51 protein-coding genes are annotated in these 55,762 nt (G+C 68.9%); 34 read left to right on the top strand and 17 right to left on the bottom strand.

The annotated features are described in order from the left end of the window. From AXA74_RS24405 to AXA74_RS18545, 7 genes are all read left to right on the top strand, one after another. On the top strand, nt 1-878 hold an 878-nt coding region (locus AXA74_RS24405; protein WP_248845116.1), incomplete at its 5' end, for a YDG domain-containing protein. A 71-nt stretch (nt 879-949) separates the two neighbouring features. After that, nucleotides 950-2,602, top strand: a complete 1,653-nt coding sequence (locus AXA74_RS18570) for a ShlB/FhaC/HecB family hemolysin secretion/activation protein (RefSeq protein ID WP_029581465.1) — start codon at nt 950-952, stop codon at nt 2,600-2,602. 153 nt (nt 2,603-2,755) lie between these two features. Then, nucleotides 2,756-3,859: an efflux RND transporter periplasmic adaptor subunit gene (locus tag AXA74_RS18565; protein WP_029581464.1), complete on the top strand. Its 1,104-nt coding sequence runs from the start codon at nt 2,756-2,758 to the stop codon at nt 3,857-3,859. A gap of 1 nt (nt 3,860) precedes the next feature. Continuing rightward, the gene (locus AXA74_RS18560) at nt 3,861-6,956 is read left to right on the top strand and encodes a MexW/MexI family multidrug efflux RND transporter permease subunit (protein ID WP_029581463.1); all 3,096 of its coding nucleotides are present in this window, start codon (nt 3,861-3,863) and stop codon (nt 6,954-6,956) included. A gap of 12 nt (nt 6,957-6,968) precedes the next feature. Continuing rightward, a complete protein-coding gene (locus tag AXA74_RS18555) occupies nt 6,969-8,372 on the top strand; it encodes an efflux transporter outer membrane subunit (RefSeq protein WP_029581462.1) in 1,404 nt (467 codons plus the stop codon). Nucleotides 8,373-8,387: 15 nt separating this feature from the next. Then, nucleotides 8,388-9,047, top strand: coding sequence for a helix-turn-helix transcriptional regulator (locus AXA74_RS18550; protein ID WP_029581461.1), 660 nt, complete (start codon nt 8,388-8,390; stop codon nt 9,045-9,047). Between the two features lie 114 nt (nt 9,048-9,161). Next, on the top strand, nt 9,162-10,451 hold the full coding sequence (locus AXA74_RS18545; protein ID WP_029581460.1) for an O-acetylhomoserine aminocarboxypropyltransferase/cysteine synthase family protein: 1,290 nt from the start codon (nt 9,162-9,164) through the stop codon (nt 10,449-10,451). Nucleotides 10,452-10,462: 11 nt separating this feature from the next. Here the strand turns inward: AXA74_RS18545 and AXA74_RS18540 are convergent, their stop codons facing one another. Genes AXA74_RS18540 through AXA74_RS18520 form a run of 5 tightly spaced genes read right to left on the bottom strand, consistent with a single transcriptional unit; the run spans nt 10,463 to nt 16,668 of the window. Continuing rightward, nucleotides 10,463-12,631 carry a heavy metal translocating P-type ATPase gene (locus tag AXA74_RS18540; protein WP_032979094.1) on the bottom strand — a complete coding sequence of 723 codons (2,169 nt, stop codon included), beginning with the start codon at nt 12,629-12,631 and terminating at the stop codon, nt 10,463-10,465. 8 nt (nt 12,632-12,639) lie between these two features. After that, nucleotides 12,640-13,710, bottom strand: a complete 1,071-nt coding sequence (locus AXA74_RS18535) for a c-type cytochrome (RefSeq protein WP_032979093.1) — start codon at nt 13,708-13,710, stop codon at nt 12,640-12,642. A gap of 17 nt (nt 13,711-13,727) precedes the next feature. Then, nucleotides 13,728-14,486, bottom strand: coding sequence for a c-type cytochrome (locus AXA74_RS18530; protein ID WP_029581457.1), 759 nt, complete (start codon nt 14,484-14,486; stop codon nt 13,728-13,730). After that, nucleotides 14,483-15,124 (bottom strand): cbb3-type cytochrome c oxidase subunit II, encoded by a 642-nt coding sequence (locus tag AXA74_RS18525; RefSeq protein WP_029581456.1) that lies wholly within the window; start codon nt 15,122-15,124, stop codon nt 14,483-14,485. Before AXA74_RS18525 ends, AXA74_RS18530 begins: the two co-directional genes overlap by 4 nt. Beyond that, nucleotides 15,121-16,668 carry a cbb3-type cytochrome c oxidase subunit I gene (locus AXA74_RS18520; RefSeq protein WP_029581455.1) on the bottom strand — a complete coding sequence of 516 codons (1,548 nt, stop codon included), beginning with the start codon at nt 16,666-16,668 and terminating at the stop codon, nt 15,121-15,123. The genes AXA74_RS18525 and AXA74_RS18520 overlap by 4 nt, the downstream gene beginning before the upstream one ends. 247 nt (nt 16,669-16,915) lie before the next feature. Here AXA74_RS18520 and AXA74_RS18515 point away from each other — a divergent pair, with 247 nt between their 5' ends. After that, nucleotides 16,916-17,575: a response regulator gene (locus AXA74_RS18515; RefSeq protein WP_029581454.1), complete on the top strand. Its 660-nt coding sequence runs from the start codon at nt 16,916-16,918 to the stop codon at nt 17,573-17,575. Then, the gene (locus AXA74_RS18510) at nt 17,572-18,888 is read left to right on the top strand and encodes a sensor histidine kinase (RefSeq protein WP_032979091.1); all 1,317 of its coding nucleotides are present in this window, start codon (nt 17,572-17,574) and stop codon (nt 18,886-18,888) included. The genes AXA74_RS18515 and AXA74_RS18510 overlap by 4 nt, the downstream gene beginning before the upstream one ends. A 236-nt stretch (nt 18,889-19,124) precedes the next feature. Here the strand turns inward: AXA74_RS18510 and AXA74_RS18505 are convergent, their stop codons facing one another. Further along, a complete protein-coding gene (locus AXA74_RS18505) occupies nt 19,125-19,592 on the bottom strand; it encodes a MarR family winged helix-turn-helix transcriptional regulator (protein ID WP_029581452.1) in 468 nt (155 codons plus the stop codon). Between the two features lie 90 nt (nt 19,593-19,682). On the opposite strand from AXA74_RS18505, the gene AXA74_RS18500 reads away from it, so the two are divergent. From AXA74_RS18500 to AXA74_RS18450, 10 genes are all read left to right on the top strand, one after another. Beyond that, complete coding sequence (locus AXA74_RS18500) at nt 19,683-20,660, top strand: Bug family tripartite tricarboxylate transporter substrate binding protein (protein WP_142028396.1); 978 nt, start codon at nt 19,683-19,685, stop codon at nt 20,658-20,660. Continuing rightward, nucleotides 20,660-21,904, top strand: a complete 1,245-nt coding sequence (locus AXA74_RS18495; RefSeq protein WP_032979089.1) for a CaiB/BaiF CoA transferase family protein — start codon at nt 20,660-20,662, stop codon at nt 21,902-21,904. Before AXA74_RS18500 ends, AXA74_RS18495 begins: the two co-directional genes overlap by 1 nt. Continuing rightward, a complete protein-coding gene (locus AXA74_RS18490) occupies nt 21,895-22,761 on the top strand; it encodes an HpcH/HpaI aldolase/citrate lyase family protein (protein WP_029581449.1) in 867 nt (288 codons plus the stop codon). Before AXA74_RS18495 ends, AXA74_RS18490 begins: the two co-directional genes overlap by 10 nt. A 63-nt stretch (nt 22,762-22,824) precedes the next feature. Next, complete coding sequence (locus AXA74_RS18485; RefSeq protein ID WP_029581448.1) at nt 22,825-23,781, top strand: LysR substrate-binding domain-containing protein; 957 nt, start codon at nt 22,825-22,827, stop codon at nt 23,779-23,781. A 130-nt stretch (nt 23,782-23,911) separates the two neighbouring features. Next, nucleotides 23,912-24,379: a 2,4'-dihydroxyacetophenone dioxygenase family protein gene (locus AXA74_RS18480; RefSeq protein ID WP_032979087.1), complete on the top strand. Its 468-nt coding sequence runs from the start codon at nt 23,912-23,914 to the stop codon at nt 24,377-24,379. Nucleotides 24,380-24,410: 31 nt separating this feature from the next. Then, on the top strand, nt 24,411-25,364 hold the full coding sequence (locus AXA74_RS23985; protein ID WP_029581446.1) for a Bug family tripartite tricarboxylate transporter substrate binding protein: 954 nt from the start codon (nt 24,411-24,413) through the stop codon (nt 25,362-25,364). A 56-nt stretch (nt 25,365-25,420) separates the two neighbouring features. Next, the gene (locus AXA74_RS18465) at nt 25,421-26,152 is read left to right on the top strand and encodes an SDR family NAD(P)-dependent oxidoreductase (RefSeq protein WP_032955319.1); all 732 of its coding nucleotides are present in this window, start codon (nt 25,421-25,423) and stop codon (nt 26,150-26,152) included. Between the two features lie 113 nt (nt 26,153-26,265). Next, a complete protein-coding gene (locus AXA74_RS18460) occupies nt 26,266-27,468 on the top strand; it encodes an MFS transporter (protein WP_223850555.1) in 1,203 nt (400 codons plus the stop codon). A gap of 162 nt (nt 27,469-27,630) precedes the next feature. Further along, entirely contained in the window at nt 27,631-28,248 is a 618-nt protein-coding gene (locus tag AXA74_RS18455) for a DUF4198 domain-containing protein (RefSeq protein WP_029581443.1), read from the top strand. Nucleotides 28,249-28,369: 121 nt separating this feature from the next. Further along, nucleotides 28,370-28,918, top strand: a complete 549-nt coding sequence (locus AXA74_RS18450) for a GNAT family N-acetyltransferase (protein ID WP_029581442.1) — start codon at nt 28,370-28,372, stop codon at nt 28,916-28,918. Nucleotides 28,919-28,934: 16 nt separating this feature from the next. Here the strand turns inward: AXA74_RS18450 and AXA74_RS18445 are convergent, their stop codons facing one another. From AXA74_RS18445 to AXA74_RS18430, 4 genes are all read right to left on the bottom strand, one after another. Further along, nucleotides 28,935-29,921: a Bug family tripartite tricarboxylate transporter substrate binding protein gene (locus AXA74_RS18445; RefSeq protein ID WP_032962925.1), complete on the bottom strand. Its 987-nt coding sequence runs from the start codon at nt 29,919-29,921 to the stop codon at nt 28,935-28,937. A gap of 55 nt (nt 29,922-29,976) precedes the next feature. Continuing rightward, a complete protein-coding gene (locus tag AXA74_RS18440) occupies nt 29,977-31,152 on the bottom strand; it encodes a mandelate racemase/muconate lactonizing enzyme family protein (RefSeq protein ID WP_080666645.1) in 1,176 nt (391 codons plus the stop codon). Nucleotides 31,153-31,241: 89 nt separating this feature from the next. Further along, nucleotides 31,242-32,150 carry a LysR family transcriptional regulator gene (locus AXA74_RS18435; RefSeq protein WP_029581439.1) on the bottom strand — a complete coding sequence of 303 codons (909 nt, stop codon included), beginning with the start codon at nt 32,148-32,150 and terminating at the stop codon, nt 31,242-31,244. Nucleotides 32,151-32,155: 5 nt separating this feature from the next. Next, nucleotides 32,156-33,073 carry a LysR family transcriptional regulator gene (locus tag AXA74_RS18430; RefSeq protein WP_032979085.1) on the bottom strand — a complete coding sequence of 306 codons (918 nt, stop codon included), beginning with the start codon at nt 33,071-33,073 and terminating at the stop codon, nt 32,156-32,158. A gap of 154 nt (nt 33,074-33,227) precedes the next feature. Between AXA74_RS18430 and AXA74_RS18425 the strand changes: the two genes are divergently transcribed. The 8 genes from AXA74_RS18425 (at nt 33,228) to AXA74_RS18390 (ending at nt 41,916) form a co-directional block, all read left to right on the top strand. Next, a complete protein-coding gene (locus tag AXA74_RS18425) occupies nt 33,228-35,360 on the top strand; it encodes a thiamine pyrophosphate-dependent enzyme (protein ID WP_032979083.1) in 2,133 nt (710 codons plus the stop codon). Next, entirely contained in the window at nt 35,357-36,895 is a 1,539-nt protein-coding gene (locus tag AXA74_RS18420; protein ID WP_060833241.1) for an indolepyruvate oxidoreductase subunit beta family protein, read from the top strand. Before AXA74_RS18425 ends, AXA74_RS18420 begins: the two co-directional genes overlap by 4 nt. 80 nt (nt 36,896-36,975) lie before the next feature. Beyond that, a complete protein-coding gene (locus AXA74_RS18415) occupies nt 36,976-38,130 on the top strand; it encodes an ABC transporter substrate-binding protein (RefSeq protein WP_032979079.1) in 1,155 nt (384 codons plus the stop codon). Between the two features lie 94 nt (nt 38,131-38,224). Continuing rightward, nucleotides 38,225-39,097, top strand: a complete 873-nt coding sequence (locus AXA74_RS18410) for a branched-chain amino acid ABC transporter permease (RefSeq protein WP_029581434.1) — start codon at nt 38,225-38,227, stop codon at nt 39,095-39,097. After that, nucleotides 39,094-40,029 (top strand): branched-chain amino acid ABC transporter permease, encoded by a 936-nt coding sequence (locus AXA74_RS18405; RefSeq protein WP_029581433.1) that lies wholly within the window; start codon nt 39,094-39,096, stop codon nt 40,027-40,029. The genes AXA74_RS18410 and AXA74_RS18405 overlap by 4 nt, the downstream gene beginning before the upstream one ends. Continuing rightward, nucleotides 40,029-40,787, top strand: a complete 759-nt coding sequence (locus tag AXA74_RS18400; RefSeq protein ID WP_032979077.1) for an ABC transporter ATP-binding protein — start codon at nt 40,029-40,031, stop codon at nt 40,785-40,787. Before AXA74_RS18405 ends, AXA74_RS18400 begins: the two co-directional genes overlap by 1 nt. Continuing rightward, on the top strand, nt 40,777-41,505 hold the full coding sequence (locus tag AXA74_RS18395; RefSeq protein WP_032979075.1) for an ABC transporter ATP-binding protein: 729 nt from the start codon (nt 40,777-40,779) through the stop codon (nt 41,503-41,505). Before AXA74_RS18400 ends, AXA74_RS18395 begins: the two co-directional genes overlap by 11 nt. Nucleotides 41,506-41,700: 195 nt before the next feature. Then, on the top strand, nt 41,701-41,916 hold the full coding sequence (locus tag AXA74_RS18390; protein WP_029581430.1) for a TOBE domain-containing protein: 216 nt from the start codon (nt 41,701-41,703) through the stop codon (nt 41,914-41,916). A gap of 8 nt (nt 41,917-41,924) precedes the next feature. Here the strand turns inward: AXA74_RS18390 and AXA74_RS18385 are convergent, their stop codons facing one another. The 7 genes from AXA74_RS18385 to AXA74_RS18355 form a co-directional block, all read right to left on the bottom strand. Next, on the bottom strand, nt 41,925-43,274 hold the full coding sequence (locus tag AXA74_RS18385) for an LLM class flavin-dependent oxidoreductase (RefSeq protein WP_029581429.1): 1,350 nt from the start codon (nt 43,272-43,274) through the stop codon (nt 41,925-41,927). 16 nt (nt 43,275-43,290) lie between these two features. Continuing rightward, nucleotides 43,291-44,139: an ABC transporter ATP-binding protein gene (locus tag AXA74_RS18380; protein ID WP_029581428.1), complete on the bottom strand. Its 849-nt coding sequence runs from the start codon at nt 44,137-44,139 to the stop codon at nt 43,291-43,293. Nucleotides 44,140-44,156: 17 nt separating this feature from the next. Beyond that, nucleotides 44,157-44,939: an ABC transporter permease gene (locus AXA74_RS18375; protein ID WP_032979073.1), complete on the bottom strand. Its 783-nt coding sequence runs from the start codon at nt 44,937-44,939 to the stop codon at nt 44,157-44,159. After that, on the bottom strand, nt 44,936-45,760 hold the full coding sequence (locus tag AXA74_RS18370) for an ABC transporter permease (RefSeq protein WP_032955323.1): 825 nt from the start codon (nt 45,758-45,760) through the stop codon (nt 44,936-44,938). The genes AXA74_RS18375 and AXA74_RS18370 overlap by 4 nt, the downstream gene beginning before the upstream one ends. A gap of 24 nt (nt 45,761-45,784) precedes the next feature. Next, nucleotides 45,785-46,867 carry an ABC transporter substrate-binding protein gene (locus AXA74_RS18365; protein ID WP_032955324.1) on the bottom strand — a complete coding sequence of 361 codons (1,083 nt, stop codon included), beginning with the start codon at nt 46,865-46,867 and terminating at the stop codon, nt 45,785-45,787. 16 nt (nt 46,868-46,883) lie between these two features. After that, on the bottom strand, nt 46,884-48,407 hold the full coding sequence (locus AXA74_RS18360) for an amidohydrolase family protein (protein WP_029581424.1): 1,524 nt from the start codon (nt 48,405-48,407) through the stop codon (nt 46,884-46,886). Nucleotides 48,408-48,584: 177 nt separating this feature from the next. Beyond that, a complete protein-coding gene (locus AXA74_RS18355; RefSeq protein WP_029581423.1) occupies nt 48,585-49,304 on the bottom strand; it encodes a FadR/GntR family transcriptional regulator in 720 nt (239 codons plus the stop codon). A 149-nt stretch (nt 49,305-49,453) separates the two neighbouring features. Between AXA74_RS18355 and AXA74_RS18350 the strand changes: the two genes are divergently transcribed. The 7 genes from AXA74_RS18350 to AXA74_RS18320 form a co-directional block, all read left to right on the top strand. Then, a complete protein-coding gene (locus tag AXA74_RS18350; RefSeq protein WP_029581422.1) occupies nt 49,454-50,335 on the top strand; it encodes a fumarylacetoacetate hydrolase family protein in 882 nt (293 codons plus the stop codon). Continuing rightward, nucleotides 50,332-51,111 (top strand): alpha/beta fold hydrolase, encoded by a 780-nt coding sequence (locus AXA74_RS18345; RefSeq protein ID WP_029581421.1) that lies wholly within the window; start codon nt 50,332-50,334, stop codon nt 51,109-51,111. Before AXA74_RS18350 ends, AXA74_RS18345 begins: the two co-directional genes overlap by 4 nt. Before the next feature lie 27 nt (nt 51,112-51,138). Further along, nucleotides 51,139-52,455: a metal-dependent hydrolase family protein gene (locus AXA74_RS18340; protein WP_029581420.1), complete on the top strand. Its 1,317-nt coding sequence runs from the start codon at nt 51,139-51,141 to the stop codon at nt 52,453-52,455. Nucleotides 52,456-52,685: 230 nt separating this feature from the next. Then, nucleotides 52,686-53,654: a thiamine pyrophosphate-dependent dehydrogenase E1 component subunit alpha gene (locus tag AXA74_RS18335; protein WP_032979071.1), complete on the top strand. Its 969-nt coding sequence runs from the start codon at nt 52,686-52,688 to the stop codon at nt 53,652-53,654. 10 nt (nt 53,655-53,664) lie between these two features. Further along, nucleotides 53,665-54,633 carry an alpha-ketoacid dehydrogenase subunit beta gene (locus AXA74_RS18330; protein ID WP_029581418.1) on the top strand — a complete coding sequence of 323 codons (969 nt, stop codon included), beginning with the start codon at nt 53,665-53,667 and terminating at the stop codon, nt 54,631-54,633. Between the two features lie 13 nt (nt 54,634-54,646). Further along, nucleotides 54,647-55,435, top strand: coding sequence for an enoyl-CoA hydratase/isomerase family protein (locus tag AXA74_RS18325; protein WP_032979069.1), 789 nt, complete (start codon nt 54,647-54,649; stop codon nt 55,433-55,435). Nucleotides 55,436-55,437: 2 nt separating this feature from the next. Then, nucleotides 55,438-55,762: lipoyl domain-containing protein (locus AXA74_RS18320; RefSeq protein ID WP_346193904.1), on the top strand; the 325-nt coding region annotated here is incomplete at its 3' end.

Raw genomic sequence — 55,762 nt, 5'->3', positions numbered from 1 at the left:
CCGGCGTGCTGGCGGGCGACAACGTGGCGATGGCCAGCTCGGGCGCGTTTGCCGACAAGAATGCCGGCGCCGGCAAGGTGGTCAATGTCGCCGGTCAGCTGACCGGCCTGGACGCGGGCAACTATCAGTTGAACGCCAATAGCGTGGCCTATGCCGACATCGCCAAGCTGGCGATCACGGGCGCCATCACGGCCTCGGGCAAGACCTATGACGGCAACACGTCGGCGTCGACCCGCGGCATCCTGTCCGGGGTGCTGGCGGGCGACCAGGTGGGCATCCTGACGCAGGGCCAGTTTGCCGATCGCAACGCGGGCCTGGGCAAGACCGTCAATGTGTCGGGCCGCCTGTCGGGCGCGGATGCCGACAACTATGCGCTGTCCACGAATAGCGTGGCGGTGGCCGACATCGCCCGGCGGGCGATCACGGTGACGGCGGACAACCAGCGCAAGAACGCGGGCGCGGCCGATCCGGCGCTGACCTGGAAGGTGACCGCGGGCAGCCTGGTTGAGGGCGACACGCTGCAAGGCGCGCTCGTGCGAGCGCCAGGCGAGACCCTCGGCGACTACCGCATCAGCGCCGCCGCGCTGGCCAACGGCAACTACCAGGTCTCGCCGGTCGATGGCCTGTTGACCATCAGCGGCGTGCCGCTGGATACGCGCCGCGACGCCGCCATCAGCGCCGCCCAGCAACAGGACGGCCCCTCCATCGTCATGACCGCGCCGCCGCTGCTGCCTGCCGGCGCGGGCCCGTTGCTTGTCTCGGCGCCCACGAAGGGAGGCTTGCCCCCGTCCGGCGCGGGACTCGGCCAATTGCCTGCGGGCCACGTATGGGTCATCGAAGGCGGCATTCGCCTGCCGCAAGGCCTGGGCGGTATCTGATCCTCATTCTCTTTCCGTCTTGACCGTGTTCATGGATGGCCATGAACACGGTCCACTTGATCGCACACATCATGAAGCTCGTTTCATCGCAATTCCGTCCGCGTCCCCTGTTGGCGGCGCTTGCCGCGCTGCTGCCCGTCATGGCGGCGGCGCAACAACTGCCCAACGCGGGGCGTATTCTGCAGGAGCAGCAACAGGCCGAGCCCCCGGTGCCGGCGGCCAGCCCGGATCTCAACATGAGCAGCCCGATCCCGGACACGGTCGCGCCGGGGGGCGCGAAGGCCAGGGTCGATGGCATCGAACTGAGCGGCAACCAGGTGTTCACGCAGGCGCAATTGCTTGCGCGGTTGGGCGGCTACCAGGGCCGGGAATACGATCTGGCGGGTCTGCAAGGGCTGGCCAACCAGTTGACGCGCTACTACCACGACGCGGGCTACCCGTTTGCGCGGGTCTACCTGCCGGCCCAGTCGCTGGACAAGGGCATTGTGCGCATGCAGGTGCTGGAGGGCCGCTATGGGCGAGTGACGGCCGAGGGCGACACGCGGGCGCAGGGCTATCTGTCGGGGCTCAAACCGGGCGAGGTGATCGAGAGCGCGCCCTTGGAGCGGGCGGCCCTGCTGCTGTCGGACTTGCCGGGCGTGAACATCTCGCCGATCATGCGTCCCGGCCAGGAGCTGGGCACGGGAGACCTGGCGGTGGATGTGCGGCGCGGCGAGCGGGTGACGGGCTCGGTGGGCCTGGACAACCAGGGCAACCGCTACACGGGCCAGTTCCGCGCCAATGCAAGCCTGGCGATCAACAGTCCCTTCATGCTGGGCGACCAGATCGCGCTGCGCGCGCAGCAGACCAGCGAGAACATGACGTTCGGCGACGTCGGCTACAGCCTGCCGCTGGGGACGTCGGGCCTGCGTGGACGGGTGGGCTATGGCTACACGAACTATGAGCTGGGCAAGGAATTCAACGACCTGGACGCGCATGGCACGGCCAAGGTGGCCAGCGCCGGGCTGAGCTACCCGTTGTTGCGCTCACAATCGCGCAATCTGACGCTGGGGGTGGACTTCCTGCACAAGCAGCTGCGCGACGAGTACCGCGCGGCAGAGCTGACGCTGGACAAGTTCACCAATAGCGTGCCCGTCTCGGCGCAATTCGACGTGCGCGACAGCCTGGGCGGCGGCGGCGTGACCTATGGAGCGCTGACGTGGACGCCGGGCACGCTCAAGCTCAAGGGCGGCCAGGCCGAGGCCGATGCGCTGACCGCGAAGTCCGATGGCCGCTACAACAAACTGAACCTGGACATCGCGCGGCTGCAGTCGCTGGCGCCGAAATGGACCTTGTATGGGCGCTTCAGCGGCCAGTGGACCGATGACAACCTCGATTCCTCGGAAGACTTCGGCCTGGGCGGCCCGGCCGGCGTGCGGGCTTATCCGGTGGGCGAAGGCTATGGCGACCGGGGCTGGCTGGCCCAGGTGGAAGTGCGCTACGCCGTCGGTCCGGTCTCGCCCTTTGTGTTCTACGACGCGGGCCGGGTGCAGATCAATGCCCATCCCTGGATGGCGGGCGAGAACTTCCGGCGGATCGCGGGCACCGGCGTGGGCGCGCGGCTGAACCTGGGCGGCTGGCGCGCCGAGGCGACGGTGGCCTGGCGTACCGATGGCGGCGCGCCGCAATCGGACAGCAAGGACCGCAAGCCGATGTTCTGGCTGACGGCCCAATATGCTTTCTGAGCATTGCGCGCGGTTCGTTGCCGGGAGGCCCGGCCGCGCTCAATTTGACCTTGCCGCAACAGAAATCCCCTTCGATCCCTGAGCCTATTTTTGACATGGCTAGGACTTTGCTTAATTATCCAAGTGTTTACTTGGATAATTAACGGGGTAAGTATGAAAGGCAGGGGGCTTTTGATCGCCGTGGTGGCGATCGCGGCCGCGGGCGTCTTCTGGCGTCTGGGCAAGGCCGGCGAGGGCGGGGCGGCCGGCTGGTCGGCGCCGCCGGTCAAGGTCGCCGTGGCCGCCACCGAGCAGGTCGACCTGCCGCGCGAGCTGGGCGGGATAGGCAGCCTGGAGGCGGCGCGGCAGGTGATGGTGCCGGCCGAGGTGGATGGCCGGGTGGTGCAGATTCTGTTCCAGGCCGGACAGGCGGTGAAGGCGGGCCAGGTGCTGGCCCAGCTCAATGACGCGCCCGAGCAGGGAGAGCTTGCGCGCCTGCAGGCGCAGGCGCGCAACGCCCGCGCCGTGCTGGAGCGCACGCGCCGGCTGATGCCGCAGCAGGCGGCCACCCGCGAGCAGTTCGACCAGGCGCAGGCCGAAGCGCAGCAGGTCGAGGGCGAGCTCAGGCGCGTGCAGGCGCTGATCGAACAGAAACGGATACGCGCGCCATTCGACGGTGTGCTGGGACTGCGGCGCGTGAATCTCGGACAGTTCGTGCGTGCCGGCGATCCCCTGGTGTCGCTGACCGACACGGCCGTCATCTATGCCAATCTCGATTTGCCCGAGCAGGCGCTGGCCGGGCTGCGGGTGGGCCAGTCCATGACCGTGGCCGTCGACGCCCATGGTCCGCGGCGTTTCGAGGGCCGGGTCTCGAGCATAGAGCCCCAGGTGGACGCGGGCACGCGCAGCGTGCGGGTGCAGGCCACGCTGGCCAATGCCGACGGCGCGCTGGCCGCCGGCATGTACGCCCAGGGCCGGGTCCAGCTGGATGGGCGCCTGCGCGCGCTGATGGTGCCCGAGACCGCCGTGAGCTATAGCGCCTATGGCGATTCGGTCTATGTGCTGGCGCCCGCGGCGGCCGGGGGCGCCGCGCCCACGGTGCGCCAGGCTTATGTGAAGACGGGCGAGCGGCGGGACGGGCGCATCGTGGTCAGCGAGGGCCTGGCGCCGGGCGACCGCGTGGTCGTCTCCGGCCAGGTCCGGCTGCACAACGGCGCGGCGGTCGAAGTGACCGCATCGGACACGCTGGCGCAGGCCGCGGCGGCAAGCGGAGGCTGATGTGAGATTCACCGATCTGTTCGTGCGCCGGCCGGTGCTGGCGCTGGTGGTCAGCACGCTGGTGCTGCTGATGGGCCTGCGCGCCCTGAGCGGCCTGCCCGTGCGCCAATATCCCCTTACCGAAAACACCAGCATCACCATCACCACCGAGTATCCCGGCGCCTCGCCGGAGCTGATGCAGGGTTTCGTGACCCAGCCCATCGCGCAATCCGTGGCCACCGTCGAGGGCATCGACTATCTGTCGTCGTCCTCCACGCAGGGGCGCAGCGTGATCACCGTGCGCATGCAGCTGAACGCGGATTCCAACAAGGCCATGACCGAGGTCATGGCCAAGATCAACGAGGTGAAGTACCGCCTGCCGCCCGACGCCTACGACCCGGTGCTGAAGAAGTCCTCGGGCGAAGCCACCGCCGTGGCCTATGTGGGTTTCTCCAGCTCCACCATGAGCGTGCCGGCGCTGACGGATTATCTGTCGCGCGTGGTGCAGCCGCAGCTGTCCTCCATCCCGGGCGTGGCGAGCGTGGATCTGTATGGCGGGCAGAAGCTGGCCATGCGCGTCTGGGTAGACCCCGACCGGCTGGCCGCGCGCGGCGTCTCGGCCGGCGAACTGGCGCAGGCATTGCGCGATAACAACGTGCAGGCCGCGCCCGGCCAGGTCAAGGGTCAGTACGTGGTGGCCAATATCAAGGTCAACACCGACCTGGTCAGCGTGGCCGATTTCCGTGATCTCGTGATCAAGCGCCAGGGCGGCGCCATTGTGCGCCTGGGCGATGTGGCCACCGTGGAGCTGGGCGCGGCCAACAAGGACTCCAGCGGCTTGATGGACGGCGAGCCGGCCGTGTATTTCGGCCTGAACGCCACGCCGGTGGGCAACCCGCTGGTCATCGTGGGCGAGCTCAACCGGCTCCTGCCCGACATCAAGCGCAATCTGCCGCCGGGCACCTCGGTGCAAGTGCCGTTCGAGCTGGCGCGCTTTATCAGCGCCTCCATCGACGAGGTCAAGCACACCCTGGCCGAAGCCGTTGTCATCGTGGTGGTGGTGATCTTCCTGTGCCTGGGCTCGCTGCGCGCGGTGCTCATCCCGGTGGTGACGATTCCGTTGTCCATGCTGGGCGCGGCGGCCATCATGGCTGTGTTCGGCTTCAGCGTGAACCTGCTGACACTGCTGGCCATGGTGCTGGCCATCGGCCTGGTGGTCGACGATGCCATCGTCGTGGTCGAGAACGTGCATCGCCATATCGAGGAGGGCAAATCGCCGGTGCGCGCGGCCTTGGTGGGCGCGCGCGAGGTGGCCGGGCCGGTGATCGCCATGACGATCACGCTGGCGGCCGTGTATGCGCCGATCGGCCTGATGGGCGGGCTGACCGGTTCGCTGTTCAAGGAGTTCGCCTTCACCCTGGCGGGCGCGGTCGTGGTGTCGGGCGTGATCGCGCTGACGCTGTCGCCGGTGATGAGTTCCTTCTTGCTGGACAGCAAGGTTTCCGAAGGCTGGATGGCGCGCCGCGCCGAGCATTTCTTCACCCAGCTGGGCGATGCCTACGGACGTTTGCTGGACCTCTCCCTGCACCATCGCTGGGTGACGGGACTGCTGGCCGTGGCGGTGCTGGCCAGCCTGCCTTTCTTATACCAGTCCGCGCAAAGCGAGCTGGCGCCCGTGGAAGACCAGTCCACCGTGCTGACGGCCATCAAATCGCCGCAGCAGGCCAATATCGAATACGTCGAGACATTCGGCAAGCAATGGGACGACGTCATGAAGACCCTGCCCGAGCAGCAGGGGCGCTGGCTCATCAATGGTTCGGATGGAGTCTCCAACAGCATAGGCGGGGTGGATTTCGTCGAGTGGAGCCGGCGCTCGCGCTCGGCCGACGTGCTGCAGGGGCAGATCCAGGCCATGGCCAACGACATCGAGGGCAGCAATGTGTTCGCTTTCCAGCTGCCGTCGCTGCCGGGGTCCACGGGTGGCCTGCCGGTGCAGATGGTCATCATGAGCCCGGCCGATTATCCGGTGGTGTTCGAGGCCATGGAGGGGCTCAAGCAGGCCGCGCGCCAAAGCGGCCTGTTCATGGTGGTCGATAGCGACCTGGACTACAACAATCCCGTGGTGCAGGTGCGCGTGGACCGGGCCAAGGCCAACAGCCTGGGCGTCACGATGAAAGACATCGGCGATACCCTGGCCGTGCTGGTGGGCGAGAACTACGTCAACCGCTTTGGCATGGACGGACGCTCCTACGATGTGATCCCGCAAAGCGCGCGCCAGCAGCGGCTCACGCCCCAGGCGCTGGCAGGCTATCACGTCCGCAGCGCCTCGGGCGGCATGGTGCCGCTGTCCAACCTGGTGAGCGTCAGCATGGGCGTCGAGCCCAATTCGCTTACGCAATTCAACCAGCGCAACTCGGCCACCTTCCAGGCCATTCCCATGCCGGGGGTGACCATGGGCGACGCGGTCGCTTTCCTCACGCGCCAAGCCGCCTCGCTGCCGGCCGGTTTCAGCTATGACTGGCAGTCGGATGCGCGCCAGTATTCCCACGAGGGCTCGGCGCTGATGGTGACCTTCGTGTTCGCCATCATCGTCATTTATCTGGTGCTGGCCGCGCAGTACGAAAGCCTGCGCGACCCGCTCATCATCCTCATCAGCGTGCCGATGTCGATCTGCGGCGCCCTCATCCCGCTGGCGCTGGGCGCGGCCACCATCAACATCTACACCCAGATCGGGCTGGTGACCCTGATCGGCCTGATCAGCAAGCACGGCATCCTCATGGTGGAGTTCGCCAACGAGATGCAGCTCAGTCACGGGCTGGACCGGCGCGCGGCCATGGAGCAGGCCGCCCGCGTCCGCCTGCGCCCCATTCTGATGACGACGGCGGCCATGGTGGTGGGGCTCATCCCCTTGCTGTCCGCCACCGGCGCGGGCGCGCACAGCCGCTACAGCCTGGGCCTGGTGATCGTGGTGGGCATGCTGGTGGGCACCTTGTTCACGCTGTTCGTCCTGCCCACGGTCTATACCGTCCTGGCGCGCGACCACCGCCAGGCGGCGGCCACGCCGCGGGCGCGCGAACTGGCCGCCGCCCAGGCAGAAGACCGGCCGGCGGCCGTTTGAGGAAAGGCAATCATGCATCACAAGTTCTCTGTTTTCCGCCTGGCGCCGCTGCTGTGGCTGGCGGGTTGCGCCGTGGGACCGGACTACCAGGCGCCCCGGCCCGAGCCGGTGGCGCTGGCCAGCCCCGAGCAGGCTTTGTTCACGCATGAGCGCGTGCAGCGCGACTGGTGGAAGCAATTGCAGGATCCGCAACTGGACCGCCTGGTCGCCCTGGCCCTGGCGCGCAACCAGGACATCCGCCTGGCGCAGGCGCGCCTGGCCGAGGCCCGGGCCGTACTGGATGAGCGCGAACTGGACCGCTGGCCGGCGGTCACGGCCCAGGGCGACTATGCCCGCAGCCTGTCGCAGCTCAATGCCGGGCCGGCGGGCCAGCGCAACCTGGCGCGCAGCTACCAGGCGGGGTTCGACGCTGTCTGGGAGATCGATCTTTTCGGCCGCCTGCGCCGGGCCGCCGAAAGCGCGGCGGCCGCCAGCCAGGCCAGCGAGGCCGACTTGGCGCAGATCCGCGTGGTCGTGGCCGCCGAGGTGGCGCGCAACTATTTCGAGATGCGCGGCGCCGAGCAGCGCCTGCGCGTGGCGCGGGACAGCCTGGCCAGCCAGCGCGACACCCTGCGCATCGTGCAGGCGCTGGCCGACAGCGGCCGCGGCAACGAAAGCGACGTGGCCAGCGCCCGCGCCGAGCTGGCCACGGTCGAGGCTAGCCTGCCGGTGCAGGAAACGGCGCGCCGCTTGGCGGCTTACCGCCTGGCCGTGCTGGCTGGCCTGCGGCCGGCCGAACTGGGCGAGCTGGAGCCGGCGCCGTCCCTGGCGCCCCTGGCCACGCGCCTGCCCATCGGCGACCCGGCGCGCCTGCTGGCGCGCCGGCCCGATGTGCGCGCCGCCGAACGCGCGCTGGCCGCGGCCAATGCAGAGGTGGGCGTGGCGGCCGCCGAACGCTATCCGCGTATCGACCTGGGCGGCTTCCTGGGCTTCGCGGCCTTGCGGGGCGCGGACTTCGGCACGGGCGCCAGTCGCGCCTTCAGCACGCGCGCCGGCATCAGCTGGCCGGCCTTGCACCTGCCCACGGCGCTGGCGCGCCAGCGCGCCGCGCAGGCGCGTTTCGAAGGCAGCTCGGCGCAATACGAGCAGACCGTGCTGCGCGCCATCGAGGAGCTGGAGTCGGCGCTGACCCAATACGGGCAGACCCAGCGCCGGCTGCGCAGCCTGGCCGAGGCGGCCGGCCAGAGCGCGCGCGCCCTGGCGCTGGCCACCTTGCGCTATCAGGAGGGCGCCGCCCCGTATCTCGCGGTGCTGGATGCGCAGCGCACCCTGCTGCGCGCGCAGGATGCGGTGGCCGAGGCGGAGATGGCTTCCTACACCAGCCTGGCGGCGCTCTACAAAGCGCTGGGCGGCGGCTGGGAGCCGGGCATGGGTTAAGATCGCCGGATAGCCATGCTAGACGCCAACCATCCCATTCCCTATTGGTCGCAGCCGCATCAGCCCGCCGACCGCGTCCTGATGACGCTCAAGACGCGCGGGCCGCAGTCGGTGGCCACCATCGCCCGTGTGCTGTCGCTCACGGCCGAGGCCGTGCGCCTGCAGGTGGCGCGGCTGCACGAGGAAGGGCTGGTCGAGTCCGAGACACAGAGCGCCGGCCGGGGCCGGCCCACGCAGATCTGGCGCCTGTCGGCGGCCGGCAATGCGCGGTTCCCGGATACGCATGCCGAAATGACGGTGCAGATGCTGCACGCCGTGCGCCTGGTCTTCGGCGAAGAAGGCATAGACAAGCTCATCAGCGCGCGCGAGGACGCCATGCGCAGCGCCTATCGCAAGGCCATGGCCGGCGCGGCCGACCTGCACGGACGCCTGCGCAGGCTGGCCGAGTTGCGCAGCGCCGAAGGCTATATGGCCGAGGTCCAGCCCGAGGGCGAAGGCTTTCTCTTCCTGGAAAACCATTGCCCCATCTGTTCGGCGGCCAAGGCCTGCATGGGCTTTTGCCGCAGCGAGCTGGAGCTGTTCCGCGACGTGCTCGGCGACCAGGCCAGGGTGGAGCGCGAAGAGCACATCCTGGCCGGGGCGCGCCGCTGCGCCTACCGGGTGCTGCCGGCCTGAGACGCCGGGCGTATATCGATATGCCGGGCCCGCGCCTGGCGCTTTCTCCCATCCAGCCTACAATCGCGGCCATGCCTGGCACCGGTCGGCGATAAACACAACGAGGAGAAAGTCATGAGCAAGAGCCCACAATGGCGTCTGGAAACCATAGCCGTGCATGGCGGCTACCGGCCCGACCCGACCACGCGCGCGGTCGCGGTGCCCATCTACCAGACCGTGGCCTATGCGTTCGACGACACGCAGCATGGCGCCGACCTGTTCGACCTGAAGGTGCCGGGCAATATCTACACCCGCATCATGAACCCCACCACCGATGTGCTGGAGCAGCGCGTGGCGGCCCTGGAGGGCGGTGTCGCCGCGCTGGCGCTGGCTTCCGGCCAGTCGGCGGTGACCTATGCCGTGCTGACCATCGCCGAGGCGGGCGACAACATCGTGTCGTCCAGCACGCTGTACGGCGGCACCTACAATCTCTTCGCGCATACGCTGCCGCAGTATGGCATCAGCACGCGCTTCGCCGATCCGCGCGACTTGGCCAGTTTCGAGCGCCAGATCGACGAGCGCACCAAGGCCATCTTCGCCGAGTCGGTCGGCAACCCGCTGGGCAATATCACCGATATCGCGGCCCTGGCCGAGCTGGCGCATCGCCACGGCCTGCCGCTCATCGTCGACAACACCGTGCCCTCGCCCTATCTGCTGCGCCCGATCGAACATGGCGCCGACATCGTCGTGCAGTCGCTCACCAAGTACCTGGGCGGTCACGGCACCAGCCTGGGCGGCGCCATCATCGATTCGGGCAAATTCCCCTGGGCCGAGCACAAGGCCCGCTTCAAGCGCCTGAACGAGCCGGACGTCAGCTACCACGGCGTGGTCTACACCGAGGCCTTCGGCGCGGCCGCCTATATCGGGCGCGCGCGCGTGGTGCCGCTGCGCAATACCGGCGCGGCCATCTCGCCCTTCAATGCCTTCCAGATCCTGCAGGGCATCGAAACGCTGGCGTTGCGCGTGGACCGCATCGTCGAGAACGCCGTCAAGGCGGCCCGCTTCCTGCGCGAGCATCCCAAGGTCGAATGGGTCAACTATGCGGGGCTGCCGGACCATCCCGACCACGCCCTGGCGCAGAAATACCTGGGCGGCAAGGCGCCCGGCCTGTTCACCTTCGGCGTGAAGGGCGGCCGCGAGGCCGGCGCGCGCTTCCAGGATGCCCTGCAGCTCTTCACCCGCCTGGTCAATATCGGCGACGCCAAGTCGCTGGCCACGCATCCGGCTTCCACCACGCACCGCCAGCTCAATCCCGAGGAACTGGCGCGGGCCGGCGTGCGCGAAGAAACGGTGCGCCTGTCCATCGGCATCGAGCATATCGACGACCTGATCGCGGACCTGGACCAGGCGCTGGCCAAGGCCTGAGCGGCAGGCGCCTAGGCGCTTGCCGCGCGCGCCGGCAGCCCGATGCGGGCGGTGTTGGCGAATACCGAAAGGCTGCTCGCCAGCATGGCCAGCGCCGCCGCGAAGGGCGTGGCGCCGGTGCCGAAGAAGACGGCCACCACCGCCACGTTGTAGGCCATGGAAAACAGCAGGTTCTGGCGCGCGATGCCCAGCATGCGGCACGCGATGGCCCGCGCCTGCAGCAGCCGTCCGATTCCGCCGCGCGTGATGACCACGCCGGCGGCGGCGACCGCCACGCTGCTGGCGCCCGGAATCGCCACGCCGCAGGCGGCGCTGGCCAGCACCAGGCCGTCGTTGGCGCCGTCGCCGACGAACACCGCCGAGGTCCCGCGTAGGCAATCGGCCTTGTCTTCGGGCGTCAGCGCGCAGCGCACCAGGTCGAAATCCGTCTCCAGGGCCGCCAGCAGCTGGCCGGTGGCCGCGGCGCTGTCGCCGGTCAGCAGCCAGCGCCGGCGGCCTTGCGCGGCCAGCGCGGCCAGCGTGGCCCGCGCCTCGGGCCGCGGCCTGTCCTGGAAGTGCAGGCTGCCTATCCAGACACCGTTGCGGACAAGGTGCATGCTGCCCGCCGTGTCCGGCGGCAGCGAGGCGGCGCCGGCCAGCCAATCATGGGCGCCGGCCTGTATCAGCGCGCCATCGGCGGCCCGCATGGAGACGCCGCGCGCATGCGCGCGATGCGCGGTGGCGCCGGCGGTGTCCGGCAGCTGCCGTTCTTGCGCGATCCGCCGCAGGGCGTTGGCGATGGGATGGCTGACCACGGATTCCGCTTCCCGGGCCAGGCCCAGCACCTGGGCCTCGCTCCAGCCGGCGGCGGTCCGGATACCGGTGAGCGCCAACTCGCCCAAGGTCAGCGTGCCGGTCTTGTCAAAGGCATAGATCCGTGCCCGCGCCAGCGCCTCCACGCTGGCCGGATCGCGGAACAGGATGTCGCTGGCGGCCGCCTTGCGGCAGGCCAGGGTATAGGCCAGCGGCGTGGCCAGCCCGACCGCGCAAGGGCAGGCCGCCACCAGGATGCCCAGGGCCTGGATCAACGCCATGTCGACGGCCTGGCCGGCCCAAAGATAGCGGCCGAAGGCGGCCAGGGCGACCAGCAGCACGGCCGGCAGCAAGAAGCGCACAAAGCGTTCGGCCGTTTCGGACAGCGAGCTGCGCGCGCCGAAAAGCTCCAGCATGCGCAGGCCCAGGAAATCGATGCGGCGCTGGCCGGCGGCGGCCGTCACGCGCAATGTCAGCGCGCCTTGCAGATTGACCGATCCCGCCAGCACGGCCTGGCCTTCGCCCACGGGCGCGGGCAGGGACTCGCCGGTCAGCAGCGAGCGGTCCAGCGCGGATTCGCCCCGCAGGACGATGCCATCGACCGGCACGCGCTCATTGGCGCGCACCAGGACCGTGTCGCCGGCGGCGAGCTCGGCCAGCCGGCGCGGTATGGGCTGGCCCTGTTCGAGCCGGTTGGCGGTCTCGGGCGCCAGCTGGCCGAGCGCATCGGCGGCGAGCCGGCTTTCCTGGCGGGCATGGACCTCGATCAGCCGGCCGGCCAGCAGAAAACCGATGAGCATGGTGGCCGCGTCGATATAGATGCGCGTCTGCCCATGGGCCAGCTCCCATAGCGAGACCAGCAGCGAGCCGGCCACGCCCAGCGTGATGAGGGCGTCCATGCCGGCCAGGCCGGCGCGCAGCGTGCGCCAGGCGGCGCGATAGAAGTCCAGGCCGGCATAGCCCACCACCGGCAGCCCGGCCAGGAACGCCGCCCAGGCGATGGCGAGCGCGGCCGACGGCTCCAGGCGCCCCTCGTCCAGGTACAGCACCCAGGAGCCCAGCATGCTCCACATGCCGAAGACCACGGCCACGACCAGCTGCAGGCGGATGCGGCGGGCCTGGAGCGGCAGCGCCTGCGCATCGGCGGCCTGCAGGGGCGCCAGGCCATAGCCCAGCTTGCGGGCGCGCTCGAAGACTTGTTCGAAATCCACCGTTTCGGGCGCCCAGGTGAGCAGGGCCGAGCCGGAGGTGAAGTTCACCGAGGCCGAGGTGATGCCCGGCAGCCGGGCCAGGGCGCGCTGCAAGGCCATGGCGCAGCTCGCGCACCATAGCCCCTCGACCGCGAACACCATGCGTCCGGCCCGGCGCGCCGGCTCCATGTCCATCATGCCCGGCCCTAGCGCGAGGCCACGACGCCAGTGCCCAGCAGGTGGCCCTTGAGCATCTTGCCGTAATAGCTCTCTTCGCCGGCGTGGAAATCGCGCGCGGCGGCCTCGACCGTCCCGGTCTGGCGCGGATCCTTGGGCCGTTCGTGGCTGTTGATGAAGGCCGCGACGTCCCAGGCCTGCTGGTCGCTCAGGGAGTAGGGCTTGCCCATGGGCATATTGGCCTTGATGAAGCCGGCGGCGGTGTCGATGCGCGCCATGCCGGCGCCCCAGTTGTACGACTCCGCGCCCCATAGCGGGGGGAACTTCATCTGGCCTTGCGCATCGCGCGTGCCCTGGCCCTGTTCGCCATGGCATAGCGCGCAGTTCTGCTGGTAGACCGCCAGGCCGCGTCCCAGGTCGTAGCCTTCCTTGGGCTTGGCGATCTTGGGATAGAGGGCGCCGCGCAGTTTTTCTCCAGCCGGCGCGCCGTCGGCCAGCCAGGCCATATAAGTGATGAGGTCGCGGTAGACATCGCTGCCGGCCTCGGGCGCGTGGCCCGAAGGCGAGTGCTGGGCGTTCATCGAGTACATGAAACAGCCCTGGATGCGGTCCTCCAGCGTGCTGATGCTGCCCGTCTTGGCGCGGTAGGCCGGATACGCGCCGTAGGCGGCCCACATGGGCGCCGAGTTCTCGCGGCGGCCGGCATCCAGGTGGCAGTTGGCGCAGGCCATGGCATTGCCGACGTGGTCTTTCACATAGGCGCCGGTCTGCGTAAAGATATCGCGTCCGCGCTTGACGGCCTCGCCATGCGGGCCCTTGGGCAGCGCGTCCTCGGGCGGCGGCAGGTAGTAGCCGTCGCTGCCGACCGGCATGCGCGGCGGCGCGGCCGATGCGCTCTTGGCATAGGCTTTGCGGTCGGCCTCCATCTGGGCGCGCGAGTAGGGCGGCGGGCTGTCGGCCTGGCCGGCGTGGCCGCCGAACAGACGATAGCCATCGGCGATCAGGCCGCTTTCATACACGCCGTAGCCGGCGGCGAACAGCAGCAGGCCCAGGAGGCTGGCGCGGGCCAGGCGGCTGCCCGGCCGGGAGGAAGTCTTCATGGCGGATCTCCGGGGAGTCAGGGGCGTAGCGAGCCGAAGTATTGGGCGGCCGCCCGCATGTCGTCGTCGCTCATGCGCGCGGCGATGTCGTCCATCAAGGACTGCGGCGAGTTGCGCCGCTGTCCGCCCTTCCAGGCGGCCAGCTGGCTGAGCAGGTATTCGGCCTGCTGGCCGGCCAGGCGCGGGAACTCGCTGCCCACGCCTTCGCCGTTCTGCCCATGGCAGGTGGCGCAGGCGGGGATGTCGCGTTTCCAATCGCCATGGCGGTTGAGCATTTCACCGCGCGCCTGCGAGGCGCCCAGCGCCATGGCCGCGCCGGGCAGGGGCGGCAGGCCGGCGTAATAGCGCGCCACGGTCTCGATATCCGCATCGCTCAATTGGCGCGCGATATAGCGCATGGATTCATTGGCGCGCGCGCCGGCGGCGAAGTCGCGCAGCTGCTTGGCCAGGTACTCGGCCGGCAGCCCCGCCAGCCGGGGCGTCTGCGCCGCGCCTTCGCCGCGCGCGCCATGGCAGGAAGCGCAGCTCCACAGGGACGCATTGCCGCGGCTGACCAGCAGCGGGGCGCCGGCGTCGGCCTGCACCGGGGTCGGCGCGTCCGCCGTCAGGCCGCCGGGCTCGCCGCTGCGCGCCGGGGCCAGATCGTCCAGATAACTCAGGGCGCCCCAGATGGCCAGGGCGATGAAGATCGCCAGCACGAAGAGCGGAATGGGCCGGGATTGTTCCCAGGGATCGAAGGCGGGGTCGATGTCCTCGACGCGCCGGGCGGTCTTCATGGCTGTTCCTTTTTCACGGCGCGGGGGTCATAGCCCTGGTCCCGCATGGCGGCTTCCTTGTCGCTGACGGCATAGCTGCGGTCCAGGCTGAGCAGGTAGGCCGCCAGATCCAGCGCTTCCTGGCGCGCCACGATCACGCCGCCGTCGGCCGGACGCAGCGCCGGCGGCAGCTTGACGACCACATCGCCGGCCTCGGGCCGGGCCTTCTTCTCGAACAGATAAGGATAGGAAGGCATGATGCTCCAGTCGAAGATGGCCCTGGGCTGGTAGAGATGCGTCAGGTGCCAATCGCGGCTGGGCAGCCGCGCGCCCACGTTCAGCAGGTCCGGGCCGGTGCGCATGGTGCCCAGCAGATGCGGCGCGTCATGGGCGTAGTCGCCGGGCGTGGAGGCGCGTCCCCAGCCGCGGGCCAGGTCGGACAGCGTCTGGCCGGTGGCGCGCGGCTGCTGGCTGTGGCAGTAGACACAGCCGTTGGCGATGTATTGCGCGCGGCCGCGCAGCTGCTCCACGGTGTAGTTCTGCAGGCCCGCGGGCGCGGCGGCCTGGCGCACCTGCCAGGCCGGCAGGATCACCAGGAACACGGTCGCGAAGGCGAGGACGGCGACGGCGCCGACCAGGAGGGAGGTCACTCGATTCATGCGGCACCTTGTCGCTTGGAACAGAACAGGGCGATGACCTGGGCGCCGAAGAGCAGGTGGCCCAGCGTCATCAGCCCGCCGCCCAGGGAGCGGCCTTCCAGGTAGGGGCGGATATCGCGCGTGATGTCGGCGAAGCTCGTCGTGGCATCGAGCAAGGCGATGCCCTGCAGCCAGCCGCCGACCGACAGCGACAGGAAGTAGATGGCGAAACCCGCGACCGTCAGCCAGTAATGCGCGGCGATCAGGCGCGGCCAGGGCCAGCGCTTGCCGGTCAGGTGCGGCAGCATGTAGTAGAAAGCGCCGAACAGCACGACCGATACGAAGGCATAGGCGCCCAGGTGGGCGTGGCCCACGGTGTAGTGCGTGAAGTGGGTGACCGAGTTGACCGCCCGCACGGCCTCGAGCGAACCCTGGAAGGAGGCGGCCGTATACATCAGCGCCCCGGTCCATACAAAGCGCAGCGCCATCGATTGCTTGAAAGCCCAGAGGTTCTGCGCCACGGTGACGTGCTGGTTGACCGCAACGGCGATCACGGGCACGAACATCATCACGCTATGCACCACCGACAGCGTCACCACCCAGGTCGGCACCGGCCCGCCGATCAGATGGTGGATGCCGACCTGGCTGTAGAACAGCGCCAGGCCCCAGAACCCCAGGAGCGACACGCTGTAGGAGTAGATGGGTTTGCCGATGATCTTGGGGATGAGGTAGTAGGCCGTGCCCACCCCCAGCGGCGTGAGCCAGAGGCCGAGCACGTTGTGCGCGAACCACCAGTTCATCGTCGCCTGCTGCACGCCCAGGTGCAGGCCGGGGAGGTTGGCGATGAAGAAGAGAATGGGAAACCAGGCCATGCCGGCCAGGTAGTACCAGCCCGTCACGTAGATGTGATGCACCTCGCGCCGGCGCGCCGTGGCCAGCGCCGGCCAGGCCAGGAACAACCCGCCCAGGGCCAGCACGATGTCGATCTGCCAGGGAATCTCCAGCCATTCCAGGCCGTCGCTCCATCCCGCGCCAATGGCGATGGCCCCGGCGGCCACGCCCAGCGTCCAGATGGCGCCGCCCGCCATGGCCATGCCGGGGCGGCGCAGCGGGGTATGGAACATGCGCGGCAAGATCCACAGCGCTACCGCGAAGCCGGCCACCGAGAGCCAGCCGTAGGCCACGAGGTTGAGGTGGATGGTGCGTGAGCGGCCGAAGGTGGTGAAGGGCAGGCCGGCCAGCCAGTCCGGCATGTGCAGCTTCAGCGAAGCCATCATGCCAAACAGCGAGCCCACGATCAGAAAGCCCGTGGCGACCAGGGTCAGCGCCTGCACCACCTGGCGTCCGGGCCGGTCCACGCCGGCGCGCTGGGCGTCGAAGCGGTGCGCGCCGGCGCCGGAGGAGGGGTCGTCGAGATGGCCGGATTCGCCCGCCAGGAAGATGCTGGACGCCTCGGTCTTGCCGGCGCCGATCTGCCGGTTGGCGATGGCCCAGATCAGCACGCCGAGCGCGGCGAGCGACACAACGAAACTGAGCGCCAGGAGCAGGCCGAGCGTGGTGTTCATGGCTGCTCCGGGCGCGGGGCGGTCTTCGTCCCGGCCGGGACGGACAAAGGTGACAGGCGCATATTCCCTCCGCCCCGGATGTCTGGGATGGTTGTCGGGGCGAGGCAAAGATAGCCAGGGAGAATTAAGGCGGGATTAACAGCGCCGCGCATGGCGGGCGGGTAGGCCAAGGTCAGGTCGGCCCGGTGCGTTAATATCCACAAGAAATATGTTTATTATTAAAAATAATTTAGTACGAAGGGCAGAGATGCGCATCCTGTTGGTGGAAGACGATGTGCTGGTCGCACAAGGCATACAGGCGGGGCTGGGCCTGCAGGATTTCGTCGTGGACGCCGTGGGGTCGGCCGAGCAGGCGGACGCCGCCTTGATGACCTCGTGTTTCGACGCCTGCTTGCTGGACCTGGGCCTGCCCGACCACGATGGCATGACGCTGCTGGCCCGGTGGCGGGCGCGCCAGCATGCGCTGCCGGTGCTGGTGGTCAGCGCCCGCGAGGCCACGGCCCACCGCGTGCGCGCCCTGCAGGCCGGGGCCGACGATTACGTGCTCAAGCCCTTCGACCTGGATGAACTGGGCGCGCGCCTGCATGCCGTCATCCGGCGCGCCGCCGGCTACAGCCGCGATTGCATCCGCCACGGGCCGCTGGAGGTCTGCCTGTCCACCGGCCGGGTGCTGCGCGATGGCCAGGAGGTCGTCCTGGCGCGGCGCGAGCTGGGCCTGCTGCGCGTGCTGCTGCAGCGTCCGCAGAGCATCCTCACCGCCGAGCAGCTGCGCGACGGGCTCTATGGCTATGCCGACAACGTCGAGAGCAATGCGCTCAACGTCCATATCCACAAACTGCGCCGCAAGCTCGGCGCCGGCATCATCCAGACCGTGCGCGGCCTGGGCTACCGCCTGGGCGAACCATGAGCCTGCGCGGCCGGCTGCTCTTGCTCCTGGGCCTGTCCTGGCTGCTGCTGGGCGGCGGCATGACACTCTGGCTCTATGAGCGCGCCAGCTCGCAGATGGACAGCGCGCTGGATTCGCGCCTGGCGGCCTCGGCCGGCATGGTGGGCCGCCTGCTGTCGCAGCTGCCCTTGCCCGAGGCCAGCCCGGCCCAGGGCGAGGCGGCGCCGCTGGACGTGCTGGCCCGCGATGGCGTGGCCTGCGAGGTCAGCGAATGGCGCGCCGAAGTGCTCGCGCGCACAGTCGCGCGCACGCCCGGCAGCCCCAGGCTGCGTGCCGCCGGCAACGGTTTCGGTTATCTGGAGCAAAAGGGCGTGCGCTGGCGCACCTATGTGCTGGAGCAGGGCGAGCTGCGCATCGCCACGGCCGACCGCATGGATCTGCGCGACGGCCTGCGCCGCGAAGTGGCCCTGGCCGCCATCCTGCCTTTCGGCGTCTGCCTGCTGGCCGGGTCGCTGCTGCTGTGGCTGGGCATCGGCCGGGGGCTGGCGCCGCTGGAGCGCCTGCGCCGCGCCTTGACCGCCGACGTGCCGCTGGAGCGGATCGACCTGCCGCGCACGCCGGTGCCGCGCGAGCTGCGGCCTTTTACGCAGACCATCTCCGGCCTGTTGCGGCGCATGCGCGAGGCCTTGCTGCGCGAGCGGCGCTTCGCCGACAACGCCGCGCACGAGATGCGCACGCCCTTGACGGTGGTGACCACCCACCTCCAGGTGCTGGACCGCCTGACCCCGCCCGAAGACCCGCGCCGCGCCTCGCTGGGCAGCGCCCTGCAGGGCGCCAACCGGCTGCGCCGCCTCATCGACCAACTGCTCAGCCTGGCGCGCGTGGAGAACGCGCCCGCTCCGGCCGAACGCGCCGAGCTGGCCGCCGCGGCCCGGCAGGCGCTCGAGGGCTTGGCGCCGCAGCGCCTGGAGCTGGACCTGCCCCGGGCGCCCGTCCATGTCGGCATGCCGGCCCCGCTGCTGGCCAGCGCCTTGCGCAACCTGGTGGACAACGCCCTGAAGTATTCGCCCGCCGACCGGCCGGTGCGCATCGCGGCCGCCGTGAGCGGCGCCACGGTCGATGTGCGCGTGCGCGACCATGGGCCAGGCCTGCCGGCCGAAGCCCTGGAGATGGCGCAGGAACCGTTCTGGCGCGGCGGCCGGCAGGTCGAGGGCAGCGGCCTCGGGCTGGCCATCGTGGCGGCCATCGCCCGGCGCTTCGATGGCCGGCTGGAGTTGGTCAATGCGGCGGGCGGCGGACTGGAGTGCCGGCTGGCGCTGCCGCGGGCGGGCTGAATGTTCCGCCGGTTGTTGGAGGCGCCACGGCAGCAGAGGTGGCGCGCCCGCGCCATGGGCAGGCACGCGCAGCCGCCGCGGAATTTCAGGAAAATTTGACGCGCCGCCGGCTACAACAGCGCCAGCTTCCCTCGCGGGTGTCTCCGATGAATCCCATTGAATGGTCCGCTGGCCCGCCCCGATGGCTTCATGGCCGTGCCTTCCCGCAATGGGCCGCCGCGGCGCGGCGGCCGGCGCTAGTCCTTGTCGGCGCGGACATCGGCGAGCATGGCGCGGGCCTGGGCGGTGAGCGTGTCCAGGATGCGGTGCAGCGCCACGCGGTCTTCGGCCGAGAGGCTGTTTTCCAGGGTTTTCTGGCGCGATTGCGTGCCGTGCAGGCCGCGCTCCACCATGGCCGCGCCGGCCGGGGTGAGCGAAACGATGCTGCGGCGCCGGTCGGCCGGATCGACGGCCTGGGTGAGCAGGCCCAGCTGTTCGACCTCGAAGACCGCCCGGCTGATCTGGCTTTTGTCCAGATGGGAAAACCTGACCACATCCGAGGGGGTGGACGGCCCCAGGCGGTATAGGCTGATCAGCGTGCGCCATTGACGGCTGGTCAGGCCCAGGTCCCGGCTGACCGAGGCGTCCACGACGCGCGACAGCAGCTGGGCCAGCACCGAGGTCTTGAAGGTGATGAGGTCTTCGACCGTGATTTTTCTTGGCATATTTTCTCACTTGCAACTGTTGCTATAGCAACTAAAGTCTTATAGCATTCCCATACCAGCAGAACTATTACACGGGTTTCGGAGGCGGACATGCAAATGAGAGCGCAGATGCGCCGGCGGGTACTGGCGGCGCTGGCGGGGCTGCCGGTCGTGGCCGGCCTGGCCCGGGCCGAGCCGGCCTGGCCCACCCAGCCGGTCAAGATCGTGGTCACCCAGGGGCCCGGTTCGGGCAGCGATGTCCTGGCCCGGCTGATCGCCCAATACCTGGGGCAATCCCTGGGCCAGTCGGTCATTGTCGAGAACAAGCTGGGCGGCGGCGGGGTGGTCGGCCACGAGGCCGTGTTGCGCAGCCACGACGACCATACCTTTGTCTTCAGCTCGACCGCGCCGCTGTTCGTGGTGCCCTACCTGAACAAGGCCGCCGTCTACCGCTACCACGATTTCGCGCCGGTGGCGCCCGTCATGCAGGCGCCTTTCGTGGTGCTGGTGCCCGATACCGAAGACGCGCCGCGCAGCCTGAAGGAACTCATCGCCAGCCTGCGGGCCAAGCCCCAGGCCTATTCTTCGGCCGGCTACGGGACCATGACCCATCTGGCCAGCCAGTTGCTGCTGCAGGCCGCCGGCGTGACCGCCACCCACGTTCCCTACAAGGGCAGCGGGGCTTCGCTCAATGATCTCATCGGCCGGCAGGTCGAGTTTTCCAGCGACTCGCTGACTGCGTCCATGCCGCTCATCAAGGCCGGGCGCCTGCGCGCGCTGGCGGTGACCGGCGCGGCGCGCGAGAAGTCCCTGCCCGAGGTGCCGACCCTGCAGGAGGCCGGCTACCCGGGCCTGTCCATCGCCGTGATCGGCGGCCTGTTCGCGCCCAAGGCGGGCAGCGAGGCGGCCAACCGGCGCCTGGCCGCGGCCATGGCGGAGGTGATGGACAACACCGCGGTGCGCCAGCGCTTCGCCACCCTGGAGACCGAACCGCTGACGGTATCGCGCCAGGCCTTCGCCGCGCTGCTGGACAAGGAAGAGGCGCGCTGGGAGGCGGCGGCCAGGCAACTCGGTCCCGAGCCCGACTGATGGCGGACGAGCGCGCGCAGGCCCTCGACAGAGTGGCTTTCAATCCGGCGGCCGACGGCCCGCTCAAGGGCATACGGGTCCTGGACCTGAGCCGGCTGGTGGCGGGCAATATGCTCAGCCTGCAGCTGGCCGACTTTGGCGCCGATGTCATCAAGGTGGAGTCCGTCAATGGCGGCGACACCCTGAGGCAATGGACGCAGGCCACGCCCGGACATCCCGAAGGTTTCGATGCCTGGTGGCAGGTCTATGCCCGCAACAAGCGCAGCGTGGCGCTGGATCTGCGCTGCCGTCGCGCCGTCGCCCTGGTGCGCGAACTGTGCCGAAGCGCGCATGTGCTGGTCGAGAGTTTCCGTCCCGGCACGCTGGAGGCCATGGGCCTGGGACCCGAAGGCCTGCATGTGCTCAACCATGGAATGATCATCGTGCGCCTGTCCGGCTGGGGGCAGTCGGGGCCCTATCGCGATCTGCCGGGTTTCGGCAGCCTGATCGAGGGATTCTCCGGCTATGCCTTGAAGAGCGGCGACAGCGAAGGCCGGCCCGTGCTGCCCGGCATCGCCCTGGCCGATATGGTCACCGGCCTGTCCGGCGCCTTCGCGGTGATGACGGCCCTGCGCGAGGTCGAGGTGCGCGGCGGACAGGGGCAGGTCATCGACCTGTCCTTGCTGGAGCCCATGCTGTCCATCATGGGGCCGGACGTCACCCATGTCGCCCATGGCGGCGCCAAGCCTACCGTGGGCGAGAAGATCGCTTCGCCGCGCGGCGTCTATCGCTGCGCCGATGGCCGCTGGGTCGCGCTGTCGGGGTCGACCGATTCCATGGCGCGCAAGGTCTTCATGGCCATCGGCCGGCCCGGCCTGTTCGAGGACGAGCGCTATCGCAGCAATGCGGCGCGCCTGGCGCATGACGCCGACATCGAGGCCATGCTGCAGGACTTCATCGGCAGCCGGACGCAGGCCGCCTGCCTGGAACATTTCCAGGCCCATGGCGTCACCGTGGGGCCGGTGCACGACGCGCAAGGCGTCTACGAGGACGCGCATGTGCGCGGCCGAGGGGTCTATGTGGCGGCCGGCGACGACGCGGTCGTCATGCACGACGTGGTGCCGCGCATGAGCGCCACGCCCGGCGCCTTGCGCCGCCGCGCGCCGGCCCATGGCGAGCACACCCGCGAGGTGCTGGCCGAACTCGGCTTTAGCAGCGAGCAGATCGCCGACATGCAGGCACAGGGGCAAATCAAATGCAAATAAAAGAACTGCGGTCCTTGCTTTTCCTGCCGGCCAACCGGCCGGCCTTTATCGAGCGGGCGCATGAGCGTTCGGCCGATGCCGTCATCCTGGACCTGGAGGACGCGGTCCTGCCGGAGCAGAAGGCCGAAGCCCGGCTGATGGTGCCGCGGGCCTCGGCAGCGCTGGCCGCGCGCGGCCTGACGGTGCTGCTGCGCGTGAACGCCGATCCGCAGGCCTGGTGCGCCGACCTCGATGCGGCCGACCTGTCCAAGCTCAAGGGCGTCATCCTGCCCAAGGTGGAGGCGGCCGCCGAAGTGGCCGCGCTGGCCGAGGCGCTCAACGTCATGGAGCGCAGGTCGGCCTGCCCATGGCCGCTGGCGGTCGCGGCCCTGATCGAATCGCCGCTGGGCGTGCTGCGCGCCGCCGAAATCGCCCAGGCTTCGGAGCGGCTGTGCGCCCTGGGCTTCGGCGCGGAGGATTACGCGGCTTGCCTGGGCATCCCGCCGGAGCCGGACTATCTGCGCTGGCCCGCGCAACAGGTCGCCAACAGCGCGCGCGCCTTCGGCCTGGGATGCTGGGGCCTGGCCGATACCGTGGCCAATATGGAGGATATGGCGCGCTTCGAGGGGGCGGTGCGCGAGGCGCGCAACTTGGGCTTCACGGGCAGCGTCGCCGTGCACCCGCGGCAGGTGCCCCCTGTCAATCGCGGTTTCTCGCCCACCCAGGCCGAGCTGGAATGGGCCTTGCGCGTGGTGGCGGCCGCCGAGGCGGGCCGGGCCCAGGGCAAGGGCGTGGTCCGCCTGGATGGCCGCATGGTGGACCAGCCGCTGGTGGACCGCGCCGAACGCTGGCTGCGGCAGCGGCGCATGTCGCAATAAACCGCGGGCCGGGGCGCCTGGGCGATAATCAAGCGGCCCGCCGCCGACAAATCCGCCGCCCCGATGGAACTCCGCCAGCTCCGCTATTTCATCCGCATCGTCGAATTGGGCTCGATGAGCCGCGCGGCCATCGAACTCGACATGGTGCAGTCCGCGCTCAGCCAGCAGATCAGCCGGCTGGAAGGGGAGCTGGGCACGCGCCTGCTCAAGCGTAACCCGCGCGGTGTCGAACCCACCGAAGCGGGCACGGCGTTTTTCCGCGAGGCCAAGCTGACCTTGCGGCATGCGGAGCAGGCCATACGCAGCGCGCAGCAGCCGCGCCTGACAGGCTCGGTCAGTATCGGTCTGCCGGCCACCACCGAATCCATCCTCGGCCTGCCGCTGGTCGCGGCGCTGCGCGCCCGCTATCCGGATGTGCGCCTGCACATGGTGGGCGGCATGTCCGGCATGCTGGCCGATATGCTCAACGCGCGCGAATTGGACATGGCCATCCTGTTCGACCAGCGCGGCCGCCACAGCATCTTCGCCGGACGCACCTGGACGGTGCGGCCGCTGTTCGAAGAAGAGCTGTTCCTGATCCGGGCGCGGCGCCGGCACGTCCGGCCCCTGCCCGAAGCGGCCAGCCTGGCCGAGCTGGCCGACGAGCCGCTCATCCTGCCCACGGTCGGCCATGGCTTGCGCTCGGTGCTGGACGCGGCCTTCGCGCGCGCCCAGGTCCAGCCCCGGATCGCGCTGGACGTGGACTCCCTGCCCATGACGATGGCCGCGCTGGCCGCCGGCCTGGGGGCGGTCATCCAGCCCTGGGCCGTCATGGGCAGCGTCAAGGACGCCCGCCAGCGTTTCGAGTGGACGCGGGTCAATGACCAGGACGCGCTCAGGATCAATCTGCTGTGCAGCCTCAACGAAGAGCAGCTGTCGCCGGCGGCGCTGGCCGCGCGCTCGGCGATGACCGCATGCATACGGCAATTGATCGGCGACGGTGTATGGCAGGGCACCCGCCTCATCCATCACGAAAACTGATGGCGCCATTCCCGAACCGGGGTATATAGCGTCCCGGCCGCTCCCTACACTGCCCGCTTTGATCATCCAAGCCGCAGAGAAGGGAATCGTGGAGCAAATCAAACCGTACGCCGGCCCGCAAGAAAGGCACATGCTGCCGGAGCTTTTCGTGCCCGATGTGCTTTCGGCCGACGACGACAGGCTATGGGTGCCGAATGGCCCGAACCGCTGGTCCCGGCCGCTGTGCCTGAACCTGTCGCAAGGCTATTGGGTGCACCTGACCCGCTTCAGGGGCCGGGGTTTCCTGTCGCGCCACCGGCATCCCGCGCCGGTGCACGCCTATGTCATCAAGGGCTCGTGGCGTTATCTCGAAAGAGACTGGGTCGCGCGCGCCGGTTCCTACCTCTACGAGACGCCGGGCGACATCCATACGCTGGTCGTGGACGAGGACCAGGACGAAATGATCACCCTGTTCCAGAACCACGGCGCCATCACCTATTACCGGGAGGACGGCGGCGTTGAGAAGGTGGTGGACGCCTTTTACTACGCCAACCTGGCCGAAGCGCATTTCGAGCAAGTCGGCCTGGGCCGGGATTTCGTCAAGCACTTCATCCGCTGAGCGCAACCACAAGAAAAAACCGGAGACAACAATGAAAGCCCTCGTCAAGGGATGGCTGATCAGCGCCTGCATGGCCTTTTCAGCCCACGCAGCCTACCCCGAAAGCCCCGTCAAGCTCATCGTGCCGTTTCCGCCGGGACAGACGACGGACATCATCGCCCGGGCGTTTGCCGAAGAACTGCAGAAAACGCTGGGCCAGCCCGTCATCGTCGAGAACAAGGCCGGCGCGGGCGGCATCATCGGCACCGAGGCCGCCAAGCGCGCGCCCCATGATGGCTACACCATTCTGTTTACCTCCGGGGGACCGGCCTCCATCAACGAGAGCCTCTATAAATCCATCCCCTACCGCACGCTCAGCGACTTCGACCAGATCGCCGTGCTGTATGAAATGGCGCAGGTGCTGATCACCCGCGCGGAGTTGCCGGCCGGCCGGGTCGATGAGCTGGTCGCCTACCTGAAGACCAAGCCGGGCACCAACTATGCCTCGGGCGGCATCGGCCTGACCAATCACCTGACCATGGAGATGTTCAAGCGCTATGCGGGCGTGGACGTGCTGCACATTCCCTACAAGGGCGCGACCGCCGCCCTGAGCGGACTGATCGGCGGCGACGTGGACCTGATGGTGGAGTCGCTGCCGGCGGCCAAGCCCCATATCGATTCGGGCCGGCTGAAGATCATCGCCACCGGCTCGGCCAAGGGACTGGCCGGCTATCCGGCCGTGGAAACCATCGCGAGGTATTACCCGGGCTTCAATGCCACTACCTGGGTGGCGCTCATGACGCCCAAGGGTGTCTCGCCGGACATCCTGGACAAGCTGCACCGGAGCACGCAGGCCGTCATCAAGACCGACAAGCTGCAGAAGCTGTTCCGCGATAACGCGGCCGAGCCGATGGCGCTGTCGCGCGAGCAATCGCAGGCCTATATCGCCGCCGAAATCTCCAAATGGAACGCCATCATCAAGGAGGGCGATATTTCGGCCGATTGACGCGGGAGGCCCACGGGCTTCCCTCTTGGACGAACAAGCCTACAGCGAGCAAGAGCATGAATGAATTTGCCGGGAAAGTCATCGTCATATCCGGGGGCGCGCGAGGCCAGGGCCTGCTGCAAGCCCGCATGCTGGTCGAGCGCGGCGCCAGCGTCGTGATCGGCGATGTGCTGGAGCAGGAGGGCAGGCAGGCCGAGCGCGCCCTGGGCGAACGCGCGCGCTTTGTCCCGATGGACGTCAGCCGCGAGGCAGACTGGCGTCATGCGCGGGAGGTCGCGCACAGCCTGGGCGAGATTCACGGCCTGGTCAACAACGCGGGCATCTATGATCCACGGCCGCTCGCGGACACCACGGCACAGAACTTCGAGCGCCATTTCCAGGTCAACCAGCTGGGCGCCTTCCTGGGGATGAAGATCTTCGCCGAGCCCATGCGCGCCCGCAAGGACGGCAGCATCGTCAATATCGGTTCGGCCGCCGGCATGCGCGGTTCGCCCAATTCCTTCTCGTACTGCGCCACCAAATGGGCCTTGCGCGGCATGACCAAGGCGCTGGCCGCCGACGCGGGCTTTGACAATGTGCGCGTCAACTATGTGGCGCCCGGCCCGGTCAATACGCCCATGATCCATTTCCGGGGGGAGGAGGCCAACCGCAAGCGGGCCGCCCAGGTGCCGCTGGGACGGCTGGCCGACGCCGAGGACGTGGCGCCGACCGTGGTGTTCCTGCTGTCGGACGCCGCCAAATACATCACCGGGGCGGAAATCATGATCGACGGCGGGCTGTATCTCTGAGGGCGCGGCGGCGCGGGGCATAAGTCCTGATAGTTATTTACATATAACTGTCTGGCATATAGGATGATGGGTTTTCCGGATTCCTACGAGGTAGTGTTGTGTCCGCCGCAGCCTTGAGTGCTTCTGCTCCCGCCGAATTGTCGCCGCGCGAGCAGCGCGGCAATGTCGCCCGGCTCACCATCGCCCAGGCGCTGGCCGGGGCCAATTCGGTCGTGGTCTACGCGACCGGCGCCATCGTCGGCGATATGCTGGCGCCCGACAAGGCGCTGGCCACGCTGCCGATTTCCGTCTTCGTGGTCGGCATGGCGGCCTGCATCATGCCGGTCGGGGCCATCGCCCGCCGCCACGGGCGGCGCGCCGCCTTCATGGCGGGCACGGGCTGCGGCGTCCTGGTCGGCCTGCTGGCCGCCATGGCCATGGTGTCCGCTTCCTTCTGGCTGTTCTGCCTGGCGACCTTCTTTGGTGGCGCCTATGCGGCCGTGGTGCTGTCCTTCCGCTTCGCCGCGGCCGACGGCGTGGCGCCCGCCAGGCGGGCCCGCGCGCTGTCCTTCGTGATGGGCGGCGGCGTGCTGGCCGGCGTCGTCGGGCCGCAGATCGTCACCCACACCATGTCTCTCTGGCAGCCGCATATGTTCGCGGCCACCTATCTCGTGCAGGCCGGGGTGGCGGTGGTGTCGGGGCTGGTGCTCTGGGGCGTGCGCCTGCCGGTCTTGACGCCGGCCGAGGTCGCGCAGGGCCGTCCGCTGTCGGTCATCGCGCGCCAGCCGCTGTTTGTCACCGCGGTGGTCTGCGGCGCCGTCTCCTACCTGCTGATGAACTTCCTCATGACGGCCGCGCCCCTGGCCATGCATCTTTGCGGCCACCCGCAAGAAAGCGCCAACCTGGGCTTGCAGTGGCATGTGATCGCCATGTATGCCCCGAGTTTTTTCACTGGCAGGCTGATCTCGCGTTTCGGTTCCGGCCGCATCGTGGCGCTGGGCCTGCTGCTGACCGGGATCGCCGCGGCGGTGGGGCTGGCCGGCGTGGACGTGGCCCATTTCTGGCTCACCCTGATCCTGCTGGGCCTGGGCTGGAACTTCGGTTTCGTGGGCGCGTCGGCCCTGGTGCTGGAGTGCCATCGTCCGGAAGAGAAGACCCGCGTGCAGTCCCTGAACGACTTCATCGTGTTCGGGACCATGGCGGTGGGGTCGTTTGCTTCCGGCGGCCTGCTGGCGGCCTATGACTGGGATACGGTCTTGTGGGTGTCCTTCATCCCGCTGGCCCTGGCCGTGTGCGCGCTGAGCTATGTCTTCCTGCGCCAGCGGCGCGCGGCTTGACCCGCCGGCCGCCGCTGTCGCCGCCGTTGCCGCCAGACGCCCGGGCGGGCGTCTGGCATGAGGGTGAATCAATAATGATTATAATTTGCATCCTCGATAGGATCGTCGAGCCTTGAGCGGGCGGGGACGCGCCGCGACAACATCACCCAAAAGGAAGGCAATATGCGCATCATCAAATCCGTCGCGGCGCTCGCGCTGCTGGGCTGGAGCGGCATGGCAGCGGCCCATTTCGTCTGGCTGGAGCCGGCCGGCGACACCAAGGTCCGCGCCTATTTCGGCGAGTGGGCCGATGACCTGCGCGAAAAGACCGACGGCTTCCTGGGCAAGGTGGTCGTCGAGCCCTCGCTCAACGGCAAGAAGGTCAAGCCGGCCGCCACCGGCGCCGATTACTACGAATTCGACGCGCGCGGCGAAACCCGCCTGGGCCAGTCCGTGCTCTTCAAGGAAACCCTGCTGGATTACAGCGCGCGGCTGGGCCGGGACGACACCCGGGCGCAATTGCCGCTGGAGTTCGCCCCCACCGCCGCCGGCGGCAACACCTTCGTGCTGACCTTCGAGGGCAAGCCCCTGCCCAAGACCGAAGTCACCGTCTTCGGCCCGCCCAAATGGATGAAGCAATTCCGCACCGACGAGGCCGGCAAGTTCACCATCGAGACGCCGTGGCCGGGCCAATATGTGCTCGAGGCAGGCCACACGCTGGAGCAGGCCGGCCAGCATGACGGCAAGCCCTACACCAAGAAGCGCTACGTCAGCACCTTGACCTTCGAGCGCGCCCAGTAAGGCGAGGCCCGGCGGTCGGCGGCTTGGGGGATAATGCGCGCATCATGCCGGCAGCCCCCTGGCCGGGGCGGGCGGGCCACGGCCCGCCCGCTTGAATGACCCCTATCCGACGGAGCCCGCGATGAGCGCCCCTACGCCGCACGATGAAGTGCGCCTGATCGATTGCACCGAGGCCGGGCACGCGGCCGCCATCCTGGACATCCTGAACGACGCCATCGTCAATTCGACGGCGCTCTACGACTACGTGCCGCGGCCGCCGGCGGCCATGGCGGCCTGGTTTGCCGCCAAGCGCGCCGGCGGCTTCCCCGTGGTGGGCGCGGTCGATGCGCAGGACCGCTTGCTGGGTTTTGCCAGCTGGGGCACGTTCCGCGCCTTTCCGGCCTACAAGTACACCGCGGAGCACAGCGTCTATGTGCACCGCGACCAGCGCGGCCGGGGGCTGGGCGGGCTGTTGCTGCGCGAACTGATACGGCGCGCCCGGCAGGCGCAGCTGCATGTGCTGGTGGGCTGTATCGACGCCAGCAACGCGGGCAGCATCGCCCTGCACGAAAAACTGGGCTTCGTGCACACGGGCACGATGCCGCAGGTCGGCTTCAAGTTCGGCCGCTGGCTGGATGCGGCCTTCTACCAACTCACGCTGCCCACGCCCGAGGAGCCGCGCGACGGCTGAGCTGGCGGCCGCGCCGTTAGTCGATCCGGATGGCGTGTTCGCGCGCGATCTTGCCCCAGCGCTGGATATCGTCCAGCCAGAAGGCCTGGAACTGCGCGCGCGACATCGGGTCCGGCTGCACGCCGGCGCCGTCCCAGACTTTTTTCAGTTCCGGCGTCTCCAGCGCCCGCTCGATGGCGTCATGCATGCGGTCCATGATCGCGGGCGGGGTGCCGGCCGGGGCCATTACGCCATACCAGCTGGAGACGGCGAAGCCGGGGGCCACCGTCTCGCCCAGGGTGGGCAGCGCCGGCAGGGCGGGCGCGCGCGCCTGGCTGGTGACCGCGATGGCGCGCACGGCGCCCGAGCGGGTCTGGGCCAGGGCCAGCGGCATGGTCTCGAACATCAGGTCCACCTGGCCGCCCAGCAGGTCGCTCATGGCCGGCGCGCTGCCGCGGTAATGCACGGCGACGGCCTTCACGCCCGCCACCGACTTGAACCACTCCATGCTCAGGTGCTGCAGGGTGCCCGGGCCGCCGGTGGCGTAGTTGGCGCTGTCGCCCTTTTGCTTCATCCAGGCGACCAGCTCCTGTGGGGTGTTGACCGGCAGCTTCTTGTTGACGATGACGACGTTGGGCGTGGTGCCTATGCTCGCCACGGCGACCAGGTCGCGCTCGGGCTTGAACATCAGGTTGTGGTTGACCGTGGCGCCGATGGCGTGATGGACCGCGCCCATCAGGAAGGTGTAGCCGTCGGGGGTGGCCTTGGCGGCGTAGTCCGCGCCCAGCATGCCCCCGGCGCCGCCCCGGTTCTCGACGATGACGGTCTGGCCGAGGACGGCGCCCAGCTGGGTCGCCAAGGGCCGGGACAGGATGTCCAGCGAGCCGCCGGGCGCGGCCGGCACGATCAGCCTGATGGGCTGCTGCGCGGGCCAGGTGGCGGCCTGCGCGCCACAGGCGGCGAGGGCGAAGAGGGCGGCCAGCCAGCCGCGTGCCCGGTTCCCCTTGGGGCGGTTGCCTTGCATGGTTTGTCTCCCGCCGCGTCATGGCGCGGCTTGTCATGGATGGTGTCGTGGGGGGTCAGTGCTTGCCGTGCCCGCGCGACAGCGGGCGTCGGGCGATGTCGCGGATGCGCTCCCAGTCGGGGGTGAAGCCCAGGCCCGGGCGCTCGGGCAGCGGCAGCCAGCCGGCCTCGGGCTGGGGCAGCCCGTCGAAGATCTGCTCGCAGACCTTGACGGCGACGGTGTGGTACTCGATGAAGCCGCCGTGCGCCAGGCCGGCGTGCAGGTGCATGTTGTGGAAGGGCCAGGCCCCGCCGTTGGCGATGGCGATGTTGCAGGCCTGGGCCATGCCGGCGATGCGCAGGCATTGTGTGAAGCCGCCGGTGATGGCGACATTGGGTTGGGCGATGTCCAGCGACCCGGCGCGGAAGAAGTCCGCGAAGCGCGCGGCCAGGCCCTCGTTCTGCCCGCCGGCCAGCGGCATGGGCGCGCGCCGGCGCAGGTCGGCCAGGGCGTGGGCGTCGTTCTGCGTCAGGGGTTCTTCAAAAAAAGCGATATCGCAGTCGGCCAGGCGCGCGGCCAGCACGCGGGCGTGGTAGGGGTCCAGGCTGCAATTGGCGTCTATGCACAGCTCGATGTCCTGGCCCACGCGGGCGCGGACCGCACGCACCCGCGCTTCGTCCTCGCGTATCAGCTCGGACAGGGGGCGGGGTTCGTCGCGCCGTTGCAGGCCATGGTTGCCCACGGTCATTTTCAGGCGCGAGAAGCCGCGCTGCACCCATTGCGCGGCCGCTTCGGCCAGTTGTTCGCGATCCAGGAAATTGAAGCCAAAGGTGGCGTAGACGGGCACGCGGTCGCGCGCGCCGCCCAGCAGGCGCCACAGCGGCAGGCCCAGGCGCTGGGCCTTCAAGTCCCACAGGGCGATGTCGATGGCGGCCATGGCGTGGGCGGCATAGCCGCTCTGCCCGCGCGGCGTGAGCAGCCAATAGAGTTTTTCCCACAGTTTCTCGCTGTCCATGGCCGATTCGCCCCGCAGCGCGTCGGCGGCGATGTGCTCGATGGCGGCGGCCACGACTTCTTCTTCGGTGATGGCCGTGAAGCCGCAGCCGCTCAGGCCGCAGGCGGTGTCGATGCGCGCCAGCACGCAGGACAGCGTGCTGCGTTTTTCGCCGCCCGGCACGGGCATGGCGACCTCGATGTTCAAGGGGATGGCGGATACCTGGGTGATGGCCATGTCCGCGCCGATGTGCTGCATGATTGTCTCCGTGTTGGGCTTTCCGGCGTTATAGGTCGGCCGGCGCGGCGCGGACAATCGCGTTTTTCTCAAACGGCTTTCGATTTCGGTTAAGGCTGGGTGCTGGTCAGCAGGTGGGCGATCAAGGCCTGCGCGCCGGGAGACGGCTCGCGCTGCTGCGGCCAGCCCAGCATGAGCTGGCGCCGCGCCCAAGGGTCGCTCAGGCGGATCTGCCGCAGCCGTCCCAGGGTCACATAGGATTGCGCCACCCGCGCCGGCACCACGCCCACGCCGATGCCGCTTTCGGCCATGCGGCAGACCGCGTCGAAGCTGGTGACCTGGATGCGCAGGCGCAGCATGCGGCCGGCCTGGGCCGCCGCGCGCTCCATCTGGGTCAGGATGGCGGTGCCGCGATACAGGCCCACGTGGTCATGCTCCAGTGTCTGCTCGAAGCGCAGCGCGCCGCGCCGCCGCGCCAGGCTGTGGCGGGGATGCGTGACGCAGACCAGGGTGTCGGCACGATACGGATGGCAGTGCACGTTGGCGGCCGCATAGCCGCCGTCGAACAGCCCGAGGTCGGCCCGGTCGGTCTGCAGCAGCTCGACCGCCGAGCGGCTGGTGTGCTCCTCGAGTTCGATGCGCACGCGCGGGTTGCCCTGCATATAGCCGTGCAGATCCTCCGGCAGGAACTGCACGATGGCCGCCGAGTTGGCCACGATGCGCACGCGGTCCTCCACGCCGTTGGCATAGTCGCGCAGATCGTCTTCCATGGCGCCGGCCAGCGCCGCCATGCGGCGCGCGTGGGCGATGAAGATCTCGCCGGCCGGCGTGGGCTTGACGCCGCGCCGGTGGCGCAGCAGCAGGGCCATGCCCACGCGCGCCTCCAGGTCGCTGATGCGCTTGCTGGCCGCGGCCACCGAGAGGTGGCGGCGGTTGGCGCCCGCGCTGATACTGCCGTGGTCGGCGATGGCGATCAGCAGCCGCAGCGCCGCGATATCGAGTTGGGACAGGGTGCTCATGGCTTTCAGAGGTCCTGCAGGGCCAGCACGATCTGCTCGGCGAACCATTGCACCGCTGGCTGGGAGGCGTGGTAGGTGTGCACATGCACGCGGACTTCGAACTCGGGGATCTCCACCGGCAAGTCCATGCTGCGCAGCTGGCCGTATGACTCGAAGACGCGCGCCACGCGCAAGGGCAGGGTGGCCAGCAGATCGCTTTGCGCGATCAGCCCCGGCAGGACCGTGAAGTGCGGGATGCGCAGCGCGATCTTGCGGTGTATGCCCTGGGCGCGCAGGGTGTCCTCCACATGCTGGTGCGCGAAAAACGGCGAGGTCACCAGCACATGGCGCGCGGCCAGGAAGGCCGGCAGCGTCAGCGCCTTGGCGGATGCCGCCGGATGGTCCCGCGCCATGAGGCAGACATAGTGCTCGCGGAACAGCAGGCGGTTGTGCAGCTTTTCGTGCAGCATGGGCAGGTTGCCGATGGCCGCGTCGACCTTGCTGGCGGCCAGGTGTTCGATCAGGGTGTCGACCGGCACCTGGACCACTTCCAGGTCGGCCAGCGGCGCCACGCGCCGCATATGCGCCACCAGCGGCGGCAGAAAGCACAGTCCGCCGATATCGGACATGGCCACGCGGAAGCGCCGCGTCGTGCTGGCCGGATCGAAGGGGCTGGCGAGTTCCTGGGTGCTGTCGATGCAAGCCAGGGCCTCCTGGAAAGCGAGGTAGATCTGCTCGGCGCGCGGGGTGGGCGCCATGCCCCGGCCGTCGCGCACGAAGAGCGCGTCGCCGTATGACTGGCGCAGCTTGGCCAGGCCATAGCTCACGGTGGGTTGCGTGAGCGCCAGGCGCTCGGCGGCCAGGCTGACGCTGCGCGTCTCGAATACCGCCACCATCAGGCGCACGAGATTCAGGTCGAGGCGGGCCTCGCCAAGGGATTGCATGGCCGGGTCTCCATGGCGCGGCGCGCCTGTTCTTGATTATTGATGGCATCGATATGAAACATACCAACCATCGATTGTATGGATTGTAGTTCCCCTCCTACTATGCCTCCAAATTGATGACGGCGGCGCCAGGCCGCCCGGGAGACAAGGGGTTATGGAGCGTTCATTCGCACGCGAAGTGGGCAGTCTTGCGCTGGGCGCGGGCGAGGTGTTTCACGGCGAGGGCATCCTCGCGGTGACCAAGGCCTTGCTGCAATCCGGCGTGAGTTACATCGGCGGCTACCAGGGCGCGCCCGTGTCGCACCTGATCGATGTGCTGGGCGATGCGCGCGAGCTGCTGGACCAGCTGGGCATTTATTTCGAGAACAGCGCCTCGGAAGCGGGCGCGGCGGCCATGCTGGGCGCCTCCATCCATTATCCGGTGCGCGGCGCGGTGACCTGGAAGTCCACCGTGGGCACCAATGTGGCTTCGGACGCGCTGTCCAACCTGGCCTCGGCCGGCGTCACCGGAGGGGCCCTCATCATCCTGGGCGAAGACTACGGCGACGGTTCCAGCATCATCCAGGAACGCACCCATGCCTTTGCCATGAAGTCGCAGATCTGGCTGATGGATCCCCGGCCCAACCTGAGCTCCATCGTCAATGCGGTCGAACAGGCGTTCGAGCTGTCGGAAGCCAGCCAGACGCCGGTGATGATGCAGCTTCGCATCCGCGCCTGCCATGTGCATGGCCGTTTTGTCTGCAAGGACAACGTGGCGCCCCGGGTGTCCACGCGCCAGGCCATCGCCGACGGCAAATTCGATTATTCGCGCATCAACCTGCCGCCCTCGATCTACGAGCATGAGCGCCAGAAGGTGCAGGTTCGCTGGCCGGCCGCGCTGGAACATATCCGCCGCGCCGGCCTGAATGAAACCTTCCCCGGCAAGCGCGCGGCCCTGGGCCTCATCGTGCCGGGCGGCCTGTACAACGGCCTGATCCGCGCCCTGCAGCAGCTGGGGCTGGCCGATGTGTTCGGCGCCAGCGAACTGCCCATCCATGTGCTCAATGTGGTCTATCCGCTGGTGCCCGACGAGCTGGAGGCCTTCTGCGCCGGCAAGGACGCGGTGCTGGTGATCGAGGAGGGCCAGCCCAATTATCTGGAGGAGGCGCTGACGGCCATGCTGCGCCGCGCGGGCCTGGCCACGCGCGTGCACGGCAAGGACGTGTTTCCGATGGCGGGCGAATACAGCGGCGAAGTGATGCTGCGCGGCGTGGCCGCCTATCTGGACCGCGCCCAGCCCGAGGCCGGCGGCGGCGCGGCCGCGCACGGCCTGACCCGCCACAAGCAGGCCGCCGCGCAGGCGCTGGGCGAGCCGGTGCCCAACCGCCCGCCGGGTTTTTGCGTGGGCTGCCCGGAGCGGCCCGTGTTCTCGGCCATCAAGATGGTGCAAGAGAAACTGGGCCCGCTGCACATCAGCGCCGACATCGGCTGCCACACCTTCGGCACGCTGGCGCCCTTCAATATCGGCAGCACCGTGCTGGGCTACGGCCTGGGGCTGGCGAGCTCCTCGGGCATCGCTCCGCTCATGGGGCGCCGCGTGGTGAGCGTGATGGGCGACGGCGGCTTCTGGCACAACGGCTTCACCAGCGGCGTGGTCAACGCCATGTACAACAACCAGGATTCGGTGCTGGTGATCTTGAAAAACGGCTATACCTCGGCCACCGGCACGCAGGCCATCCCGTCCTCGCCGTCGCAGCCGGCGGCCAAGCCGCTGACGCTGGATATCGAGACGGCCCTGCGCGGCGTGGGCGTGAAGTGGCTGCGCAAAGTGCCCAGCTACCAGGTCGCCGACATGAAGCGCACCCTGAACGAGGCCATGACCACGGCCGAGGGCGGCCTGAAGGTCATCATCGCCGATGGCGAATGCCAGCTGGAGCGCCAGCGCCGCATCAAGCCGCGCAATGCGCAGCGCCTGAAGCAGGGCCTGCGCGTGGTGCGCACGCGCTTCGGCATCGACGAGGACGTCTGCACCGGAGACCACTCCTGTATCCGGCTGTCGGGCTGTCCTTCGCTGTCGGTCAAGCCCAATCCCAGCCCCTTGCGCAGCGATCCGGTGGCCACGGTCAACCAGGGCTGCGTGGGTTGCGGCCTGTGCGGCGAAGTGGCGCATGCCGCCCAGCTGTGCCCGTCTTTCTTCAAGGCCGAGATCGTGCAGAATCCCCGGCCATGGGAGCGGCGCCTGGCACGCTGGCGCGAACGCCTCATCCACGCCATGGCCGGCCGCGCGCCGCGGGGAGCGGCCGCATGACCGCGCCCGTGACCCTGTTGATCGCCGCGCTGGGAGGCGAGGGCGGCGGCGTGCTGGCCGACTGGATCATCGCGGCCGCCACCGCGCGGGACTATCCGGTGCAAAGCACGTCCGTGCCCGGCGTGGCGCAGCGCACGGGCGCCACCAGCTATTACGTCGAGATCCTCCCCGTGCCGCGCGCCGAGCTGGGCGGACGCGAGCCGGTGTTCTCCCTGGTGCCTTATCCGGGCGATGTGTCCATCGTCGCGGCGTCCGAACTGGTGGAGGCCGGGCGCATGCTGCAGGGCGGCTATGTCCATCCGGAGAAGACCGTGCTGGTGGCTTCGACCCACCGCGAGTACGCGGTCTCCGAGAAATCGGCCATGGGCGACGGCCGCTACGAGAGCCGGCGCGTGGCGGATGCCGCGGCCGCCCTGGCGCGCGAGGCGATCCTGTTCGATATGTCGGTGCTGGCGGCCCGTCATCGCACCGTCATCAATACCGTGCTCTTCGGCGCCATGGCCGGCAGCGGCGCGCTGCCCTTCGACCGCCAGGCTTGCGAGGACGCGATCCGGCAGTCGGGCAAGGCGGTGCAGGCCAGCCTGGCGGGATTTGCCGCCGGTTATGCGCGGGCCAGGGGCGAGGTCCAGGACGAGGCCGCCGGGCCGGCGCCGGCCATGCCGGCCATGCCGGCCATGCCGGCCATGCCGGCCATGCCGGCCCGCGTGGCCGCCCTGCCGCCGGCCTTGCGCGAGGTGGCCGCCCGGGGCGCCGAACTGGCGGCGGATTACCAGGACCGCGCCTATGCCGATCTCTACCTGGACCGCGTGGAGCAGGTGCTGCAGGCCGAGCAGGCTTATGGCGATGCCGGCCTGGAGGTCAGCCGCGAGACGGCGCGCTACCTGGCCTTGTGGATGAGCTATGAGGATGTGATCCGCGTGGCCGATCTCAAGACGCGGCGCGAGCGCCTGGCGCGCGTGCGGCGCGAGGTAGGGGCCGGCCAGGGCGAGCCCTTGCACCTTACCGAGTTCCTCAAGCCCGGCCTGGACGAGGCCTGTTCCGTGCTGCCCGCCGGACTGGCGGGCTGGCTGCGGCGGCGGCTGGCGCGGCGCCTGGGCAAGGGCGGCGTGGACCTGCATGTGCGCACCAGCACCGTGGGCGGCTTCGCCTTGCTCTGCCTGTTGCGCGGCCTGCGCCGCTGGCGGCCCCGCACCGAGCGCTATGCGCGCGAGCAGGCCATGATCGAGCGCTGGCTGCAGGCGGTGCGCGCCCTGCTGCCGGGCTCGCCGCGCGCGGCCCTGGAGCTTGCCTTGTGCGGCAACCTGGTCAAGGGCTATGGCGAAACCAGCGAACGGGGCCACCGCAATCTGGCGGCCATCCTGGACGACGCCGGCCAGGCCGGCGCCGGCGAGGAGCTGGCCGGGCGCATCGCCGCGGCGCGGCGCGCGGCGCTGGCCGACCCGCAGGGCCAGGCGCTGGCGCGCGCGCTGGACCTGCCCGCCCCGCCCCTGGTGGAACAGCCCCTGCGCTTTGTGCGCAAGCCCGCCGGGTCCTGATCCGCCATTGCCCATCTTCCGCATCGCCGCGACAGACGGCGGGCGGGCCCAGCCGTCCAATAACAACGAGGAGACAAACGATGAAGCGCATATTGACCCGCCGGCTGCCCGCCGCCCTGGCCTGTGCCGCGGCGGTGCTGGCGGCCCCCGCGCAGGCCGAGCCGGCCCCGATCAAGATCGGGGCCGTGGTCTCGGCCACGGGACCCGCCGCTTTCCTGGGCGACCCGGAACAGAAGACGCTGCAGCTCTATGTGGACAAGCTCAACGCCGATGGCGGGATCCTGGGACGCAAACTGGCGCTCACCCTGTATGACGACGCCAGCGACGCCAACAAGGCCAATGCCTTCGTGCGCCGCCTGATCATGCAGGACGAGGTCGACGTCATCGTCGGCGGTTCGACCACGGGGTCCACCATGGCCATGGTGCCGCAGGCGCAAAGCGCCAAGATACCCTTTGTGTCGCTGGCGGCGGCCAGCGTCATCGTCGAGCCGGTCAAGCCCTGGGTCTTCAAGATGCCGCACTCCGACCGCATGGCCGCGGCCAAAGTGCTGGAGGACATGAAGAAGAACGGCTTGACCCGCATGGCGCTGCTGTCGGATACGGGCGGCTTCGGCAAGTCGGGGCGGACCGAGACGCTGAAGCTGGCGCAGCGCATGGGCGTGGAAGTGGTCGACGACCAGCAGTACGGCGAGCGCGACACCGATATGACACCGCAGCTCACGCGCATCAAGTCCAGCCATGCCCAGGCCGTGTTCGTGTTCGGCACGGGCCAGGCGCCGGCCATCATCGCGCGCAATTACCGGCAATTGGCCATGAAGCTGCCGCTCTACACCAGCCACGGCCAGGCCTCGATGGAGTTCGTGCGCCTGTCGGGCGAGGCCGCCGAGGGCATACGCATGCCTTCGCCGGCCTTGCAGGTGGCCCGCAGCCTGCCGGCCAGCGATCCGCAGCGCGAGGTCAGCGTCAATTACGCCGAGGCCTTCGAAGGCCGGTACAAGGTCGAAGTCTCGACCTTCGGCGGCTATGCCCATGATGGCCTGCTCATGGTGGCCGACGCCATCCGGCGCGCCGGCGGCACCGACCGCGCCAAGCTGCGCCAGGCGCTGGAAGACACCAAGGGCTTCGTGGGGGTGAGCGGCATCTACACCATGACGCCCGAGGACCACATGGGCCTGGACATCTCGGCCTTCCGCATGGTGGAGGTGCGCGAGGGCGTCTTCCAGGCGCTGCCCTGAGCCGCGCGGCGCGGACAGCGCCGGGGCGCCATGTCCCGCACGGCCATGGCGCCCCGGCTCCCCGACAGGCAGGACTTCCTCCATCGAGACTCGCATGGCTGACTTTGCGCAATTCGTCTTCGCCGGGCTGACCACGGGCGCCATCTACGCCCTGGCCGCCCTGGGCTTTTCCGTCATCTACAACGCCAGCGGCGTGATCAATTTCGCCCAGGGAGATTTCCTGATGATAGGCGGCATGGTGGCCGCCACCCTGGCCGCTTCCCAGGTGCCCTTGCCGGCGGCGGCCGCGGCGGCCGTGGCGGTGGGCATCGCCGTGGGGCTGCTGCTCTACCTGCTGGCCATCCGGCCGGCGCGCGACGCCAATGTGCTGTCGCTCATCATCATCACCATCGGCGCGTCGCTCTTCATCCAGGGCGCGGCGCAGTGGGTGCTGGGCAAGAACCAGCGCACGCTGCCGGCGTTCAGCGGCGACGAGGCGCTGTCCCTGGCCGGCGCCTATGTGTTGCCGCAAAGCCTGTGGGTCTGGGGCGTATCGCTGGCCATGGTGCTGGCTTGCGCCGTCTTCTTCAGGCTGACGCTCACGGGCAAGGCCATGCTGGCGGTGGCGGCCAATCGCCTGGCCTCGCAGGCCGTGGGGATCAGCACCTCGCGCATCCTCATGTTGTCCTTCGGCATGGCGGCCGGCTTGAGCGCCGTGGCCGGCGTGACCGCCGCGCCCATCACCACCACGGTATACGACCTGGGGCTCATGCTCGGCATGAAAGGCTTCGTGGCCGCCACCCTGGGCGGACTGGGCAGCGGCGTGGGCGCGGTGGCCGGCGGCCTGCTGGTGGGCCTGCTGGAAGCCTTCGTGGCCGGCTATGTGTCCTCGGCCTACAAGGACGCCGTGCCCTTCCTGCTCATCATCGTCATCTTGTTGTTCATGCCGCAGGGCATCTTCGGCAAACGCAGCGCGGAGCGGGTATGAAGACACTTCCGGTACGCCCCTCGCTATGCGCGCTGGCCCTGGCGCTGGCGCTGCTGCCGCTAGCCTTGGGCAACAACTTTCTCATGGACCTCGCGGTGCGCATCTGCCTGGCCGGCATCGCCGCCGTCGGGCTGAACCTGCTGATGGGCTTCGCCGGCCAGGTCAGCATCGGGCATGCCGCCTTCGTGGCCATCGGCGCCTATGGCGCGGGCATCCTGACGGCCCGCCTGGGCTGGCCGCCGCTGGCGGCGATGGCGGCCGCCGTGCTGGGCGCGGCCGCGGTGGCCTACCTGGTCGGCAAGCCCATCCTGCGGCTGCGCGGCCATTCGCTCACCATGGCCACGCTGGGCCTGGGCATCATCGTCAACATGATTCTCGTCAATGAGGTCGATTGGACAGGCGGGCCCGATGGCATGCCGGTCGGGCCGCTGGAAGTCATGGGCCATGCGGTCGAGGGCATGGGCATGTGGTATGGCCTGGCCGCCGTGCTGCTCTTCGGCGCCGTGGCGCTGTCGCTCAACCTCTATGACTCGCCGGCCGGGCGGGCGCTGCGCGGCCTGCATGGTTCGGAGGTCGCGGCCCGGGTGGCGGGCGTGGATGTCGCGGACTACAAGGTCAGGGCCTTCGTGGCCTCGGCCGTCTTCACCTCGCTGGCCGGCGGCCTCACGGCGCATTACCTTGGCTTCATCACGCCCTCGCTGGCCGGATTCACCTATTCCGTGGAGCTGGCCACCATGGTGGTGCTGGGCGGCATGGCCTCGACGTTCGGCGCGGTGCTGGGCGCGGCCCTGCTCACCGTGCTGCCGCAGCTGCTGGGCGGCCTGCACGAGTACGAAATGATGGGCTTCGGCCTTATCCTGATGCTGACCATGATCTTCTTGCCCAAGGGCCTGGTGCCCACGCTGCAACACTATCTGCGCCGGAGGCCGTGATGCTGGAGGTCAAGGGATTGACACGTTTCTTCGGCGGCGTGGCCGCCGTGCAGGATGTGAGTTTCCGTGTGCGCGAGGGCGACGTCCATGCGGTGATCGGGCCCAATGGCGCGGGCAAGACCACGCTGTTCAACCTGATCAGCGGCGTCTATGCGCCCAGCGAGGGCGACATCCTGCTCGACCGCAAGCCGATCGGCGGCATGGCGCCCGAACAGTTGGCGCGGCGCGGCGTGAGCCGCAGCTTCCAGAACCTGCAGGTGTGCATGAACATGACGGCGCGCGAGAACGTCATGCTGGGCGCGCACCTGCGCCAGCGGGCCGGCCTGCTGGTCGGCCTCATGGGATGGACGCGCGCGGCTGACCGGCGGCTAGCGCGCGACGCCCTGGCCTGGATGGAGATGGCCGGCGTGGGCGAGTATCGGGAGCATCATGCCTCGCAGCTGTCCTTTGGCGCGCTCAAGCGGCTGGAGATCGCGCGCGCGCTGGCCGGCGAGCCGCGTCTTCTGCTGCTGGACGAGCCGGCCGCGGGCCTGAACGACAGCGAAACGGCCGAACTCACCCGGCTCATCCGGCGCATCGCCGGGACCGGCATCACCATCCTGCTGGTCGAACACGATATGCGGCTGGTGATGGAGATTTCCGACCGCATCCTGGTGCTGGACCATGGCAGACGCCTGGCCGAAGGCAGCGCGCAGGAGATCCGCGCCGACGAAAAAGTGATCCAAGCCTATCTGGGAGCCGCCAGCCATGCAGAATGAATCCGCGGCGCCGGCCGGGGCGCTCACCGTGCGCGGCCTGAAGGCGGGCTATGGACGCATCGAAGTGCTGCACGGCATCGACCTGGACCTGCCGCGCGGCCAGCTCGTGGCCCTGGTGGGCGCCAACGGCGCGGGCAAGACCACCCTGCTGCGCGCCTTGTCGGGCCTGGTGCCCACGCGCGCCGGCCGCGTCGAACTGCTGGGCCGGGACATCAGCCGCGACCCGCCGGACAGCCGGGTGCGGGCCGGCCTGGCGCAGGTGCTGGAAGGACGCCAGGTGTTCGGGCCGCTGTCCGTCGAAGACAATCTGCTTCTGGGCGGCTATGTGCGCGCGCGCCAGGCGCGTGAGCGCATGGACGAGATGTTCGCGCTCTTTCCCGTGCTGGCCGAAAAGCGGGCACTGGCCGCCGGCATGCTGTCCGGCGGCCAGCAGCAGATGCTGGCCATCGCGCGGGCGTTGATGAGCCGGCCGCGCGTACTGCTGCTCGATGAACCGTCCATGGGCCTGGCGCCGCTGCTGGTGCGCGAAGTGCTGGACGTGGTCGCCCGCCTGCGCGACCTGGACATGCCCGTCCTGCTGGTGGAGCAGAACGCCCGTGCCGCCCTGGCCCTGGCCGACCATGCCTATGTGCTGGAGGTCGGGCGCATCACCGTCTCGGGCAGCGGGCAGGCGCTGCTGCGGGACCCGCGGGTGATGGCGGCGTACCTGGGATTGTGAAATGCCGCGGCGCCGGGGGCGAGTCTTCCGGCGGATGGCGAGGCTTCGCCGAGGTGGCAACGCGACATATCCTTAGTCGCAATTGTGCGTTTGCCGGCGCGGCGTATCGCCTTAGGCTATGGGCAGCCGCGCGCAGAACGCGCGCGGGCCCGCCTTCCCGGGGCTTTCCGGGCGCATGACGCAGGAGATTTCTTCGTGGCCATTCCATCCATCAACGCGCGCAACCAGTTCCGGGGCAAGATCAAGGAGATCGTGTTCGGTTCCGTGGTGTCCGAAGTCGACATCGAAACACCGGCCGGCGTCGTGACCTCGGTGATCACGACGCGGTCGGTCAAGGAGCTGGACCTGCAGGTCGGCACCGAGGTGCTGGCCTTTGTCAAGGCAACCGAGGTCTCGGTCGCCAAGCTTTGAGCCGGGCCTCAGGCGGCCGCGCGCGCGCCACGCGCGGCCGCCGCCGGATGCGCCGGACGGTGCAGGCCCAGGTGCTCGCGCAGGGTGCTGCCCTGGTACTCGCTGCGCACCAGGCCCCGGCGGCGCAGCTCGGGCAGGGCCAGTTCGATGAAGTCGTCCAGGCCGCCGGGCAGCCAGGGCGACATGATGTTGAAACCGTCGGCGCCTTCTTCCTCGAACCACTGCTGCAGCTGGTCGGCCACGCGCTTGGGCGTGCCCACGATCTGCTGGTGTCCGCGGGCGCCAGCGATGCGCAGGTACAGCTCGCGTATGCTCAGGCCGTCGCGGCGGGCCAGGTCCGCCAGCAGCTGCTGGCGGCTCTTGCCGCCATTGGTCTCCGGCAGCTCGGGCAGGGGGCCGTCGACCGGATAGCCTCTGAGATCGGCGCCTATCATGTTCGACAGCAGCTGCACGCCGACCACGGGATGGATGAGGTCCTGCAGCCGCGCGAATTTCTCTTCGGCTTCTTCCTGGCTGCGGCCGATGACGGGGAAGATGCCGGGCATGATCTTGATCTGGCCGGGATCGCGGCCATAGACCTGGGCGCGTTGCTTGATGTCGCGATAGAAGGCCTGGGCTTCGTCGAAGGTCTGGTGCGCCACGAAGATGACTTCGGCCGTGCGCGCGGCCAGGTCGCGGCCGGCGGGCGAGGCGCCGGCCTGCACCACCACGGGCCGTCCCTGCGGCGAGCGCGCCACGTTCAAGGGCCCGCGCACGCGGAAGTGTTCGCCGCGGTGATTGAGCGGGTGCACTTTGCCGGGATCGAAGTACTGGCCGCTGGCGGCGTCGCGCACGAAGGCGTCGTCCTCCCAGCTGTCCCACAGGCCCAGCACCACATCATGGAACTCGGCCGCGCGCGCATAGCGCCGGGCGTGGTCCACATGCTCATCGAGATTGAAGTTCTGCGCTTCGCCCTGGCCGCTGGAGGTCACCAGGTTCCAGCCCGAGCGCCCGCCGCTGATGTGATCCAGCGAGGCGAATTTGCGCGCCACATGATAGGGCTCGTTGTAGGTGGTCGATACGGTGGCGATCAGGCCGATGCGCTCGGTCACCATGGCCAGCGCCGAGAGCAGCGTCAAGGGTTCGAAATGGTCGCTGCGGGCGGTGCGCGACAGCGAGTCCAGCTCGCTGTTGCGCACTCCCACCGCGTCGGCCAGGAAGATGGCGTCGAACTTGGCGGCTTCGGCGCGCCGGGCCAGGTCCGCGTAATGGCGGATGTTGACGCCGGCGTCGGCCTGGGCGCCGGGGTGGCGCCAGGCCGCGATATGGTGGCCGGTCTGCATCAGGAAGGCGCCGAGCTTGATCTGTCTTGTCGTCATCAGGGTCTCCGGAGACTCACCAGGCCATGCGCAGCGAGGCGAGAGAGGGCTGGGGCAGGGGGCGTTCGCGGGGCAGGTCCTCGCCGGCGCCCGGCGCCAGGAAGTCCGACAGCACGTCGTCGCGGATCTGGATGAAGCGCGGATCGCTGCGGTTGCGGGCGTGGGCCAGCGGCACCGGCACGATGCGCCGGATGCGGCCCGGACGCGGCTGCATGACCACGATGCGATCGCCCAGGAACACGGCTTCTTCGACATCGTGGGTGACGAGGACCATGGTGATGCGCTCCTTCTGCCAGATGCGTTGCAGCTCGGCCTGCAGGCGCGCCCGCGTCAGCGCGTCCAGCGCGCCGAAAGGCTCGTCCAGCAGCAGCACCCGGGGCCGGTTGACCAGGCCGCGCGCGATCGCCACGCGCTGGGCCATGCCGCCCGAGATCTGGTGCGGATAGGATTGTTCAAAGCCCTCCAGTCCGACCAGCGCGATGTGCTCGGCCACGCGGTCGCGCTTCTCGGCGGCGCTGGCGCGCGCATTGCGCAGGCCCACGGCGATGTTCTGCGCCACCGTCAGCCAGGGGAAGAGCCGGTGATCCTGGAACACGATGCCGCGCTCCGGGCCGGTCCCCCGCAGCGGCTCGCCGCCCAGGGTGATCTGGCCCTCGTACTGGGCGTCCAGCCCGAGGACCAGGCGCAAGAGGGTGGACTTGCCGCAGCCGCTGGCCCCGACGATGGAGAGGAATTCGCCCGCCGGGATATGCAGGTCGATGCCGTCGAGCACCTGGAGCGCGCCGCTGTCGGCCTGCGGGCTGGCGTAGCGCTTGCCCACGCCTTGCAGCTGCAGGTCCAGCGCGGGAGAAGAAGTCGTTGTCATGCGGGTCTGTCCTGTGGTTATTGCGCGGCGCCGCGCAGGAAGGCGAGGCGGCGTTCGATGAGGCGGGCCAGGGCGTTCATCAGCCAGCCCACCAGGCCGACGACGAACATGCCGAAGATCACCAGGTCCATCTGGAAGTGCTCGCTGCCCTCGATGAGCAGATTGCCGATGCCCACGCCGGCCACCAGCAGATACTCGGCGCCTATGGTGGCCAGCCAGGAATAGATCAGGGCCAGGTAGACGCCGGTGAAGATGGCGGGCGTGGCCGCCGGCAGCACGACATGGATGAAGGTCTGCAGGCGGGTGTAGCCATAGACCCGGGCCACTTCCAGCAGGGCCGGCGGCGTGCCGCGTATGCCGTCGCAGGTGTTGACCACCACGGGCACGAGGGCGGCCAGGGAGAGGAACACCACCTTGGCGGTGTCGCCCAGCCCGAACCACACCGAGATCAGCGGGATCCAGGCAAACAGCGAGATCTGCTTGAAGGTGTTGAAGCTCGGGCCGACCAGGCGGTTGAAGGCGCGCGAGACGCCCAGCAGGGCGCCCAGCAAGAGGCCGGCCGTGGTGCCGATCACAAAACCGGTGAGTTCGCGCGCCAGGCTGGCGCCCAGGGCGCGCCAGAGCTTGCCGGTGAGGATCTGGTCGGCGGCCGTCTGCAGCACCTTGCCCGGCGAGACCAGCAGGGCGGAGTTGACGACGCCGGCCTGCGAGGCCGCCCACCAGACGAGGATGGCGGCGGCCGGCAGCACCAGCCCGCGCCAGCGGCGGTGGTTTTCGTCGACGGGGGACAGCTCGCTCATGGCCGTTCTCCCAGGGCGGCGGGTGCGCGGCGCGCACCGATGAAGCGGGCCTCGCTCCCGTCGAGCAGGCGGTCGATGGCGTAGCCCACCGCGCCCACCACGATGACGGCGGCCATGACCAGGTCGAGTTGGAACAGCTGACGGCCGTAGACGATGAGATAGCCCAGCCCTTCGCTGGAGGCGACCAGTTCGACCACGACCAGGGATAGCCAGGCCTTGGTGAAGCCCAGCCGCAGCCCGGTGAAGATGGTGGGCGTGGCCAGGGGCAGGATCACTTCGAGTACTTCCTGGCGGCGGGTGTAGCCATAGACCCGCGCCACTTCGCGCAGGGCAGGGCTGGCCAGCCGGAAGCCCTGCAGCGTGTTCAGGGTCACGGGCACCAGGGCGGCCTTGGCGATCAGGATGTATTTCAGCGGTTCGCCGATGCCCACCAGCAGGAGCACGAAGGGCAGCCAGGCCAGCACCGGGATCTGCACCAGGGCATTGAAGGTGGGCAGCAGATAGGCTTGGAGCGGGCGCCACAGGCCCATGGCGGTGCCCAGGGCCAGGCCCAGCAGGCTGCCGCCGGCAAAGCCGATGATCACGCGCGCCATGCTGGCGCGCAGATTCAGCCACAGGTCGCCGCTGGTGGCCAGGTCGCGCAGCGTGTCCCAGACATAAGCGGGCGGCGGCAGGACCTGGGGCGAAATCCATCCCTGCGCGGCGCCCAGGTGCCACAGCGCGTAGAGCGACAGCGGCAGCAGCCAGGGGGCGATCTGCCACGCCAGGGCGCGGCCGTCCAGCGCGATCCCCGGCAGGCGGGGCAGGCTCAAGGTGCTCATGCGGGCTCCTTTGTCGTGGACGGGTCAGCGGGCGCTGGCCTGGCGCGGCGCGGCCTGGACCTTGCCGCTGGCGTCGTAGCGCGGCCAGTACTGGGTCAGTCCCTGGGTCTTGAGCGCCTGTTCGAGATAGCGCGTATCGAACCAGCCGTCCACCGAGACTTCGCGGCGGATCAGCTTTTCTTTCAGCGCATCGGCGGCCACGGCCTTGTAGCGCGCGATGATGAAATCATCGACCAGGGGCGAGTTGCGCGTGGCCAGGTCCTGCTTGTCGAACTCGGCCGCCCAGGAGGCATAGGGCACGCCGCTCTTTTCCCAGATCTTGAACAGCGCATCGCGGTTGTTTTCATCGGACGCCCATTTGGCGGCCTGCACGAAGACATCGACCACTTTCTGCACTTGGGCCGGGTTGTCGCGCTCGAACTCTTCGCGCACCAGCAGCGAGGCCTGGCGCGTGTAGGCCGGGTCCTGGCCCTGGGTGGAGTAGATGACCTTGGCCAGTCCCTGGTCGCGCACCTTGAACCATTCATAACCGCCGAAGGCCGCGTCCACGCCATGCGAGACCAGGGCGGCCTGGGCGCTGCCCGAATCCAGGTTCACGCCCTTGATATCGCGTTCGGCCAGGCCATGCGCGGCCAGCACGTTGATGGCGACCAGATGGCCGTTGGTGCCCCGGAAGATGGATACCTTGCGGTCCTTCAGGTCTTCGATGCGCGCCAGCGGGGAGGCCGGCGGCGCCACGACATACAGGTTGTTGCGCGCGCCGCTGACCAGCAGCAGCTTGGTCTTCAGGCCATTGGCGCGGCCCACCACCTGGGGCAGGTCGCCCTGGTAGGCGAAGTCGATCTGCTTATTGGACAGGGCTTCGTTCACGGCGGGACCGGCGCCCTTGAAGAACAGCCACTCCACCTTGACGCCGTCGGCCTTGAAGGCCTCTTCCAGCGCATTGTTGGCGCGCACCACGCCGCCGGGCGAGCCGCCCCAGGTGATGGGGTCGCCGCCGCCGGCGGTGGCCACGCCGATGCGGACCACATCGGCGGCCTGGGCGGCGCCGGCGGCCAGCGCGAGGAACAGGGCCGCCCGCGCGGCCGTCTTGGACAGCTTGTTCATGCATTCACTCCAGGAATCAGGCGGCTTTGGCCTGGGGGGCGCGGTTGAGCTTGCGCTCGACCTCGGTGCCGGCGAAGAAGGCCGGGTTGGCCTCGGTGTAGAAACGGTAGGGATTGCCGAAGACAAAGGCCTTGAAGTCCTCGGCGCTGATCACGCCTTGCTCGACCAGGTCCCAGCTCTCGGCCAGCGGCTCGGTCAGATCGGGCACATCCCAGTGGCCGACATCCGAGGACCAGATGGCATTGATCTTCACGCCCAGCGGATGGACACGCTCATTGAAGGCGGCCGCCACGGTGCGGTCGTCGGCCTCGGAGCCGAAATAGAAGCTGTTGACCCAGCGGTCGCGGATGTCCTCGACCTTTTCGATGCCGGCCAGGGCGAAGTCGTCCAGCTCGTCGGGGTTGGGGTCGCGGCTGTGGGGCAGGGCGGAGATGCCCAGGCTGTCGCGCAGCAGCTGGGCCGGGTCCAGCTCGCGGCCGCGGATGAAGTCGGCGCCGTAGCGCTCGAACAGGTTCTTGAGCAGCGCCAGGTCGGCATTGGCCGGGTTGTAGTTCTGCACGGCCTGGCGATTGCGCTTCTCCCAGCGGTCCACCAGATGGGTGTAGACGTGCGAGCCCCAATCCGCGCCGCCTTCGAGCAAGGCCACCCGCAGGCCGGGGAAGCGGCGCGTCACGCCGCCGAAGAACAGCGCCTTGGCGAAGGCCTGGGAGCCATCGGCGAAGTGGCCGATGTGGTTGAACATATAGTTGCTGATCGAGTGCCGGCCGGTCCAGCCCTGGCTGCCGTAATGCGTGGTCACCGGCACGCCGAGCTCGACCACCTTGGCCCAGAAGGGATCGTAGTCGTGCTCGCTGTCGATGCCGTAGAAGTCGATGTAGTGCGCGTGCTTGGCGATCTCGGGATACTGCGCGGCCGGGTATTTGTCGGCGATGGCCTTGATGGGGCGCTTGACGCCGCCGGCGATGTTGATCACCTTCAGGCCCAGTGTCTTGACTGCGAACTCCAGTTCCTCGATGCCCTCCTGGGGCGTGTTCAGCGGGATGCCGGCCACCGGCGTGAGGCGGTCGCTGTACTTGCGGTACTGGTCGGCGTGGAAATGATTGATGGCGCGGTGCAGCGCCTGGCGCGTGTCGTCGCGCGCGGCCAGCGGGGCCAGCACATCATTGGGAAACAGCACCGAATAATCCGAGCCCTGTTCGGCCAGGCGCTCGTAGAGCAGCTCGGGCAGGGTGTAGGTGGCCAGGTCCAGGGTGTTGCGCGTCACGCGCGCCCACCAGGGCGCGCGCAGGGTGCGGTGGTACTGGCGCTCCTCGGGCGTCTGGGCATACCAGTCGCGGCCCTCGGCCTTGGTCGCGAAACGCGAACCCAGCGCGCGGCGCAAGGCGTCCACCAGCTTGGCGCCGCCATAGTGCTGCACATAGTCTTCCAGGATGGGGGCGTAATCATTGACGTGGACATCGGTGTCGATCACCGGATAGTCCAGGGTGGCTTTCACGGCGGCGGATCGCGAGGCTTGGACACGGCTGAGGCGGTCGTTCATGGCTGGCTCCAGAAAAGAAAAAGACGGGCACCACTGCTGTCGAAGACTCTAAGACAGCAGGGATGCCCGCCCAACGAAGGATTCGTTCTTTTCTTGTGCTTATGAGCAAATGCCAAGGCGGCACGAAGCGCCGGCGCCCGAAGGGGTTCCTTCCGCGACGATCCTGGCCAGCGGCGCCTACAGTTCGCCCATCATGCCGGCCCGCACTTCGAGCAGGTGTTCGCGCACCCCGGCGCTGGCGGCGCGGGCGTCGCGCTGGCGCAGGGCGTCGACGATGGCGCGATGCTGGGCGCGGTAGCGCGCCAGCCGGGCCGGCGTGAGGCTGCGCTGTTTGAGGGCTTCCCACTCGGGCTGTTTGCGCACGCCATTGATGGCGTCGTACAGGTCGGTGAGCAGATTGTTGTGCGCGGCCGCCAGGATGGCCTGGTGCAACGCCCCGTCCCAATACTCGAAATCCAGCACGCTGGCGGCCTGTTCGCTTTGTTCCAGGCAATGCGCGATCTGTTGCAGGTCGCGGCCGCTGGCGCGGGTGGCCGCCAGTTCGACGAACTGGGGCTCGATCTGCAGGCGCAGCTCCATGACTTCGGCGGGGCTGGCGCCGTGGATGCGCTGCAGGAGCGATTCGGCCGCATTGACGGCCGGCGCCGGGTTGTCCGCCACGAAGGTGCCGCGCCCGACATGGCGCGTGATGACGCCATCTTGCTCGAGCTGGCTCATGACTTTGCGCAGCGTGTTGCGGGCAATGCCGAATTGCGCGACCAGCTCGCGCTCGGGCGGGAGGCGGTAGCCGGGCGGCCAGGTGCCGTCGGCCACGCGCTTGCGCACATGCTGCAGCAGGGCGGCGCTGCCGTGCTGGGCCTTGTTGCGCAGGCCTCGCGTACTGTCAGGGGTATTCATAGACATCCTTTTTTGATCCAATTCTAATCCAATTTTCCGGTCAAATACTAGGTGTTTTCTCTAGTAAAACCCGAGTTTCTGCTGACTGTATCAATCGGATGGGTCATAATGGTTCACGAATTCAACAATTGGATCAATATTGGATCAATATGAAGCTCCTCACCTATCTTGATAGCGCTGGCCAGACTCGTGTGGGACGCCTGGCCGGCGAAGGCGAAGTCCAGGCCCTGGCCTACGCCGACGGCCGGCCCGTGACGGACCTGGCCGCGCTGATTGCCGGCGGCGCGCCGCTGTCCACGCTGCGTGGCGACGGACAGGTCCTGGCCTTGCGCGGCGTGAAGCTGCTGGCGCCCATCCCCAAGCCGGCGCGCAATATCTTCTGCGTGGGCAAGAACTACCGCGATCACGCGCAGGAGTTCACCAAGAGCGGTTTCGATGCCGGGCAGACCGCCGCGGCCGACGCTATTCCGGAGTTCCCCATCGTGTTCTCCAAGACGCCGCAGACGGTGGTGGCGCACGGCGAAGCGGTCTGGGACGCGGCCGGCGTCAGCGAGGCGCTGGACTACGAGGCCGAACTGGCGGTGATCATCGGCCGTGGCGGGCGCGGCATCCGGCGCGACCAGGCCATGGACCATGTGTGGGGCTACACCATCCTCAACGATGTGACCGCCCGCGACTGGCAGAAGCGGCACAAGCAATGGCATATGGGCAAGTCCTTCGACACCTTCGGGCCCATGGGGCCGGTGGCGGTGACGGCCGACGAGATCGACGGCGGCAACCTGGACTTGAAGTGCTGGATCAATGGCGAGCTGCGCCAGGACGCCAATACGCGCGATCTGATCTTCGATATTCCCACACTGATCGAAACCCTGTCGGCCGGCATCGCGCTGATGCCGGGCGACATCATCGCCACGGGCACGCCCGAGGGCGTGGGCATCGGTTTCAACCCGCCGCGCTTCCTGCGGCGCGGCGATGTCATGACCATAGAAATCGCCGGCATCGGCCGGCTGGAAAACGAGGTGGGCGCATGAGTTCCGAACGCATCAACGGCCTCTGGGTCGAAGACTCCGGCACGGGCGGCGAGGCCGTCTTGTGCATCCATGGGCTGGGCGGCAGCTCCAACTTCTGGTCGCCCGTCATGGAGGCCTTCGGCGACAAGCGCGTGATCCGGCCCGATCTGGCCGGCGCCGGGCGCAGCGGCGACCCTCCGGGCGCGATCAGCATCGCCAGCCATGTCGCCGCGCTGGCGGGCGTGCTCGATGCCCTGCAGATCGCGCGCGCCCATGTGGTGGCGCATTCCATGGGCACCATCATCGCCCAGCACCTGGCCGTGGCGCACCCGGAGCGCGTCAGCTCGCTGGCGCTGTTCGGCCCGCTGGCCGCGCCGCCCGACGCGGCGCGCGAGCCCACCCGCAACCGCGCCCGCGCCGCGCGCGGCGGCGCGGCCGCCATGCAGGAGATCGCCGACGCGATCTGCAAGGCCGCCACCAGCGCGCAGACCAAGAACGAGCGGCCGGTGAGCCTGGCGCTGGTGCGCGAATCGATCATGCGCCAGCCGCCCGAGGGCTACGCGCTCAATTGCGAAGCGCTGGCCGAAGCCCAGGCCGCGCCGGTCGAGCAGCTCGCGATGCCGGTCCTGCTGGTGACGGGCGATGAGGACGGCGTGGGCACGCCGGCCGGCACCCAGGCGCTGGCCGGCCGTCTCAAGGACGCGCGCCCGTTCGTGCTGCAAGGCTGCGGCCACTGGACCACCTACGAGAAACCATTCGAATGCGCCCGCCTGCTGGCGGACTTCTACAAACGCTGAAGACAAGAACAGCGAGGAGACAAGGGCATGGACAGCATTGCAATCACCAATGTTTCGATCTTCGACGGCAGCGGCGCCGATCCCTATCGGGGCGAGGTGCTCGTCAAGGGCAATCGCATCGAGGCCATCGCGCGCGCGGGTGAATACCTGCAGACCGGCGACGCCAAGATCATCGATGGACACGGCGCTTTCCTGATGCCGGGCATGACGGAGGCGCATACGCACTTCTCCTGGAATGACCAGCCCAGCCTGGCGGCGATCCAGTTCATGCCTCCCGAGGAACACATTCTGTGGTGTGTGCGCGTGGCCAGGCGCTACCTGGAAATGGGCTGGACGAGCGCGCTGGGCGCGGCCACGGCCAAGCCGCGCCTGGATGTGGTGTTGCGCAACGCGGTCAACGCGGGCGAGTTTCCCGGCCCGCGCTACCTGGCCGGCAGCCAGGAGATCACCACGGCGGGCAATCTGGGCGACAACACCTTGCCGCACCTGCCCTTCGAGGAACTGAACTTCGGCGCCGTGTGCAGCGGCCCCGAGGATATGCGGCGCATCGTGCGCATGTTCGTGAAGTTCGGCGTCGACCAGCTGAAGATCAACCTATCGGGCGAATACATCGCCGGCATTCCGGCCGAGGCCAATCCTTTCTCCGAGGAGGAGATCGCCATGCTGGCCGCCGAGGCGCGCCTGGCCGGCAAACGGGTGGCCGCGCATGCACGCTCCAAGGAATCGGTCAAGACCTGCATCAAGCATGGTTTCGAACTCATCTTCCATGCCAGTTTTGCCGACGAAGAGGCGCTGGACATGCTGGAGGCGGCCAAGGACAAGCACTTTGTCGCGCCCGGCCTGGGCTGGCTGGTCAATACCCTGTACAACGCCTCGGCTTTCGGCATCACCGAGGAGATCGCCTCCAAGATGGGCTACAAGCGCGAACTGGAAATGGCCTCGGAGACGCTGACCAAGATGCACAAGCGCGGCATCCGGGTGCTGCCCGGCGGCGACTATGGCTTTGCCTGGATGCCGCATGGCACCAATGCGCGCGACCTGGAATACCTGGTGAAGTATGTGGGCATGACACCCAAGGAAGCCCTGGTGTCGGCCACCAAGCTGGGCGGCGAGCTGATGATGCGGCCCGATGAGCTGGGCCTGCTCAAGGAGGGCTATCTGGCCGACATCATCCTGGTCGACGGCAATCCCATCGAGGACTTGAGCCTGTTGCAGGATGCCGACCGGATTCTCATGGTCATGAAGGATGGCGAGCTGTTCAAGAACAGCCGCCCGCTGTTGCCGGCGCGCGGCCTGATCCGCTCGGCGCCGGCCAACGAGGCGGCGGTGCGCCAGGCCGTCTAGCCGGCGGCCCCGCGCCGCGGGGCCGTCCCTCTCCAGACCGGCAGGCTTTCAAGAAAGGGACGCGCCCCTCGGGGCGCGTCCCTTTGCGTGCCGCGGCGCCGTGCGCGTCGCGCCAGGGTTTCCACCAGTGCGCCATCCATTGACAGGGCCAGTTTGGCTTCCTAAGATGACTCACGATTCATCAATCATAAAAGCCGCCGCGCAGACGGCCGGCGCATGGAGACTCGCACATGGCGTCCAAGCCAGACACCGGACCGCTGCTGGCCCTGTTCCGCACGATGAAAACCATCCGCGCCGTGGAGAGCAGCCTGGTGCGCCTGTTCGCCGACGGCGAGGTGCCGGGCTTCATCCACTTGAGCCTGGGCCAGGAGGGCGTGGCCGCCGGGGTGTGTTCGGTGCTGGGCGCCGACGACACGCTGGCCACGACGCATCGCGGCCATGGCCATGTGCTGGCGCGCGGGCTGTCGCTGCCGGCCTTCTTCAAGGAGGTCATGGGGCGCGAGGGCGGCATCTGCCGGGGCCGGGGCGGCTCCATGCATGTGGCCGACATGGATCTGGGCATCCTGGGCGCCAATGGCATCGTCGGCGCCGGCATCCCCATCGCCATGGGCAGCGCGGTGGCCCACCAGGTGCGCGGCAACGGCGCCATCGCCGTGGCCTTTTTCGGCGATGGCGCGATGGCCGAGGGCGTGCTGCACGAGACGCTGAACATGGCCCGCCTGTGGCGCCTGCCGTTGTTGCTGGTGTGCGAGAACAACGGCTGGTCGGAGTTTTCGCCCAGCAGCCGGCAGCTGGCTTTCGCGCTGCGCGACCTGGCCGGGGCCTTCGGCATCGACTATCAGGCGGTCGACGGCAATGACGCGGCCGCCGTGGCCGCCTCGGCCGCGCGGGCCGCCGAACGACTGCGCCGCGGCGAAGGGCCGGCCGTGCTGGAGTGCGCCACCCGCCGCATCCGCGGCCACTACGAGGGTGATCCCCAGAAGTACCGCGCCGGCGAGGACCTGGCCCTGGAAGGCGAGGACGATCCGCTGGCGCGGACGCGCGCCGCGCTGCGCAAGGCGGGCGTCAAGGAAGAGGTCCTGGCGGCGCAGGAAAGCGAAGTGGACGCGCGGGTGGCCCAGGCCATCGAGGCCGCGCGCGCCGATGCGCTGCCCGCCTACGAGGCGGCCCGCCTCGATGTCTACACCGTGCCGGCTTGAGGGACACGCCATGAAGGAAATGAAGTTTGCCCAGGCCGTCAATCAGGCGCTGGCCGATGCCATGCAGGCCGACGAGAGCGTCATCCTGCTGGGCGAGGACATCGGCGAAGCCGGCGGCTCATTCAAGGCCACGCGCGGCCTGATGGAGCGCTTCGGCGCCGGCCGCGTGCGCGACACGCCGATCTCGGAATCCAGCCTGGCCTCGCTGGCCGTGGGCGCGGCGATGAGCGGCACGCGCCCGGTGGTGGAGATCATGTTCATGGACTTCATTACGCTGGCCATGGACGCGCTGGTCAACCAGGCCGCCAAGGCGCGCTTCATGTTTGGCGGGCGCTCCAGCGTGCCCATGGTGCTGCGCACGCCGCATGGCGGCGGCTTGAACGCCGGGCCGCAGCATTCGCAATGCCTGGAGGCCTGGCTGGCCCATGTGCCGGGCCTGAAGCTGGTCTGCCCGGCCACGCCGGCCGATGCCTACGGGCTTCTGCGTTCGGCCATCGAGGACCCGGACCCCGTGGTCTTTATCGAGCACAAGGCCATGTACGGCATGAAGGGGGAGGTGGACGGCACGCCCGTGCCCATCGGCCAGGCGCGCATCGCGCGCCCCGGGCGGGACGTGACGGTGGTCTGCTACGGCGCGGCGGTGCACACCGCGATGGCCGCGGCGCGGACGCTGTCGGCCGAAGGGATAGAGGTTGAGGTGGTGGACCTGCGCAGCCTGCAGCCCTGGGACAGCGCCACGGTGCTGGCTTCGGTGGCGCGCAGCCATCGGCTGGTCATCGCGCACGAGGCCGTCGGCGCCTTCGGTATCGGCGCGGAAATCGCGGCCCATGTCGGCGCCGAAGCCTTCGACGAACTGGACGCGCCCATCCTGCGGGTGGCCGCGCCTTTCATGCCCGTGCCTTTCGCGCGTTCGCTGGAAAAACATTATGCGGTGACCGAGGCGCGCATCTGCGCGGCGGTGCGCGAGTCGGTTTCTTGATGAGGAAGGCTCCATGAGCAACGAACAAGTGATCAAGCGCGAACAGCGCGGCAACGTCGCCATCCTGACCATAGACCGGCCCAAGACGCTCAATGCGCTGGACATTCCCACTTTGCTGGCGCTGGAACAGGCGCTGGAGCAGGCCGAGTGCGACGCTGGCGTGCACGTCATCGTGGTGACCGGCGCGGGCGAGCGCGCCTTTGTGGCCGGCGGCGATATCGCCGACCTGGACAGCCGCGAGGGGCTGGCCCACTACCTGGAGTTCGCCGAGGTCATCCATCGCGTGTTCCGCCGTTTCGAGGATTGCGACAAGCCGACGCTGGGCGCCATCAACGGCTGGGCGTTGGGCGGGGGCACGGAGCTGTTGCTGACCCTGGACATCCGCCTGGTGGCCGACAATGCCCGCCTGGGCCTGCCCGAGATCAACCTGGGGCTGTTCCCGGGGGCCGGCGGCACGCAGCGCCTGCTGCGGCAGATCGCGCCTTGCCGCGCCAAGGAATTGATGTTCACCGGCGATCAGATCGACGCCGCCGAGGCGGTGGCCCTGGGCCTGTGCAATCGCGCCGTGCCGGCCGCCGAGCTGATGGCGCGGACCCTGGAGATGGCCGAGCGCATCGCGCGCAAATCGCCCCTGGTGCTCAAGCTGCTCAAGCGCAATCTGCGCCAGGGCGTGGAAATGCCCTTGGGCGCGGCGCTGGCCCATGAGCAGGCCATGATAGGCCTGGTGCTGGATAGCCGCGATGCCCACGAAGGCTGCCGCGCCTTCCTGGACAAGCGTGCGCCGGACTTCAAGGGACATTGACCGTGCGCCGCGAACTGCTCATGCCCAAGCTGGGGCTGACCATGACCGAAGGGCTGGTGGCCGACTGGATGGTCGCGCCGGGCCAGGCCTTCGGCGCGGGCCAGGGCGTCTTCGTGGTGGAGACCGACAAGGTCGCCAACGAGATCCCGGCCGAGGCCGCCGGCACGCTGGCCGAGATCCTGGTGCCGGCGGGACAGAGCGCGCCGGTGGGCGCCGTGCTGGCCTATTGGGAAGATGGACAGGCGGCCGGGGCAGGCGCAACGGCGCGGGCGGCCGCGGCGGCCGGGGCCGCCACGTCGGCGCCCGCTACCCCGGCGCCCGCCGCCG

This window comes from Bordetella hinzii LMG 13501 (genome assembly GCF_001548475.1).
Lineage (GTDB): Bacteria > Pseudomonadota > Gammaproteobacteria > Burkholderiales > Burkholderiaceae_B > Bordetella > Bordetella hinzii.
Note: the sequence above shows the minus strand (reverse complement) of the source record. Positions and strands in the feature narration are given on the sequence as shown.

Excerpts from the sequence above, each read along its gene's own strand:
- AXA74_RS18420 (WP_060833241.1), top strand. The coding sequence starts at position 35,357 with ATGACCGCGCCCGTGACCCTGTTGATCGCCGCGCTGGGAGGCGAGGGC.
- AXA74_RS18570 (WP_029581465.1), top strand. The coding sequence starts at position 950 with ATGAAGCTCGTTTCATCGCAATTCCGTCCGCGTCCCCTGTTGGCGGCG.
- AXA74_RS18545 (WP_029581460.1), top strand. The coding sequence starts at position 9,162 with ATGAGCAAGAGCCCACAATGGCGTCTGGAAACCATAGCCGTGCATGGC.
- AXA74_RS18540 (WP_032979094.1), bottom strand. The coding sequence starts at position 12,631 with ATGATGGACATGGAGCCGGCGCGCCGGGCCGGACGCATGGTGTTCGCG.
- AXA74_RS18340 (WP_029581420.1), top strand. The coding sequence starts at position 51,139 with ATGGACAGCATTGCAATCACCAATGTTTCGATCTTCGACGGCAGCGGC.
- AXA74_RS18385 (WP_029581429.1), bottom strand. The coding sequence starts at position 43,274 with ATGACGACAAGACAGATCAAGCTCGGCGCCTTCCTGATGCAGACCGGC.
- AXA74_RS18400 (WP_032979077.1), top strand. The coding sequence starts at position 40,029 with ATGCTGGAGGTCAAGGGATTGACACGTTTCTTCGGCGGCGTGGCCGCC.
- AXA74_RS18415 (WP_032979079.1), top strand. The coding sequence starts at position 36,976 with ATGAAGCGCATATTGACCCGCCGGCTGCCCGCCGCCCTGGCCTGTGCC.
- AXA74_RS23985 (WP_029581446.1), top strand. The coding sequence starts at position 24,411 with ATGAAAGCCCTCGTCAAGGGATGGCTGATCAGCGCCTGCATGGCCTTT.
- AXA74_RS18335 (WP_032979071.1), top strand. The coding sequence starts at position 52,686 with ATGGCGTCCAAGCCAGACACCGGACCGCTGCTGGCCCTGTTCCGCACG.
- AXA74_RS18445 (WP_032962925.1), bottom strand. The coding sequence starts at position 29,921 with ATGCAAGGCAACCGCCCCAAGGGGAACCGGGCACGCGGCTGGCTGGCC.
- AXA74_RS18565 (WP_029581464.1), top strand. The coding sequence starts at position 2,756 with ATGAAAGGCAGGGGGCTTTTGATCGCCGTGGTGGCGATCGCGGCCGCG.
- AXA74_RS18550 (WP_029581461.1), top strand. The coding sequence starts at position 8,388 with ATGCTAGACGCCAACCATCCCATTCCCTATTGGTCGCAGCCGCATCAG.
- AXA74_RS18480 (WP_032979087.1), top strand. The coding sequence starts at position 23,912 with ATGCTGCCGGAGCTTTTCGTGCCCGATGTGCTTTCGGCCGACGACGAC.
- AXA74_RS18325 (WP_032979069.1), top strand. The coding sequence starts at position 54,647 with ATGAGCAACGAACAAGTGATCAAGCGCGAACAGCGCGGCAACGTCGCC.
- AXA74_RS18345 (WP_029581421.1), top strand. The coding sequence starts at position 50,332 with ATGAGTTCCGAACGCATCAACGGCCTCTGGGTCGAAGACTCCGGCACG.
- AXA74_RS18530 (WP_029581457.1), bottom strand. The coding sequence starts at position 14,486 with ATGAAGACCGCCCGGCGCGTCGAGGACATCGACCCCGCCTTCGATCCC.
- AXA74_RS18525 (WP_029581456.1), bottom strand. The coding sequence starts at position 15,124 with ATGAATCGAGTGACCTCCCTCCTGGTCGGCGCCGTCGCCGTCCTCGCC.
- AXA74_RS18370 (WP_032955323.1), bottom strand. The coding sequence starts at position 45,760 with ATGAGCACCTTGAGCCTGCCCCGCCTGCCGGGGATCGCGCTGGACGGC.
- AXA74_RS18355 (WP_029581423.1), bottom strand. The coding sequence starts at position 49,304 with ATGAATACCCCTGACAGTACGCGAGGCCTGCGCAACAAGGCCCAGCAC.
- AXA74_RS18330 (WP_029581418.1), top strand. The coding sequence starts at position 53,665 with ATGAAGGAAATGAAGTTTGCCCAGGCCGTCAATCAGGCGCTGGCCGAT.
- AXA74_RS18490 (WP_029581449.1), top strand. The coding sequence starts at position 21,895 with ATGCAAATAAAAGAACTGCGGTCCTTGCTTTTCCTGCCGGCCAACCGG.
- AXA74_RS18520 (WP_029581455.1), bottom strand. The coding sequence starts at position 16,668 with ATGAACACCACGCTCGGCCTGCTCCTGGCGCTCAGTTTCGTTGTGTCG.
- AXA74_RS18440 (WP_080666645.1), bottom strand. The coding sequence starts at position 31,152 with ATGCAGCACATCGGCGCGGACATGGCCATCACCCAGGTATCCGCCATC.
- AXA74_RS18375 (WP_032979073.1), bottom strand. The coding sequence starts at position 44,939 with ATGAGCGAGCTGTCCCCCGTCGACGAAAACCACCGCCGCTGGCGCGGG.
- AXA74_RS18395 (WP_032979075.1), top strand. The coding sequence starts at position 40,777 with ATGCAGAATGAATCCGCGGCGCCGGCCGGGGCGCTCACCGTGCGCGGC.
- AXA74_RS18535 (WP_032979093.1), bottom strand. The coding sequence starts at position 13,710 with ATGAAGACTTCCTCCCGGCCGGGCAGCCGCCTGGCCCGCGCCAGCCTC.
- AXA74_RS18350 (WP_029581422.1), top strand. The coding sequence starts at position 49,454 with ATGAAGCTCCTCACCTATCTTGATAGCGCTGGCCAGACTCGTGTGGGA.
- AXA74_RS18515 (WP_029581454.1), top strand. The coding sequence starts at position 16,916 with ATGCGCATCCTGTTGGTGGAAGACGATGTGCTGGTCGCACAAGGCATA.
- AXA74_RS18435 (WP_029581439.1), bottom strand. The coding sequence starts at position 32,150 with ATGAGCACCCTGTCCCAACTCGATATCGCGGCGCTGCGGCTGCTGATC.
- AXA74_RS18360 (WP_029581424.1), bottom strand. The coding sequence starts at position 48,407 with ATGAACGACCGCCTCAGCCGTGTCCAAGCCTCGCGATCCGCCGCCGTG.
- AXA74_RS18380 (WP_029581428.1), bottom strand. The coding sequence starts at position 44,139 with ATGACAACGACTTCTTCTCCCGCGCTGGACCTGCAGCTGCAAGGCGTG.
- AXA74_RS18410 (WP_029581434.1), top strand. The coding sequence starts at position 38,225 with ATGGCTGACTTTGCGCAATTCGTCTTCGCCGGGCTGACCACGGGCGCC.
- AXA74_RS18365 (WP_032955324.1), bottom strand. The coding sequence starts at position 46,867 with ATGAACAAGCTGTCCAAGACGGCCGCGCGGGCGGCCCTGTTCCTCGCG.
- AXA74_RS18430 (WP_032979085.1), bottom strand. The coding sequence starts at position 33,073 with ATGCAATCCCTTGGCGAGGCCCGCCTCGACCTGAATCTCGTGCGCCTG.
- AXA74_RS18500 (WP_142028396.1), top strand. The coding sequence starts at position 19,683 with ATGCAAATGAGAGCGCAGATGCGCCGGCGGGTACTGGCGGCGCTGGCG.
- AXA74_RS18485 (WP_029581448.1), top strand. The coding sequence starts at position 22,825 with ATGGAACTCCGCCAGCTCCGCTATTTCATCCGCATCGTCGAATTGGGC.
- AXA74_RS18505 (WP_029581452.1), bottom strand. The coding sequence starts at position 19,592 with ATGCCAAGAAAAATCACGGTCGAAGACCTCATCACCTTCAAGACCTCG.
- AXA74_RS18405 (WP_029581433.1), top strand. The coding sequence starts at position 39,094 with ATGAAGACACTTCCGGTACGCCCCTCGCTATGCGCGCTGGCCCTGGCG.
- AXA74_RS18495 (WP_032979089.1), top strand. The coding sequence starts at position 20,660 with ATGGCGGACGAGCGCGCGCAGGCCCTCGACAGAGTGGCTTTCAATCCG.
- AXA74_RS18465 (WP_032955319.1), top strand. The coding sequence starts at position 25,421 with ATGAATGAATTTGCCGGGAAAGTCATCGTCATATCCGGGGGCGCGCGA.
- AXA74_RS18510 (WP_032979091.1), top strand. The coding sequence starts at position 17,572 with ATGAGCCTGCGCGGCCGGCTGCTCTTGCTCCTGGGCCTGTCCTGGCTG.
- AXA74_RS18455 (WP_029581443.1), top strand. The coding sequence starts at position 27,631 with ATGCGCATCATCAAATCCGTCGCGGCGCTCGCGCTGCTGGGCTGGAGC.
- AXA74_RS18555 (WP_029581462.1), top strand. The coding sequence starts at position 6,969 with ATGCATCACAAGTTCTCTGTTTTCCGCCTGGCGCCGCTGCTGTGGCTG.
- AXA74_RS18425 (WP_032979083.1), top strand. The coding sequence starts at position 33,228 with ATGGAGCGTTCATTCGCACGCGAAGTGGGCAGTCTTGCGCTGGGCGCG.
- AXA74_RS18450 (WP_029581442.1), top strand. The coding sequence starts at position 28,370 with ATGAGCGCCCCTACGCCGCACGATGAAGTGCGCCTGATCGATTGCACC.